This is a genomic window from Paenibacillus nasutitermitis (assembly GCF_014641075.1).
GTDB lineage: Bacteria > Bacillota > Bacilli > Paenibacillales > Paenibacillaceae > Paenibacillus_Z > Paenibacillus_Z nasutitermitis.
In genome coordinates this window covers 1-57,671 of the sequence record NZ_BMHP01000003.1, presented here as the reverse complement: position 1 = coordinate 57,671, position 57,671 = coordinate 1, and the positions used below count along the sequence as shown (strand labels likewise).

Genomic DNA, 57,671 nt, shown 5'->3' with positions numbered 1-57,671 from the left:
GATCTTCCTGAATGCCGGGGAGACGGTGGAGCCAGGAGCGGAGCGGACCTTCACCTTCAAAATCGTCGCACCTGCAGCGGCAGGCACCTATACCTTTAGCGCCGGGATGGTCCGTGACGGCGTAGCCTTCTTCGGCGGGAGTATCGTCAGGAAGATCGAGGTGACGACGGATGGTGCGGTTATTCCGCCGCCTGTTCCGGAAGCGGGCTCCGATGCGGATTTCGTGTATCCCGATCTGTTCAATTCCTTTCTGCCCAATGCCGATTATTATATTGCCAATAAAGCGTTTTTCTTCGATTTAAGTCCGGATGAGCTTTCCTTGCCCAATGACGACCGCAGCCAGCCTATGGGGACCGACCACCATACGCTGATCGAGCTGCTCCGATCACAGAACAAACAGGCAGGGAAAAACATCATTACCATCGGTGGATTTGTCCCCTGGTGGATCAAATACACCAAGCATGCCGATTCGCAGGCAAGGCTTGAACCTGTCCAGGCGGAATGGAAATACGCCGATGAAATTTCCCGGTACAATGCCCAGAAGGATGCCGACGCTTTCGGCCTTGTTGGGCTGTCGAATGCCTCTTTGCTGCAGCATGTTCCGCTCGACAAGAAGTTCAAACAGAAGAACGACAAGGGCAAAAGTACGAAAGGACAATATGATCCCGGCAAGAAATATATAACGTTCTACATGGGCGATTATGATTCCGGCGCATGGACGTCCGGTGCGCTGCCGGCGCTGTGGAACGATCCGAAGCGGGGAGTGCTGCCGCTGGCATGGGCGCCTGTTCCCGGTTTGTCGCAGCGGGTCCCGCAGGTATTCAATTATTTGTACGATACGATGACGAGCAATGATTACTTTGTAGCGGGCGATAATGGCGCAGGTTATTTGAATCCCATGATGCTGCTGGAAGAGAACCGGCCTGACGGGCTTCCCGATTTCCTGAAGGTGTGGGAGAAATACAACAAGGAGTATTATAACCGCTTCGATCTGGATATTACCGGATTTCTGATCAGCGGCAACAGCGGTTATGTGCCTTTAAAGGTTCAGGAGGCTTACAGCAAGTTCTCGCCGCAGGGCGTAGGCAACAACGCAGGCTTCGAGCAGCCGGTCGTGAAGGGGACGCCTTTTGCCCAGGTGCTGGATCTGCCGAACGAGCCGGATGCAGCCAAGTACGGAGAGATCCTGGCCGACCGCTTGGGAAAAAATCAGCAGTTCCAGATGTTCCGCAATGTCCTGTTCAAGCCAACAACCATTGTCGACGCGGTGAACTATGTGAAGGAGCATTATCCGGACTTGGATTTTGAGGTCGTCGACCCTTATACGTATTTCCGTTTCTATGAGGAGGCGCAGCCCTGGAATCAGGAAGTTAAAGTCTATTCATCGCCTAAGGCGGGAGCCATTCAAGCCGATGGCATTAATCAGCCAGGCGAATGGGAGGATGCGGAGGAAATATCGATCAGCGCGGGGGCGGAGGATGTCAAGAAGTTTGGCAATGTCTGGGGCGTGCCCGGAAACCTTCAGTCGACCTACCGGATCAAGTGGGATGACCACAATCTGTATCTGTTGGAAGAACGGCAGGATGACCGTTTTCAATTTACAGAAACGGCCGATACCATGTATCTGTCCGACGCATCGATGTTTTTTCTGAGCCTGGACGGCAAGAAGGTCGGAAGCGCCTATCAAGATGGCGACTATGCGTTGATGTTTACAGCAGGAGGGCCTGACGGACAGCCGCATATGTTTATGCGTGAAGGCCATAACAGCGGTATGACGGAGTCTCCTTTCACCGCCGGGACGATTGCTTCGGTCATCGATGGCAACCGGTATACCGTGGAGCTTTCGATTCCATGGAGCTCGCTGCAGACGGTGCCTTTTGCCCCCGGTACGGACAAAAGCATTGGCATGTCGATCCTCGCTACACATGGACCTGACGCGTGGGGGCAGATCATGTGGGTGGGCAACGGGGACGACCAGTCCAAATGGGCTGATATGAAATTCCGGCAATAACGAACATAGGCGAAGGGGATGCACACCATCGTGGAATCGAAGAAAATCTATCATTTTATTTCACATACGCATTGGGACAGGGAATGGTATATGCCTTTTGAAAGGTTTCGCTACAGGCTGGTCAATCTAATCGACCGGCTGCTGGATTTGCTGGACCGTGATCCGCAGTTTCATTATTTTCACCTGGATGGCCAAACAATTGTCTTGGAGGACTATTATGCGCTGAGGCCTGCAAACCGGGAACGCCTGGAAGCTTATATCCGGCAGGGAAGGATATTGGTCGGACCCTGGTATCAGCAGAATGATTTGTTTCTCACCAGCGGGGAATCGACGGTCCGCAATCTGATGACGGGCATTTCGCAGTCGCGGCAGCTGGGCGGAGAGATGAAGGTCGGTTATTTGCCCGATCATTTCGGACTGATCGGCCAGATGCCCCAGATTTTCAGGCAAGTGGGGCTGGATAATTGCGTGTTCGGTCGCGGGTACGATCTTGCGCATCATCGCCTTCCTTTCTTTCATTGGCAGGCTCCGGACGGATCTGCGGTAGACAGCATGCTGCTGTATTTCTGGTACAACAGCGCTCAGCGCATGCCCGCCGGGAAGGAAGAGCTCTCAAGCGTTTTTACCGGTATGCGTGAAAGAGAGGAGGCTGTTAATCCGTCCGGCCATTATGCGATGATGAACGGCGTCGATCATATGGAGGCCCAGTATGATTTGTCGGATGTGCTCGCCTCTCTTCGTGTGCTTGTGCCTGAAGATGTGGAGGTGCTTCACAGCACGTTGCCTGAATATGTTCAGGGCGTGCAGGATTATATGCGGGAGCAGCCGGCCGGCTATCTGGAAACGGTGGAAGGGGAACTGCGGGAAGCCTTCGAATACAGCATACTGGCGGGAACCTTATCGAGCCGGATCTACCTGAAGCAGGCGAATGTGCATGGTCATGATTTGGTAGAGAAGTGGATGGAGCCGTTGTCTGTCTTCTGCTGGATGCTAGAGCTGGATCCGTATGAGAGCGAAACCATCGATTATTACTGGAAGCTTTATATGGAGAATCATCCTCATGACAGCATTTGCGGCTGCAGCCAGGATAGCGTGCATGATCATATGATGGATCGATTTAAGCGCCTGGAAGAGCTGGCCGACGAAGTGATCGAACGGAAGAAATTTGTTCTGGCAAGGCAGATACAAGGGGATGGCTATGAGCTTCATGACCAGAAGCTCGTTGTATTCAACACCTCCCAGCTTCCCGGCAAGGCGGTTTTGCGCACGCCGGTTTATTTTCTGGAGGAGGACGGAGTGGCTCAATTTATGATCGAGGACGAGACCGGGCGCTCCGTTCCTTACCGGATCGTCTCGGAATCAATCCGCCGCAAACGGGTGATCAGTCCTGTTAATCTGCCGGGCGTGCTGAGAGTGAAGCGCTTTGACATCGAATGGCAGCCGGATGCGCCTGCGCTTGGATATGCCGCCTACCGGATACGGCCGAATCTTCCGGGAGCCGTTATAGAGGACCTGGCGGACTCACCGGATTCCGGGGAGCCTCCGGTACTGGAGAATGCATACCTGAAGGTTGAGCTTGCGCCCGATGGTTCATTCCATCTTCATGACAAGCATACGGGCCAGACTTTCCGCAACCAAGGGCGTATCCAGGATACCGGTGATGGCGGGGACCTGTATGTCTTCAAAAATGTAGAAGGCGATGTTCCAGCCGTTTGGGACCAGCCCGTCATATATACAAGCCACACAAAAAACAGGCTTTATGAGGAATGCGTGTATACCTTCGCCTGGGAGCTCCCGGAAGGTCTGGATCAGGATCAAACAAGACGGTCGACGGCGAAGCTTCCCTGCGATTTCCGCGTGACGCTCCGGCTTGATCATGATGCTTCGCATGTACAGATGAAGGTGGAATGGAATAACAGAGTGAAGGATCACCGTCTGCGCCTGCTGTTCCCGGGGCTGGGTGCGGCTGATAGCGTGCTGGCCGGCGGGCAGTTCGATGCCGTGCGGCGGCAGTGGGATGCGGGCAGTCAATTCCAGCGCGACGCCAATTCCCAACCCTTCTGGAAATGGCTGGCCCCGGTAAGCGGAGCGTATGGCTGCGCTGTATTTGCCAAAGGGCTTCATGAGTATGAGATCACGGATGAGGGCAGAACCGCTGGTATCACCATTCATAGAGGAGCGGAAACGATTAATATGAGAGAGGCTGCTGTAATGGAAGAGGATATCCAGCCCAAGGGGCAATGTTTGGGCAGCTTGGCCGTAGAATTGGCTATTCGTCCTTTTCATGTCAAGTCGGTTACCGCTACGCAGCTCTATCAGGAAGCGGAACTCTTCCATCAGGGGCTGCAGACCAAGCTTCTTGCGGTCGATGAGCAGCGTTGGAACCAGGGCAGGGCATGGGTGCAGGACACGATGCATAAGGGCCTGTTCGAGGAAGAGAATCCGAATGCGGCCAAACCTTTCCTGCCAGCCATCGGCACTTTCCTGAAGCTCGAAGGCAATGTGATGGCGTCGGCAATCAAGTGGTCAGCCGATGGAGCGGGTCCGCTGCTTCGCGTATACAATGTAGAGGAGACTTCCTCGCCGATTGAGCTTGTCTCAGATGCGGTGAGAAACGAAGTGAACGTGACTAATCTGCTGGAGGAAGTCCAGGGCACGATATCCGCGAAGGACAGCAGGCTCATTACCGAAGTAGCGGCCAAGAAAATCGTAACCTATCAATTACGAGAAACAGGATTAGATTGAAATTCTGATCCAAATGTCATATCATTACTAGCAAAAGCTGGTAGTGGAAGGGGCATGACGGTTTTGAGAAGATTGACTGCCATAGTAACGGCATCAGTGCTAGTGTCTGTTTTAACTTTTGGTGCAGCCGGGACTGCAGAAGCCAAAACAACGGTCAAAACATTCAAGAACTGTTCGGAGATGAATAAGGTATATAAGGGCGGTGTCGCTCGTACCTCATCGGCTAAAAACAAAGGCGGCAAAACAAAATTGAAGCCGTTTGTCTCCAAGGAACTGTATGATGCCAACAAGAAAAGTGACCGGGATCATGATTTAATCGCATGTGAGCGGTAAATTCATGATTTGTGTCCGGAAGCTCCGTCCATAGCAGGACGGGGCTTTTTTGCATCTTGCGGCGGGGCAGGCGCAGCCCGCACATTTTCATTTAAAACCGTTGGGGGAAATCCATGGAGGGTTGTCGAATCTGAACAAGAGGGATAATGCCGGGTACTGCCGGGCTTCGGGCTGCATGATAGTTGACAGGCGCTGCAGCGTTAGCAGGAAAATTTGGAGCAAAGGAGGAAGCTCACATGAATGACGATCCCCGGGTGCAGGAATTAATAACACTCAAAACCATCGCCGAGACATTAAATCAGTCGAATGACCTCAGGCTGATGCTGAATATCGTGCTGGTGAAGCTGCTGGAGCTGACCGGATTATCGGCAGGCTGGATTTTTCTTGTGGATGATGAGATGTCTTATGAATGTGTGGCTGACCACGATCTTCCACATGGGCTCCTTTACCGCGACAAGCAGCCCATGCGATGTGAAACATGCTGGTGTCTGGACCGATACAGGAGCTGCAAGCTCCAGAATGCCGTAAATATTCTGACTTGCAAAAGGCTTATGAACGTTAAAGAATATGGCTGGGGCGATACCGCCGGATTTACTCATCACGCTACCGTCCCGCTGTATTCCGGCAGCCGCCGTTTCGGCGTCATGAATGTGGCATCACCGGGCAAGGTTCATTTCTCCGGGGAGGAGCTTGCGCTGCTTGAAGCCGTGGCTTATCAGCTGGGCAGCGCGGTGGAGCGGATGCGCCTCTATGAAGCGGAGCAGAGCCGCGCCGATCAGTATGCCAGACTGGGTGAATTCAGCCGGGAGCTTGGAACTGCGGGGAGCATGGAACATTCGGCTGCTGCACTTCCGGAGCTTGCGGTATCGCTGATCGGCAGCCATTTTCATTGGGCGTTTGCAGCGCTGTTTGAGCGGGACGGATTTGAATTTGTGCTCAAAGCCGTCTCCGTGGAAGGCCAGCTTGCGAATCGGGCTGCGCGACATTTGCTGCCTGAGGATCATTGGCTTTTTGAGGCAGCACGCGGCGACCGTTATGTGACCGCCACCCCTGAACAAGCGGCTGATCTTGCCGACCATCTGGAGCTGCATGGCTTGCAGAAGAAATTGTCATCGGCCATGGCTGCTCCGGTCAGAGTTGTCGGTGCGGATATACAAGGCATTCTTGTCGTAGGACATTCTGCCAGTGCTTCTCATGCCGACGGGGGAGTGCTTGGCGCGTTGGCCGAGCATATTGCCATCGTGCTGGAGAGTGCGCGGATGGAAGAGAACCGGCGCGAGTGGACCCGTCTGGAAGAACGTAACCGCCTGGCGCGGGATCTGCACGACTCCGTCAGCCAAATGCTGTTCTCCCTCTCCATGACGGCCAAAGGCGTCGAGGGCCAGCTTCGCGGCAGCCATACGGAGGAAGCCCTGGAGTCTGTGAAGGATATTCAATTGCTTTCGCAGAATGCCCAGCGGGAAATGAGGGCTCTTATTATGCAGCTTCGTCCTACGGGGCTGGAAGCGGGACTCACCTCGGCTTTGCTGGCTTATGGAAAAGGCCTCAAGCTTCGGGTGCGGACACGAGCCACGGGAAGCCGGGAGCTGCCGCGAAATGTCGAGGAGGCGCTGTGGCGGATCGGTCAGGAAGCGCTGAATAATGTATTCAAGCATGCGGGAACATCCGAGGCCTGCCTCGTAGTCCAGCTTGACGAGGATAAGGCGGTACTCCGGATTTCCGATGCCGGACGGGGAATAGCCAAGAAACAGCTCATTCAGACCAATCGTCGTTCTCTCGGTCTGACCACCATGAAGGAGCGTGCCGAAGCATTAGGAGGGAGCTTGGCCATAACTAGCGGTTACCGAAAAGGAACTTCTATTGAGGTTGCCATCCCCATCCCTATGCCCGTGCCGGCTGCATCAGCCATTACCGGAGGTGACTAATAATCATGACTATCAAAATATTGCTGGCCGACGATCATGCGATGGTGCGTAAAGGCCTGCAGGTCTTCCTGGCCACACAGCCCGGTATCGAGCTTGTCGGCGAAGCGGCTGACGGCCTTGAGACGCTGGAGAAAACAGCCCGGCTGGTTCCCGATATTATTCTCATGGACCTGAACATGCCGGTCTTGGACGGCATCGAAACCACTAAGCTGTTGAAGCAGTCGCATCCAGATGTGAAGGTTATTGTTCTGACCTCCTTCTCCGATCAGGATCATGTACTTCCTGCGATTCGGGCGGGCGCAAAAGGTTATTTGCTGAAGGATATCGAACCCGGGGAGCTGGTGGACGCGATCAAGCGGGTTCATCAAGGGCAAGTGGAGCTGCACCCGGATGCGGCTGGACAGCTGATGAGCCTGATCGCCTCTGCGGAAGCCTCCGGAATGGCCGATTTAAATGGAGCTTCAGCGGCTGCGAAATCTTCTCCATTTGCTCTGACCGGAAGAGAGGGGGAAGTGCTGAAGCTGATTGCACGAGGCATGAGCAACAAGGAAATTGGCGGAGCCTTGCATATTACGGAGAAAACCGTGAAAACCCATGTCAGCCATCTGCTGAATAAGCTAGGTCTTGCCGACCGCACGCAAGCGGCTATTTACGCGGTCAAGCAAGGTCTTGAGGGGAGCTGAGGCTCCGACCGCGCCCCGTCTCTAAGACGAATGCTGTAGAAACGTTCAGCCAAGGCTGATCGTCTCTACGATCAAAGCCGTAGGAACGTTCAGCCAAGGCTGATCGTCTCTACGACCAAAGCTGTAGGAACGTTCAGCCAAGGCTGATCGTCTCTACGACCAAAGCCGTAGGAACGTTCAGCCTAAAGTTGAACGTTTTTGCGCTGTTTAATCATTCTTTCTGCTGACGACCCGGCTGCCTGTGGCGCGATAAGATAAAAGCACACAACAGGCAGGAAAATAAAGGGTAATAGAAAGGGATGGTTAGGATGAAAGTGGTAATCATTGCAGGAAGCAACCGGAAAGACGCAACAAGCACGAGGCTGGCGGAGCATGTGGAAGACCTCATCCGGCAAAGGGGCCATAAGGTCCTATTATTTTCTTTGTACCGCAGCCCCCTGCCGTTCTATTCGCCAGTTAATTCCTTCCAGGACCATGAAGGACTGAGCGAGCTGAAGCTGGCGATGCTTGAAGCGGATGCGGTTGTGCTGGCTTCGCCCGAGTATCACGGCAGTATTAGCGGGGTCCTGAAAAACGCGCTTGATCATTTGGGGCAGGACCACTTCAGCGGCAAGCCCGTGCTCTCCATCAGTTCTTCCGGCGGTACGGTGGGGATCAGCTCTCTCCAGCAGCTGCAATCGATCGTTCGCAATCTCCATGGCATCAACTCGCCGGAATGGCTATCCATAGGCGGGGCCCAGCGGAAATGGTTCGAGATGGAGCAGGGCAACTATGAAGGCGGCCAGGACATCGACGACCGCATACATCGCGTTCTCGGCGCCTTCCTTCAACTGGCGCAGCAGGTCCGGGGAGGCTAGTCCGCAGGATCAGCTCGCCGATGCGTCCGCTCGCTGCTTTGTCGGTCGCCGCTATGCATAGCTGCATCATAAACGTGATGCCCTCTGGCGGGAAGAAAAACCAACCAAACAAACAAAAAAACAAAGCCAGCCTGCCGCGGGAGGGTCCCGCAGCAGGCTGGCTTTGTTATCTGACAGTTGAGAAACCATGGACGCTGGTCCTGTTTCTTCCCTCGGATTTGGATTGATAGAGCGCCTGATCCGCCTGCTCGATCAGCTGTTTGTTGCTGAGCGCGCTCTCAGACGAGGATACCCCGAGCGAGATCGTGATGACACTGCCGGTGGGATTCGTCCCGCTTGCGATTTTCTTCCGCAGCTGCTCGGCCATGTCGGTGGCCAGCCCAGTATCTCCATGTTTGACAAGAATGCCGAATTCTTCGCCCCCGTAACGAAAGCATAGATCCTCTTCCCTGGATACGCTGCGGATGGTGGAGGCGGCATATTTGAGCACCTCATCTCCGGTAACATGACCGAAAGTATCATTGACCTTCTTGAAATGATCAATGTCCAGAAAAATAAGCGAGAAGGGAATCCGTTTATCCTGCCATTCGTCAATTACCAAATCAAAGCTTTTGCGGTTGGCCAGTCCCGTCAGTCCATCCAACTGGATTTCGGCGGACAATAGATTGATATGGGCATTTATACTCTGATAGAGCTGAGTGACTTCGTAGAATTTGGAGCGGATGACAGGAAGCTGCGCCGGAATGGCTGCCCGGTGCAAAATGGCTTCTTCCGAGAAGCGCGCCAAGGTAAACAGGGGCTTGGAGATCCGGCGGGCAAACCACCACACAATCAATAAAATCAAGCTCAATAGAGGAAGCGCCTGAATAAGCAGGCGGTCCGTGAGTTTCTTTAATGGCCGGTCCAAAACAGATGTAGGCGTTTGTGAGATAATGCCCCAACCGCTGAGAGGTTCATAGGAATAGCCGGCAAAAAAGCTGTTGTTCTCGGAATTCACGACCTCCTGGTAACCGCTTTTTCCCATAACGACCTGATTAATGATTGTATTGGTAGTAACCAGATCATTAATACGTTCCTTCTTGGGATGAAAGATAAGCCGTTTGCCTTGGTCCACTACAAAAACATAAGAGCCGTTTCCGAAGAAATGTTCCTTGAGCAGGCTGCTGAGAGCATTATTCTCTTCGAGATAAATAGTGCCTCCTACAAAGCCTGAATAAGTGCCGTCTTTGGCAAAGATCGGCGAGGAGATGAGAACGATCATTCTTTCGCTTTTCGCTTTATAGGGCTCGGAAATGAGAGGTTTTTTCAGTTCAATGGCTTTCAGTGACTGCTGCGAATTTAAGCGGGCCCCAGGGGAGATTCCCGTGTTGGCAGGGCTGATCGCCTTTATGTTCTGGCGGGTATCGACGATTACAATGGAATTGAAATATTGATTGGCCTCGAACCATAGATCAAGCGCTCTCTGTGTGAAAGGCTGCGAGCTGGCCATTTCGGACATCGCATGAAGGTTCCTCTGCATCGATTCAATCAACTCGGTGGTATTTAATGATAGTTTCTTGGCGTAGTCGTAATTGTTCTCCAAATAGCTGGTGCTGAGTGATTGCTTGTTGGCATGTAAGGCCGAATAGCCGCTGACAATAGCAGTCAACAGGATGGACACAATAACTAATAAACTAAGCGTAAATTGAAGCGTATATCCTTTATGTGCGGTTTTACTCATGAGGTCCGTCTCCCAAAATGAATAGTACAGACAAGCTATAAGTCATATCATATCAAATTATGCAAAACACCGTATAGAGCCAATTTATTAACCTTGCAGGCAAAGCGTCGCCAAGCTGCAAACAGAATTATGTTACGATAGGAGTGGAAGAGGTAGAGCCGAGACGGGAATTTGGGGCAGAGGAGAAATGATTTGTGGCTAAATACAGGAAAATAACCGCCATTCTGCTGGGCATCATCATCGTGATGATTATTGGCGAACAATTCTCTCCGGTCCAGCGTGCGACAGCGAGGGCCACGGCGTCCGTATATGTGGCCCTGAAATACAATTCCATGGATTTAGCTTATCAGGGAGTCGAATACTCCCCGCAGTTCGGCGATTATTTTATTTCCTACCGGAGCAAGGAAGGCAAGCAGCTGGCTTTTGCGGTCAAGTCCAGGCGTATGCCGTTTATCGTATCGTTTGACCCGCTGAAACAAGAGGCTTAGCATCATCCATAATCGGCGAACCTTATCCGGATTAAGGATTAGGTTGTTTTAATTGCCATGCAGGTCCGGATTGGCCGAGATGATAGTTTCGGCGGATTCCCACAGGCGGGGCAGAAACCGGATAACCGCTTCGGCCCGACGGGGGATAACTTCCGCAGAGGAAATGCCCAGATCAGCGATGGCCGCTTCAAAATCCGGAAGCAGCGCTTGCTGCAGCTCCGGCGGAGCATCGGCGGCAAGAATCTTGTGACAGCGCGCATAGGTCGCGACGATCCAGAAAACGGCTTCGCAGTGTCGTCCGGACCGAATCAATTCTTGGCTACCCTCAATGGCAACGGGCCGAGCTGCGGCGGTGATGTCGGAGCTGAACATGAACGGCGTTCTGGCCGCAGCCGCAGCCGCGTCGAAGGTGCGGGTCAGACCGGCGAGCTGCTGCTCCACCTGCCGGGGGCTCAGCTGCGCGCAGCCCAGCAGTTCCAGCAGCTCCATGTAGAGCGCCGGTTGCCCATATTCCATAAGCACGCTCCGCGCGGCCAGATAACGGAGTCTTACCGTCGGATTCCGCAGCGCGGCCACAAGGATGACATGCGTGGTCACTCCGGTCGGAAACAGCCATGACGTTACCTGGTCATGAAGCGGCGCGGAGGCATCGATTGACCGCAGCCCGTTCTCGATCTTCTGCCGGGCCTCTTCACACCGGCGTCGCACCCATGGCCGCTCGGCAAAGTGGAGGGCAACCTGCCGCTGCAGCTCTGCCAACTGCCCGGTGGGATCGGCAATGATCGTATCCACTCGAAAGCTGCCTGCCAGGTGATAGGACGAGAGCACTTTCTCGGGCGTGCCGAATAGGCTCCACGACAGATGGGTGATTTCAAGCAGGGCACCGGCGTATAGGAACTTGCCCAGCTTGAGCGGAAGCTCGTCCTGTTCGGTGACAACGACAACATCGACATCCGAAGCCACAGGGAGCTCCGCGTCGTCAGGCAGCCCGACCGTCGAGCCGCTGAAATACGCTCCGATAAATCCCTCCTCACGGCTGGCATACTGGTTAACCCATTCCGCAGCGGCTGTCCGCGCGTTTCCTACTCGCAAGAGATCATTCCTCCTCTGTTCATTCTGAAACATATAAACTGTAGATGTCTATTATATACCAGTTCACCACGATAAGGGCTAGACGGGTATGAAGAAATTCCGGGATCACAAGCGATTGGAGCTATTCCTCCTATGTCTGACCAGCTTTTTTCCGAAATCGGAAGAGAATATACAGAATAATGCAGACTGCAAAAAATAGGGTATGCCCAATTGAGCGGATGAATGTCGATTCCAGCCCGATGTACAATAGAAAACGATCAAAAGGAGTGTAAAGAAAGATTGTGACGATAAGAAAAAGCGAACCAATTAATAAGCCGGTTACGGGTAAAGCATCTTTGCATCGTTTTTGCAATACAATCCCATTCCAGAGCAAGGGGATTAGCTCGAAGGCTAATACGCTTATTGCGGTGCCCGCGTAACCAAATCCGGGAATGGCCGTCAAATAATATGCGAGGATAACGGAACATATAAGACCTAGAAACAAACCGGCTAAAGGCGCTCTTTTTTTGTCGATTGCCCACAAAATCGTTGTCGTAAGTTCCCTCATGCCAGCGATCAGAGGAGCAAAAGACATGTACTGAATGGCTTTGGCGGCCCCGATGTTGCCAAAAATCAGTGTGGACAGCTCCTCTGAATGAAAGAATAGAAAAACGGCAGAACCGATTCCCCAAAGCCAACCAATTTCTAAGGATAAGCTTGAACGTTCTGTAAAGTCCTGTTTTTTTTTATTTTGCCAACTGGCGGTTAATTTAGAAGCAATCGTATACGATAATGCCGCGGTAAGAATCGTAGGCAAGTAAACAATTATTGATGCCATGCCGGTTATTTCGCCGAAAATAGCTACTGCATTTGATTGACTCATCCCAGATGCCTGCAGGCGTCCCGGAATGATGAGCGAATCGAGAAGGTCGGATGTCGGGACTATCAAACGTGTCAGTGTGAGGATTAAGGATGATTTGATAAACAATAATATTCCGGGTCCAAGAATGATCCAACGTAATGAGTTTTGCAATGTGCCGCTATCAATAAGGGCAGGCAGCGTTTTTTTTCTATAATGTAGTACCCAAAGGAACCACAATGCAGTAAAAGCGCCTGTAAATGCCCCGAACACAGCCCCGCCCACCATAGCGTGAATGCCATATTTCATCCATAAAACTGCCAGCAGCAGGATCGTACCGCCACGAACCACTTGTTCAACGAGCTCGGAAGCCGAAACAGATCCATAAAATTCGATGCCTTGCAAAAAACCCCGGTATAGCTGTAATAAAGGGATAATAAGAAGCGCGGGCGCTATGCAGCGGATGGGAAACGTCAATTGGTCATTCGCGAGATAATGAGCTATATAAGGCGCCGTGATGTAACAAAGTGAAGCGGAACAAGTCCCGAGGATTAAAAAGGGTATCATTAAACCCTTCAAAAATTGCAAGCCGCGCTTCGGATCTTTGGCTGTCATTAACGCTAGCGAAGTTGGGAAACCGCCGGAAAGGAGCGTAAGAGCGAATCCGAAAATAGAATAAACAATTTGATAGATACCCGTTCCTTCCGCGCCGAGCAGACGAAACAATGGAATGCGAATGGCAAGTCCAATAACTTTTACAAGAAAAATAGCGCCCGTCCGAAGCGCCGTTTGTTTAAGGAAAGCGGGAAGCTGCATATTTTCACCCCAATAACCTTGTCCCAAAATTATATGAACAAGGCTGACGAGGTATACTTATTAATTGTTAATATGAACCAATAGATATTTCGTGTGTTTATCCCAACCCAGATCAAACGGGACTCGATAGCGGTCAGCGGTGTGGGAATTAACCAAAGGATAGCCATTCGCATCATGTCCTACAATGATTGAGAAATGGTCTGTGTCTCCTTTAATCGAATAGCCGATCACATCGCCCGGCAATAATTCCGCGATTGCCCCATCAGGATGTTTTTCATTTGACCGGGTAATATCCGTAAACGTTCCTTTGGCAATCAATCGGCCATAACCGGAATACCGGAGGAAATGTTCAAAGGCATCTGTTTGCACCCATGCCTTGCTGCCGCCTCTCCATACATTTGTCGTCCGCAATCCGCCGCCTTCCTTAGCGTCTCCAAGAACCTGTGACGTAAAATTGGTGCAGTCTCCGCCGAGCGGCGTAAAGTCCTTATACTTTCGGTTATATCGATTTTTATTCCCGGCTCCCCAAGCCAGCCCCGCATACTTGTTGGCGTAAGTTACCGCGCGCTCCCTGTTGTATCGCCCTTCTTCTTTTTCTTTGGGAGCAGCCGAGGAAGGATGAGGAAAGCCGTCCGGGGTATCCGAGATCAAATCCGCGTTTTCCTCCAGCGGATCCAGGTACCATTCCTTTTTTACGACCCATCGGTTGTTTTCTTTTTTCAGCGTCAGGGCATGTCGCGTACCGACCCCGAACGACTGCGAAGGAAGCTGCGATGATTTGTATTGATAAGATATCCTGACCGATTGCACCAAGGTTACTTTAGCTTCATCTCCATCTTTTTTAAGACGGCCAAGACGAATATTGGGTTCAGTGGAAATAAGGCGAATGTTACGTTTTTCCGCCCAGGAATTCAGGTATGTTGCCCGCCTTAATTCCATTTGATAAGCATACCGGCTTGCGCCTTCGGTTTTAATGTAATACTTTTCAATCGTTTCCGGATGCGGATGGATAAGAAAAGTATTGCGATCGTTATACAACTGAGATAAGAAACGGGTGATTTCTTCTTTATCGCTTCCCTGTGAAGAGGAATCGTAACCTGTTATTGGTGCAAACGCAATTACGATTGACATTCCGGCTAACAGAAATAAGCGCAACACAGCTTATTGCCTCCTCCCAAAGGTATTCTTAAATCCAACTTGCTGATTGTAAACATCTTTGTTTATGGGATGCCAGAACCTGATTAAGGACGGCAAGCGGTGTTCTCCGCCATTTTTTTGCGCATGTAGTTAAACTGCCCATTCTTTTCTGGGATATGATACGGAATTTCCATCCAGTCTTTATTCTTCATGGAGGGATAGGAAAAATCAGCCTCCTGCACAAGCATGCATAGACTTATAAGGCTTTAATTAGAACGTCATATTTATTTAAAAGTACATAGTAAATATTTATTATGATACCTATTGAATTAAATGATGTGTAATATATATAATTAAGACATACTAAATAAGGATGGTGAGTGGATGTGAAGGTTGGTCTCAGCGGTACAGGAAGAATCGGAAGGTTGTACCTTCGCAGGGCGTTCTCACAACGCAGCCCCATTTGCGATACGGTCGTCATAAACTCGACATGTCCTTTGCCTACCTTGGCGCATCTGCTTCAGTACGATACCGTTCACGGTAAGTGGGAAGCGGACATCCGAATCGAGGAGAGCGGCTTGCTTATCAATGGGGCGCGGGTCCCTGTGATTTCGGAGAGAAATCCCGAGAAGCTTGCCTGGAGGGACTATGGCGTCGAGCTTGTTATCGATTCAACTGGGCAGTTTACCGACCGTACATCCCTTGGCAAACACCTGCAGAATGGCGCACATAAAGTTTTACTGACTGCACCAGGGAAGGATATGGACCTTACTATTGTCATGGGCGTCAATGAGAACCGTTACGCTCCCGATCATCATCACTTGCTCTCGGCGGCCTCCTGTACGACCAATTGCCTGGCCCTGGTGCTTCATGTTCTGGACCGCGCCTTCGGGGTGAAGGAGGGGTGGATGACCGCGGTGCATGCGTACACCAATGATCAGAATCATCTCGATAACCCGCATAAGGATTTGCGCCGGGCACGGGCTTGCACGAGCTCGATCGTCCCGACTACTACCGGCGTGTCGAAGGCTTTGGCGGATGTGCTTCCCCACCTGGCCTCGCACGTAAACGGGTTGTCCGTCCGGGTTCCGACACCGGATGTTTCGCTGCTCGATTTACAGGTGGTTCTAGGCAAGACTGTGCAATCGGCCCAAGTGAAGGAGGTTTTTGAGGCGGCGATTAAGGACAGTCTGGGGGCTTACCTTGCATATAACGATTTGCCGCTCGTTTCATCCGACTATATCGGCAACGAGAAGTCCGCAGTGGTCGACGGCCTAAGCGTCATGACTCGAAACAATCAGGTCAAATTACTTGCCTGGTATGACAATGAATGGGCTTATGCCTGCAGAGTATTCGATCTTGCCCAATATATTTCGGAAGCCGACCAAAGCCATCGCCAGGAGGGGGATCATGTGCGACTCCTGAACAAACGGTAACTTTTTCGCCTGTCGTTCCGTTTATTAAGCAATAGTCTTCTTATGAAGAACAGGGGGTACGTGATGCGGCGGACATTTGGGCTGCTATTGTGTGCGGTCATGGCGGGTGTCGTCATGACGGCATGCGGTCATGTTATTGTGGATTGGGCGGATTTCCTGAAGCTGGATGGAAAAAACTATTCAGGCGATTGGGGCGTGGCGGTCGCCGATCCTGCCGTCGTAGAGAAGAAAGTGAACGAAGTGAAATTTGAATTATCCACCTCCAGAAAGAGGAATAATCCGAATTATAAAATACGCAACGGAGATGCTGCTTTTCTGCCTGAAGGAACTGAAGTGTTTGCCATCAAAGGATATCCCGAAGGAAGTATCGTTGCGGTCCGCGATGCAACGGGCTTGAATGGATATAAAATCTACCGCGAAGACGGAACAGCGCCTGTCGCACTGGAGCAGCAGGATGTCGATGAGATCCGGATCTATTCGAATTATGAGCAGGGGACATCTCCGGGTGAGCTGCACAAGAGAATTGGCGGCAAGGATATTCCGCTGTTCTTCAAGCTTGTTGAACATGCGAAGCCGGGCGAATATTCCATTCCCTGGGGAGAAGCCGATAACTATCTGGTGGTCTATGTGCTGGAAAGCGGCCTGGGTGTACAGCGTGATTTTTCAGGTTATGGCGGCAGCTATTATGACCAGGATGCCCTGCTGCCGGATGAAATCAGCCGTTTTTTCTGATAAACAAAGACTATATATCTATAAAAGGAGCCGATAAAATGAGATACGTTAACCTTAAGTTATCGGCTCTAACGTCTTAGCGTCGTTATTATGAACCCTGGTGAATCTTTTGTTTGATTAAATTTTTTAAAAGCGTCAAGATTAACGGAAATTCTATATATCCATCTTCTGCTAAAAAATGACCATTTTCTTTTTTACGGTAATAGTCCGCGTCCAATTCTTGTGCAAGTTGGTCTGTTAATTCAGTAGGGACAATAGAATCATTAGCAGAAGCTAAGACAGTGATATTGCCATGGGTTAATTGTTTGATTGCTTGAAAGTCAACACCTTTTTTAGTAAAAGAATCCAGCAATGGCAACTCGGGCAGCTTTGTAGAGAAACCTGAAACTAATAACAGCCCGCCGATTTGAACGTTTGTGTCCTGATGAAAGATTTGGCTTAAGTAAATTAAAGTCGTAATACATCCTAAGCTATGTGCGACCAAATAAGTATTTTCATCTAAGACTGGAATTTCCTGAGCCAATTTCGCTAACCATTGATCCGGATCAGGCTGGTTTGGATTTGGCATTTGCAGGGTGGTAGCTTGTTGAATTGGCAGTTCATTGATTTTTTCAGCTAGCCAAGGGAACCAGTGATCTTCTGGTGTAGCCCCAAACCCATGGATAATGTAGATTTTTTTGTTTGTCATCGAATGTAATTTCTCCTTAGTGGGTTGATTTTGTCTGGTACAATACGATTATAAAATCAAATAGACTAAAATGTTAGTACGCACTTTTTTGTGAGATACTAACCAAAAGGAGAGTAAAGAGATAGAAAATCTGTATTATTCAAACCCCCTTTTAAAAAAAAATCTCTTACGTACATCTATTAAATTCATTCCTAAATGTAAAGTAATTTCGACTATTTGCTTGATGGAAAAGCATATTTTTTATTGGAAAACGCAATTAACAAAGCAATAGTCATTAATAAAATAATTGTTATTGGGAAAGAACCTGTGCCAGTAACATCAAAAAGGATTCCTCCTATGAGTCCGCCTCCTGCAATAGCAATATTCCAAGACGTTGTACTGATGGACATAGCAACATCTACTCAACCGAAATGTTAGTATGCACTTTTTAGTAAGATACTCACTAAAAGGAGAGTAAAGACATATGGATACATTATGCAGAAGTACATACCCGCCATTTGAATTAGCACTTTCAATAGTTGGTGGGAAATGGAAAACAAAAATTATATATGAACTTGCTTGTGACCCAACCCTTCGATATGGAGAATTGAAAAAGAATATTTCAAATATTACTCATAAAATGTTGAGTTCTCAATTAAAAGAGTTAGAGAAAGATGGCATGATTATTCGAAAAGAATATCATCAAGTACCACCAAAAGTTGAATACTCTTTATCAGATAAAGGTATTAGCTTTATACCTATTTTAGAAAGTTTATGTTCTTGGGGAGTGGAGATAAGGCAAACTCTACAGGAATTGTCTGTCTAAAAAAAAGCTGATTAAAACGATTACTACGATTGTTTTCAGACAATATTTATATATCCATAGATGTTGTGGACACAAAAATAGACACCTCAATTTGAAGTGTCTATCTATTACCTATTCAATTTTCACAATGGAAGTATCACCTATACAAGCGGCGAAGAATCGAGTTTGCGGGTTTCAACCTCAACCATCCATTGAAACGGATCTTCGACCTTTCCGCTTTGAATGCCGGTTAGCGTATCGTACAGCTTGGCCGAAAGTTCGCCGGTCCGACCCTCATGAATCACGAGCTTGTTATCCTGCCAGTTCAACTCGCCTATCGGTGAAATAACAGCTGCCGTTCCTGTACCGAAAGCTTCCTCCAGCGTTCCTTTTCTGCCGGCTTCGTAGATTTCCTCGATCGAGATTGTTTTCTCCACCACGGGGATGCCCCATTTTTGCAAAAGCTGGATAATGGAACCGCGGGTAATGCCGTCCAGAATACTTCCATTTAATGCTGGCGTATATACCGTCCCGTCCATTTTGAAAAAAACATTCATGCTGCCGACCTCTTCGATATAGGTGCGATGAACGCCATCGAGCCATAGGACCTGTGAATAGCCTTTTTCTTTGGCAGCTTCCTGGGCTTTCAACCCGGATGCGTAATTGCCGGCTGTCTTCGCTTCGCCCAGCCCGCCTTTCACGGCGCGGACATAGTGGGATTCCACGTATATTTTGACTGGATTTACACCCTCTGGGTAATAGGAGCCGACAGGGGACAAAATAATGATGAACTGGTAATGTGCGGAAGGGTCCACACCCAGTGCAGGTTGTGTAGCGATTACAAATGGGCGGATATAGAGGGAGGTCCCGGGTTCCGAAGGAATCCAGTCCGCATCAACGGCAACCAGCTGCTGTAGCGCGTCAAGCGCGGCTTCCTCGTCAAGCGGGGGAATACCCAGACGCCGTCCCGAGTTATTTAAACGATGCAGATTTTTCTCCGGTCTGAACAGCAGAATTCGTCCGTCAGATGTTTTATAAGCTTTAAGTCCTTCGAATATTGTCTGCCCGTAATGGAGCACCTTGGCAGCGGGGTCCATGGAAATCGGCTGGTAGGGCACGATCCGGGGCTGATGCCAGCCGTTAGTTAAAGAATAGTCCATTATAAACATATGATCGGTAAAATGGAGACCGAATCCCAGCTGCTGCTGATCCGGTTTTTGCTTCTTCGCAGTTGTGCGCTGAATCTCAATAGGGCGAATCGTCATCTTCATCTCTCCTTGGCCGTTAACGAGCAATAATCCTAATAGAATGCTATCATTACCTATTATATATTAAAAATATCTATTTTATCGATGTATCATACCTTTTCGGTATAGAAGGGGTGAGGGTGTGGATATCCGTCAGTTAAAGTATTTTATGGCGATTGCCAGGGAGGGCCAGGTTACGGCAGCCGCGAAGCAGCTGAATATGGAACAGCCCGCCGCTCAGCCGCCAATTGAAGCTGGTCGAGGAGGAATTGGGAGTAAGGCTGTTCGACCGAAGCGGCAAACGCTTGAAGCTGACCGAAGCCGGCAAACTGCTGCAGGAAAGAGGAGCACTGCTGCTCAATCAATTTGAAGAAACGCTCAAGGAAGTGAAAGAAACCGAGGAAGGAGTGAGGGGACTTCTTTCCATCGGCTCGGTTGTATCCTGCATATCCATTCTGCCGCCGCGTATCCAGTCGTTCCGGGAGAGGTATCCGCAGGTGACTTACAAAATCGAGGAAGGCGACCATGTGTATATGGGGGAGCAGCTGGAGAAACGAAAAATAGAGCTGGTCATCGCCCGTCTGCCTTTCGAAGCATTAAACGATTCCAGGCGCTACGCTGTTCTTTCGCTGCCATCGGACCCGTTCGTTGTGGTGATTCCCCGTTCATGGACGGACTATTCCCATCTCGACAGCATTCTGATGAAGGATATAGCCGGTTTTCCTCTGCTCACCTTAAAAACGGAGCATACCACGTGGATGCACGAGCAGGTTGTGAGAGAATGCCTCAGCCACGGCTTTGAGCCGAATATTATTTGCGAATGCTCCAGCGTGGCCATTATTATGTCGCTTATTGCGGAGGGGATCGGCGCTACTTTTTTTCCAAAATCAGTTTTGTCTTCCTTTCCGAATAACGTCGTGAAGATGCTGGAAATCCGGGATGCGGATTTTCAGTCCGATGTGGGCGTTGTTTGGCTGAAGGACCGTTATTTATCAAAAAGCGCCCGTTATTTTATCGACAGCTTCCGTACGGATTGCTAACCGGCAACACAGGCAGAAAAAAACCAGTCCTACACGTTTCCCATGTTGGACTGGTTGCGTTTCCCCGGGAACACGCAATTGGTACTCTGACGCCGTTGCACAGCTCCCAGCGCACGGCGGGGCAGCATGTATGGCAGTCAGCCGAATATCCTTCTAGCCTTGGACCTCGCCGTTTCTCCGAAGAAGCAGCCATGACCAGGACTTCCTCAACAAATATCCCGAAATCCAGAATAACAGCAGCGCGTCCACCGTATGAAGCGCGGGGAGAACTCCCGTGAACGTCTGAATCGTCATATGCTGCAAGGAGGTAAGGGCAAACAACCCGAGCGTCAGCCACCGGAGTCCGCCGCGGATGCTCCCAAAAAACGATAGCAGAAACATAATGATGGCCCCGAATTCAAAATAGTTCGCGAATACGCGATGCAGCTCCAAATCTGCGCTGTCCACAAAAACACCCAACCCGGCAAAATACACCTGGAGAATGACGCATAGGACGTATAGAGCCGCCAGCAGTCCGTAAGTAAATCGCACCGATCGGATGCGCACGTTAAGTTCCATGATGGGATCTCCTCTCCATTTCTCGAAATCCTGTTAAACAGTTTTTATTCGCGAGCCCCACGGCTTAAATACCGAAAGGACGAACATGCCGCCAATCGATAAAATTTGGATGATAATGCCCATCCAAAGCTGTCCGCTGTTCACGGTGAATGCCGGATCGTAAGAAACGTTCAGCCCTTCCGCCGCCGTCAGCGCAACTGCCTTCAATGTTAAGGCTTCCATACCGATAGGTCCTAAAAGAATGGCAATAATCATTAGTCCTTCTTTGGCAATAATCCAGTAATAGGTAAACAGTCCCCAGCGGGTCAGCACGGAAAGCAGAATTCCCGTGACCAATGCGCCGATCGCCGAAGCCCGGACCGATGTCTTTGCCAGCACATGCATACCCGAATAACAGGCTTTGAGCACGCCTTCGTCGGTTGTGGTAGCCGCGGTAATACTTAGAATCAGAAACGTAATCGCCCCTCCGAACATAATCGCGGAAAACAGGAGATGAGCCGTTAGCAGCCATCTTCTCTGGGTTAAGCTGATTTTACTTATATTCTTCACCTCCTGCTTTCTAAACGGCGCCTGCCGTTCGATCTTAATGATAGTCTGCGTGTCTAAAGGGACTCTAAATGAAATCTAAAAAAAGTATAAATACGGATAGCGTTTCACTGCTCACCCGGTCCGGCCGACGTTTATACTTTTTTTAGAAATGATTTAGCGAAGGTTTACACATCATTGTTATGTACATCAGCAAGTTGCGGGAAAAAATTGAAGCGGATCCCTCCAATCCACAGTATATCGAGACCATTGGGGCGTGGGATACCGTTTCAACCTATAGACTCGACGCGCATGTAATATGCGTTAAGGAATAATTAAGAACTGCTTACCGGAAAGCTTAAGATCGCTCCAGTAAACTGTTTCCAAGAAGCTTGTTTTGGAGGCGGTGAACCTATGGAGTCGATTTTCAGAAAGGTCCGGATCAAATTTTTGTATGTGGGGACAGCCAGCGCTTTAATGAGCGTTGTGCTGCTTTATGCGGGTTACCGAATAACGGCATTTCTATACAGAGCCGGGCTGCATACGGCGGACAGCTCCTATGTGAAGCTTATCAACTGGATCATCAATCATATTGGCAAGCTCCCGGCGGCAATGCTGACAGGCAGTGCTTTATTTCTTGCTATCTTCTTTTGGCGCTCAGGTAAAATCCGTTCCGATCTTGAGGAGCTTTGCCGGGAACATGCGGAGGCGGCGCTTATGGTGGAAGCCGCAAATGATGAAGCTGAAGAAGATGAGCAGAGCGACATTCCTGCCGTTTATGTGCATTCTTTTAAGGGGCTGCATTAACGGATGGAATTGATGATGCGGAGGCTGGAATCAGGACTGCGGAAAATGAAGCTTAAGCAGCACTTCCGGGTATTCTCCGGGCGGCAGTGGGGCTATTTTTCGTTTGATCTTTGTGTTGTCGGGATTGTTTTCTTGCTGTTTGCTTATTTGGCTATGCTAATGACTGGCGATTATATGCTCCGGAGTCAGTCGGAACGATTGCAGTTGATGACTACCAGTGTGATTACAGACCGGAATGGCGTGCAGATCAAGAAGCTCACCTCGTCCGCATTCGGCAATCGCCGGGCTGCCGCGCAAGAGGAAATTCCGCTGCTTCTGCAGCAGGCGTTCCTCGCGACTGAGGACCACAGATTCTACAACCATTCCGGCATCGATTGGATCGGGGTAGCCAGGGCGGCACAAACCAACCTTGCGGCGGGGAAAATAACGCAGGGCGGCAGCACCTTGACGCAGCAGCTGGCCCGTTCGGTATTTCTGAGCAATGACCAGACCCTCTCGCGCAAGTTCCTCGAAACGGGACTCGCCCGTGCGATGGAGAACAATTACAGCAAACCCCAGCTATTGACGCTCTATTTGAATCATGTTTATATGGGCCGTCAGCAGTACGGGGTGAAAGCGGCGGCGGAGCGGTATTTTGGCATTACTGACCTGAGGAAGCTGAAGCTCTGGCAGATCGCTTCCTTGGCTGCCATTCCCAAGGGCCCTTCCATATACAACCCGGTCGATAACGCCAAACGGAACAAGGAGCGGCGCGCGGTAGTGCTTACCCTTATGCGGGAGCAGGGATATATCAGCAAAGCTCAAATGCTGGAGGCCAAGGCTGTGGAATTTGTGCCCCCGGCGCCTCCGGCTGCTGAGGTTTCATATACCGCATCCTATACCGATTATGTGCTTCAGGAAGCTGAGGCGGTAACGGGACTGGGCAGGGAGCAGCTCCTTACAGGAGGGTACACGATCGTAACGGGCTTGGACACAAGGGCTCAGCAGGCCGCCGAAGCCGCTTTTCGCCAGGACAGTCTTTTTCCCGAGGACGGAGCCACGCAAAAAGTCCAAGGGGCGTTCGTCCTGTTGGATAACGGTTCGGGGGAAATACGAGCACTTGTGGGCGGGCGGGATTACCTACAGGGAGGACTGAACCGTGCCATTCAAATAAAGCGTCAGCCCGGTTCCGTCATTAAGCCGATCCTCGTATATGGGCCTGCGCTGCAATCCGGCAAGTTCCGTCCGCAGACGCCGCTGCAGGACAAGCAGGCTGCATACGGCAGCTATCGGCCTGCCAACAGCAATGGCCGTTATTCCGGTACCGTTACGTTGAAACAGGCGATTGAGCAATCCATAAACGCGCCGGCGGTCTGGCTGCTCAACCAGGTCGGAATTCCGGCGGCGGCGAAGTTCGCCGAAGGGCTGGGCATTCGGCTTGAAGAGCATGACCGCAATCTGGCTGCCGCACTCGGCGGCTTTCAGGATGGTGTATCGCCTCTTGCCATTGCCCAGGCATTCAGCGCGTTTGCCAACAACGGCAACTTTAATGAAGCGCATGCCGTACGGCTCATCAAGGACGGGCAGGGGCGGACGATTTATGCCAGGCCGCTACGTGCCAAGCAGGTCATGACGAGGCAGACGGCCGCGGACATGACCGGGTTATTGAAGGGTACGGTAGAGCAGGGAACCGGACGAAAGGCAAAGCTCGGGCAATGGGTAGCCGGGAAGACCGGCACCACACAACTGGACGTTAAGGGGGTACCTGCCAACGCCAACCGTGATTTATGGTTTGCCGGCTATACCTCGCAGCTGACGGCTGCCGTTTGGATGGGTTTCGATACCAGCGGTAGGGACAATTATATGACGGCCGGAAGCGGAACAGCGGCGGCCATGTTCGCTGCTATTATGAAACAGCTGCCGGATTAAAGGCGTTCTAACAGAGCAGCTGGGTTCCAAGCCCAATTGCCAGCCACTTGGTTGGCTGTACGCAGCAAGGCTTTTCCTTGCGCCTCCATCGATTACACTATTGAGCCTCGATAGAAGGAATATTTTTCATTTTTTTTTAAAGAAAAGAAGGAGTTTGGATTTGGATGAAGAATTTAACTGGTATAGACCTCTATAGCAAAGTGATGGTGCATAATGATCAAACAATTAAACAAGAATATTCCCGTCCCGTTGTACTTCCAATTAAAGCAGCAAATTATTGAACAATTAGAGACAAGAGAATTGAATCCCGGCGATCCTATTCCTTCTGAACGTGAGCTTAGCGAGTTGTACGAAATTAGCCGGATGACCGTGAGACAGGCGCTGCACGAGCTTGTGAATGAAGGCCGACTTAAGAGAGAGCAGGGAAAAGGCACTTTCGTAGCCAAGCCGAAGATCAGTCAAGGGCTGTTCAAACTAACGAGCTTCAGCGAAGATATGATTTTGCGGGGGATGCACCCGGATGCTTATGTTGTGAATGTTACGGTGGAGCAGGCGAAGCCTTCCATCTGCGAGGTGATGCAAATTAAAAAGACGACCCCCGTTCTCATTTTAACCCGTGTACGTCTTGCAGACAGTAAGCCAATGGCACTGGAAACGACACATTTGTCTCTCAATCGTTTTCCAAATTTAGATAAGGAGCAATTCGACGGTGTCTCTTTATATAGCATTTTGCAGAACAAATATAATACAGTGCCATTTGCCGCTTCACAAACGATTGAAGCAGGAATGCCGACAGCCAATGAGGTTCATTTACTTGAAACGACGCTTCAGGATCCCGTCATGCTGATCGAACGGGTAACGCGTGATGAAGAGGGCAATCCTTTTGAATTCGTTAAATCGGTATATCCCGGCGATCGGTATAAGTTCCATTCCGATTTACTCCGGTAAAAATATGCAAACGAATTTACATGTTCGTTTCATTGATATAGTGGTATAGACAACTGTATGACCTGAAAATGGTAAATTCGGTTGGTCAGCAAGACTTTCACAACAAAAGATGAGGGGATATTGATCTATGTCGGAAGTGAAGCCACAAATCGTTGTAAAAGTTGCGCCGAGGCAGCGCATAAGCGCTTTTCTCAACAAGGAGTCAGTTGCCGGATGGTTGTTTATTGCACCTATGCTAATTGGGATTGGCATCTTCACGTATGCGGCGCTTGTCGTCTCACTCGGTATTTCATTTACGGATTGGGACCTGCTAACGCCAGCCAAATTTAACGGGTTTGATAATTACTATACGCTTTTCACGCGTGATCAAGCGTTCGTCGATGCTTTGAAAAACACATTGTTTTTCGTTATAACGCTTGTTCCGCTGGGAATCGCGTCCTCGATGTTTCTGGCTATTCTCTTAAATCGCCGGATTAAGGGATTATCGTTCTTCCGTACAGCTTTTTATTTGCCGCATATTACGTCGACCATTGCGATCGCAGCTGTATGGCTGTGGATTTTTAATCCCGATCTGGGATTAATCAATTCCATATTAACGAAGCTTGGGGTAGATCACCCGCCTCACTGGCTGGAGACTGTTGTGTGGGCGAAACCGGCACTGCTGATCGTTCGGATCTGGCAGGTGGCGGGGTATTATATGATCTTGTTTCTGGCGGGCTTGCAAACGATTTCAGACGACTTGTACGAAGCGGCATCGATTGATGGAGCCGGCTCCTGGCAGAAAACCTGGAACATTACAATTCCACTGCTTGCGAACACAACTTTTTTTGCAGTCATCATGTTAACGATTGAGTCCTTTAATATTTTCGAGGCCATTTACGCGATTACCGAAGGGGGTCCGGGAGGGTCGACCAATACGCTTCTCTATTACATCTATACGGAAGGGTTTCAGTCTTACAGGATGGGATATGCTTCCGCAATTGCCTGGGTATTGTTCCTGATCCTGTTTTTATTGACGCTTGTCCAGTTCGCCATCCGGCGCAGAAAGGAGTAGCGGCCGTCCCAGTTGCACCAACAAATTCTGCCCGAGGTGATTCAGATGATTTTGCGTAACATTGCTGCCAAAACATTTCTCTATGCCTTTCTGATTATCATTGCGATTCTAATGATTTATCCGTTCATCTGGGCGATAACATCTTCGTTCAAGACCAACTCCCAGATGTTCAATGGAAGTGTTTTTGATCTGATTCCCAGGCCGTTCCATTTCGATAACTATGTCCGAGCTTGGACCCTTCTGCCGTATCATCGCTTTTTGCTTAATTCCCTGTTCATCTGTTTAATCGTGCCCACAACTGCGATCTTCATTAGCTCGCTTGCGGCTTATTCATTTGCACGGCTCAGATTCAAGGGGCGGGATATCATCTTCATCGCGCTGCTTGGAGTCATGATGATACCGGGGCATATCACGCTAATTCCCAACTATGTGCTCATGCGGATGTTTGGGTGGATCAATGAATACAAGGCGATCATCATCCCTTCCATCTTTCAGGCGTCTATGGTGTTTAATATGTTTTTTATGCGTCAGTTTTTCTTATCGATTCCCAAGGATCTTGATGAGGCGGGCATTATAGACGGGTGCAGCCGATTCGGAGTTTGGTGGAAAATCATTATGCCTAACGCCAGGCCCGCTATCGCCACGATTGCCATTATGTCGTTCGTAAGCGATTGGAACATGTTCTTATGGCCTCTCATCGTGATGAATGATTATTTGAAAATGCCGATTCAGGTTGGTGTTTCCTACTTCAAAGCCAATGCGATGGCAAATGGGGATTGGGGAGTTATGATGGCAGCAACGACGATGGCGATTGTGCCGCTGATCATTATGTTTCTTCTTGTTCAGAAAATTTTCATCAAAAGCATGCTGAACTCTGGCTTGGGGGGACGTTAAATGCTTCGTTATGAAGGGACGTGGTAGACAGGAGAAAAGGACAAATATCGGGGTGTAGTCATTCAATCGTGGGTCATGGAACTGGTAAGACAAAAATGTAGTTAAAGTACCGGAAAAATATCCGGACTATCCTTGGAGGTTGTGAGAAATGAAAAGAAAATCGGTCAATATGATGCTATTGATGCTTGCCCTGCTGCTGGTGGTGGCGGGATGCTCCTCGAATAACAAAAACAATACTACGGATACAGGTGCCAAAAATACCCCAAGTAAGAATGCGAATTCAACTCCAAATGAGCCGGCAAACGAAACTCCCAAAGAAAAAACGAAAGTGCAAATCATGTCCTGGTGGGATTTCACCACTTCCGAGCCGCTTATTCAATTAAAAGCCAAATTCGAAGAATTGAACCCCGATCTGGAGCTTGAATACTTGCAAATCGGTACCGGATATGCAGATAAAGTGCTGACAATGATTGCAGGCGGCGGAGATCTGCCGGACGTTATGATGCTGGCGATGGACAAGCTACCGATTTTTGCCGACAAGAACGCCATTCAGCCGCTCGATAAATACATTACCCCACAATATAAAGACAGCTTATACCCTGTTGTGTCCGAAGCGCTGGCATATAAAGGCCAAACGTACGCCGTTGCCCGCGACATCACAAGTAAAGTGATGTATCTCAACAAGAAGATGTTCGACGATGCTGGAGTAGCCTATCCGGAAGCGGACTGGACCTGGGATGAATTCCGCAGCATTGCTTCCAAGCTGAGCAAGGATGGACAGCAATGGGGCTTCTACTTCCCTAAATTCACGGACGGATATACGAGCTGGTTGATGCAAAATGGCGGCGGATATGCGACCAATGACGGAGCCTCCTTGCTAGGCAAAGCGGAAAGCATCGAAGCGCTGAAGTTCTTGCAGGAAATGGTTACGAAGGACAAAAGCGTTCCGACGGAAAGTCAGGCGCAGCAGTTTGGAACAGCCGATACAGCACCTTTCATTGCCGGCAAAGTGGCTATGATTACCGGTGGCTTGTCTTCCTCGACTGCTTTTAAAACAAACAATGTCGAGTATCTCGTTCGTCCCTTGCCACAAGGGAAAGTGAAGCTGAGCACATCTTTCGTCAACTCGTGGGTAATTCCAAAAGGCGCTAAAGACGTTGATCTGTCATGGCGAGTACTGGAGTTCCTGTCAAGCAAAGAGGCACAGCAAATCGCACTCGACACGGCAATGGGTCTTCCTGCCGCTAAAGACGTAGATACAGCTGCTTTCCTGAGCACGCATGAAGACAATAAATACTTCATCGAAGCGCTGGATTACAGCGTACCATTCCCAACCCCGCTCTATGGCGCCGATTTCGCTCTTGAGGTGACCAAGCAATTCGACCTTATGTGGCTTGGTGAAGCGTCGGTAGAGGATGCGGTCGCAAAAGTAGAGAAAGCAGCACCTAACCTGCTTGCGGGCAAGAAGTAGAAATGTTTTTACGGCCAGCGGCTAAAGGAGTTTAGACCATGTACTACATTGGTATTGACGGCGGCGGGACGAAGACCGAAACGATCGTAAGTGATCGCTTCGGTCGCTGTCTCGGAAGCAGCTTGATCTCAGGGACGAATCCGAATTTTGTAGGAGCGGATCCAGCACTGGCGAATGTTGCCGAAGGGGTACGGCTTGCGATGGAAGGACTGGATCCCCTTCCGATCGCACATGTTGCTGTATGCATTCCAGGGATGCGCAAGTACGCGCAAGAAGTTGCGGCAGCGCTCCTCCTGGAGCCGCTGCGCATTACCGCAGCTTCAGACACAATGAGCACCTTTTATGGAGCGCTTGTTAAGGAGTATGGTGTCGTTCTATTGGCGGGGACCGGATCTTTCGCATTAGGCGTTGCGCCGAATGGGAAGACCGTTACAATCGGCGGTTGGGGTCCGGTCATCGGGGATGACGGGAGCGGGCAACTAATAGCGGTTAAAGCGCTGCGAGCGGCTGCCAGGCAGTTCGATGGAACGGGCCCCCCAACATTGCTGACGGATAAGATCAAGGATTATTACAACATAGACTCCATTAACGATTTAAAAACAAAAGTAGCGTTGGACAATGTAAGCAAGCTGACTTATTTTGTCCGGGACGCAGCTGAAGCAGGCGATCTGATTGCGAATGTTATTTTGCGCGAAACCGCACAGAATCTGGCAGACCTTGTTACAGATACCTTGTACCAATTGGAGTTCGATGCGGAGATAACCGATGTTGCGCTTGCCGGAGGATTATGGGAACTGGGCGATTTGCTTACGGCTCCATTCAAAGCGTTGATGAGTGGTGTCTATCCCAATGTCCGCATTATTCCAGCGGTTTTTCCGCCCGTAGTCGGCGCGCTGTTAACCGCATTTCGAGCAGACGGAATACGTTGGACGAAGGAACTGCTGGATAATATCGGAACGACGATACCTGAACGGAAAGGAAGTAAATAGATGTTGAGCTTATCGTTTTTTTCAAATATGAAACAGGTGCTGGAGCAAATTGAGTCCACGCAATTAAGCGGTATTGAGGAAAGTGCCCAAGCAATCACCCGCAGCCTGGTAAATGGGGGCATCTGGCATCTATTGGATACCGGCCACATGCTTATGTATGAGGGAGTTGGACGTACGGGCGGGTTGATGGCGGTGAGGCCGGTCCGTGTAACTGTTGATGTATCCAATCCGACCCGGTACCGGGAAACGGACATTGCCAAGAAGAAAGTCTATATGGATGAAATCGAAGGCCTTCCGGCTTTTATCGTTAATAAAAGCAATATGCAAGCGGGAGACATTCTAATGATTGGATCCGTATCCGGCATAAATGTGCTGCCTGTTGAAATGGCGCTTTATGCCCGGGAAATGGGACTGACGGTAATCGGAATTACGGCAGTTGCCTATTCGGAGTTTCTCAAATCCGCACATAAAAGCGGCAAAAGATTGTTTGAGGCATGCGATATCGTGCTTGATAACTGCTCGAATGTTGGAGACACGACTGTCCAGGTGGAAGGTCTCGATGTAGGTATTTGTCCTTCGTCGGGAATCGCTGCCGCCTATCTGCTATGGGCTATCCAAGCCAGAGTCGTAGAGCTGTTGATAGAGGCAGGCAAAGCACCCAGCGTATATATGAGCAATCATATGCCAGGAGCGGGACCATACAATAGCGAGGCTTGGACCAAATATGAGAAGGAAGGATACTAAGCAATGAATTCAGTCATCCGAAACCGTTATGTGGAGCTTGTATTTGATGATGAACAAGGGACTGTCACCTCCATGCGCAATCTAACGACAGAAGATGAGTATATCAAGCACGATGTACCCTATACATTGTTCATGATGAATGCGCTGGAAGGATTGGAATACGGCAATAAAATTGCGATTTGTCCCGGCTTGCCATCGGCCGTCAGGGTGAACAAGGAACATGGCATGCAGAGTCTTGTTATCGAATATCATAATTCCGCCGATGGCGCGGTACAATTCCATGCTGAGGTAAGGATTGAATTGGCAGAAGACAGCCGCGAGTTCGTCTGGTGCATGACGCTCGATCATAATGATCCGCAGCACCGGATTGTCGAAGTTCTGTTTCCCTGCATCAAGGGCATAAGTCTTGGTGAAAGCCGGGAGGATGATGTGCTTATCTATCCGCATCATGGCGGAGAGAAAACCCTTAATCCGGTGAGTGCTTACGCATCCGAGAAATACGCGGGATTCTGGCGTGCACAAACCATTCGCGAGACGTATGGGTTCAGCAGGGAGATCAATTATTGCGGGCTGGCCTCCATGAGCTGGATGTACTTGTATGACGAACAGAATGGATTATATGTGGGCTCGCATGATGAGAGATTTCCGGTGACAGGGCTTCGCGTGGAAACCGGAGGTCCGGATGATCCATGGATGGGATTCGGATTTCGCAAATATGTCGAGGTCGGTACAGGGAAGTCGTGGTCATCCGGTCCTGCTTGCATGGCTTTAACCGACCAGGATTGGCATTGGGGCGCGAAGCGCTATCGGACCTGGATCGATCAGCATATCGAAATTCATGAGCATCCGGCGTACCTGCAAGACCAGTACATTCTGAATCAATGCTACAACTTCAAGCGTTCGAATGAAATCCAGAACAGATTCGTTAATATTCCCGCCATGTTCGACGAGGGAAAGACCGAATTCGGAATGGACCATATGTTCATCGCGTCATGGAATCGCAAGGGCTTCGATACGGATTATCCCGAATTTCAACCGGATATGGAGCTGGGTACCCCCTGGGAGCTGTATGAAGGGTGTAAATACATATCAGAGCAGGGCGGGATTGTGACCTTCTATATTAACGCCCGGATTTTTAATGTCGATTCGGACTTCTACCCGACGCTTGGCAAACGCTGGGCGATCAGGGATCATAGCGGCGAAATGATGAAGGAAGAGTATGGCCCGCTGGAATTTGTCGTAAATTGTCCTTCCCATCAGGAATGGATACAGTATTTGCTGGACATGTCACGTTGGATGGTACGGAGCTACGGAGCGGCGGGGATTTATCTCGATCAGCTTGGCTCGGCAGATCCATACCCATGCTATAATCCGCATCATTCCCATGCCAACATCGGCGAATTTAATACCGGATATGTACAGCTTCTGCGCGAGCTGCTGCCGCAAATAAAGCAGATGAATCCGGACAGCTTCCTGATGATCGAAAATTGCGGCGATATATACGGCGGCTATGTGTGGGGAAACCTGACGTGGAATGGGGAGAAGTATGATGAATTTTTCGATTTATATAAATATACGTTTCCCGAGTATGTTCAGGTCAACATGGTGAACCCAAGGCGCGGCCTTACGGACGAAGAGCAAGAGCATCAATTGCACTGGGATATGTCCAGAGCGATATTGTTAGGTTCCGTTCTCTGGCTCGGTATGGACAAGTATGCGCTTCTGAACGAGGAAATGCAGCAGTTCGTGCAGCGTTCCGTTAGTTTCAGAAAACGATTGCAGCCTCTATTTCGCGACGGCCTCTTTGTAGATAACGAAGGGATTAAGCATATTTCCGAGCGTATAACAGTGAGCGTATGGCAGCTGAACAGCGGCGGCCATCTGTATGTTATCGCGAATCCATCCTGCCTTGCGGAGGGGCAATTCATCTTGAACGCTCAAGGTCGGGATTCCGCGGAGCTGGAGGTTGACGATCTGGATGGCAATCGACGCATCATCAGCATAACGGCAGCGGATAACCAGTTTAGAATTGCCGTCCCGGGCGTGGAGCTGAGCAGCGTTGTGCTGCGATTGCCGCAAGCTGCGGTGAAGCTATGAAGCTGATTGTCCTCGGTAAATATGGCACGTTTCCGGCAGCGGGAGGCGCATGCTCCGGTTACCTGATTGAAAATAACGGTCGTTATCTACTGATCGATTGCGGTAACGGTGTGCTTAGCCGGCTTCAGCATATATGCCGGATCGAGGATCTGGAAGCGATCGTCTTGTCTCATTTGCACGACGATCACGCCGGAGATTTGCGTATTCTGAAATATGCGGTCGAGACGAAGCTTGCTTTCGGGACGATGCGGCATCGGGTCAAGGTGTATATGCCCTCATCGCCTGAGCGGGCCGCGCGGGATCTTGATTATCCGCAAGCCTTTGACATTTCTTATGTGAATGAGAAAACCGAGCTTGAACTGGCTGGTTTGCACTTGCGCTTTTGTCCGATGCGGCATTCGATCGAAACTTATGCAATATCACTTGAAGCAGGTGCCAAGAAGCTCGTCTATTCTGCGGATACGACCTTTCACGAAGGGTTGATCCGCTTCGCTGCAGGCGCCGATGTGCTTCTGTGCGAGGCCACACTTGCGGAAGCGGGAGATGTTCCGATTCCCCATATGACCGCATTGGAAGCGGGAGAAACGGCCAGACTCGCAGGGGTGGAGCGTCTGTTGCTTACCCATCTCTGGTGTGATGAAGACGCAGAGCGATGTTTGCTTACGGCAAGAACGGTATTTGAACAGTCGGAGGAAGTGATGGAATTACAGGAGTACGTGATTTAGCGTTTCGTACAAACGGACATAAAAGGAGTGATTAACAATGAATTTATTAAAACGCAGTAAATATTATCTGGCAATGTTGGCCCTATTGATGGCGTTTCCCCCTCTTTCCGGCACTCAGGCAAATGTTGTGCAGGCAGCGCCTCTTGCTTATTCCCCTCAGACTACCAGTTCGGCTGTGGTCAACCCAATCACGGTGAATGCAGGCACGGTCGCAAGCGGAAGCAGCAGCTCTTTGAAAAATAACGATCAAGCCTATTTGCAAATTAGTTCCGCCGCTTCCGGCAGCACCCACAGATTAGAATATTCGTTCGAGCTGACTCTGGAGAAGCCGGGAGTGGAAGTCCGCAGCTTAACTATTCCTGTCAACGCGAAGTCTTCGGTCGCCGGTGTCAATCAGCAATTGCAATTATGGAATTACGACACTTTAGCGTGGGATTCCGTAAAGACGTCGGCGCTTGCGGTGACCGATAGCGATCTAATATATGACACGACGCTCGGCGCTTCGATCACCCATTACGTGTCTGCGGCGAGCCAGCTCAGAGCCAAGCTCGTAATGGAGCATGCCAGCGTATTTATCGGCTATTACGATTACGTCAATGTGATCTATGAATATGGCAATTCGAGTCGACTTGCCGCCTCTTACGATGCAACCAAGACGAGCTTGATCCTGGGTACGTTATCGTCCGGAACCAGTAGCAATCTAGCGGATCGTGATCGCGAGTTCTATTCCATTGCAAGCGCAAGCAATAAGGTAGACTGGTCGACGCGTATGACGGTCGAACCTGCCCGTGATCATATTCGTACATTGGAAGTGGTGTATGCGGGAGAATATTCGAATGCTCCAGGGACACAGTGGTTATCCCTATGGAACTATCAAACTGGCAATTGGGAAGTCATCTACGATGCTCCCGCCAATACGTCCAATCAGACGCTGCGTTGGGTGACTTCCGATCCGATCGCGGTTAGCCGATACATTTCCGAATTCGGCGACATTCAAGTGCGCCTGTATAATTCGGGAACGGCTTCTTTCCAGAGGAAATCCGATTATTTAAACGTTCTCATCTATCATGATCCCGTGATGAGCCATAAGGAATTTTCAGCAGACACGGTTACGGCGGAATATGGAACGATTACTTCGGGGAATGTCGGCAGTCTGGCTTCCTACGATGCGAGTCCGCTTGTTATCGCTAGTGATGCCAGCAAACGGATCAGTTGGATCGCAGAGACAGCATTAACCGGGATTGACAAGAAATATGTAACGGCAATTACGGTTATGACCCGGGCGAAAACAAGCACTTCCAGCACGAATAGTATGTATTTCTCGCTTTGGAATTATAAAACAAGCTCCTGGCAGGTGCAGAAGGCGCAAACGACATCTACCTCAGAGGAGAATATTGCCATTACGCTGTCAGACCCGGCGTTGATCGATGCCTTCATCTCCTCCTCTGCCGGCATGAAAACGAGATTGTATAATTCAGCTGTGTCGGCAACGCCTGCCTACTCACGTGAGACCGACTTGCTCAGTTTTACGGTCGAATACGGTACCGTGTCGACCTTCGAATTCGCGCAAATCAGCGACGTTCACGAGCCTATCGGACATAATAATTTTCTGGCTGTACTGGATGACATCAACAATGATGTACAACCTGACTTTACGGTCATCACCGGTGACATTACCGATCATGGTACTCCGGGACAATATGATCAATTCCTTACGGACGCTGCATTGTTTAACAATCCGTATTATGTAACGCCAGGCAATCACGATGTGCGCTGGTGGAACGTGAACGGCAAGGAGGACTTTGCTAACGAGATTGGAAGTCTGTATCAGTCATTCGATTACGGCGGCGTTCATTTCATTTTGCTGGATTCGACAGTGACATTGGAGCTCGATGCCAAATTTTCGAAAAGGCTGCTGGATTGGGTTGCGGACGACTTGCAGTCGGTATCGAAGGACACACCGGTTATATTCTTCGCCCATCACCCGTTCGAGATTAATAAGAACGTCACTGGCAAGTCGGAACTGATCGATCTCGTAGAGGATTACAACGTTGTTGCTTATTTAAGCGGCCATTTGCACAGATGGGGTAACCAGTTGGAGAATGGCATCCCTTGGGTGTATATCGGTCAGATCAAAGACTACCAGGAATATATCAGGGTCAAGGTAACGCCGAATAAATTATATATTACGCGTCGGGATGCTGCCAACGATGCTGAAGTCCCTTACGTGGAAGCGAACATAAGGAACAAGCGCAAGAACAGCTTCGAGATTACGGGAGCGACGGCACAGGTGGATGGGGATGTTCAAGTTGCCGTTACGATCGCGGATGCACCGGATGGCATCGTCTCGCTGGAAGCCAATATTGATAATTACGGCGGATGGACGACATTGACAAACGCAGAGGGCAACGTTTGGACGGGCACCGTTGATATTTCTGCTTATTCGCCAGCCATTCCTTTTGGCGATCATTTTGTCGCCGTCCGGATGCTGGACGACAATGGCCAATATTGGAAGAAATATCGCGAATACACGTGGACAGGCGGCAACGCTTCGACGGAATGGGCATTCCAGACAGGGGGCATGATTCAGGCTCCTCCCCTGGTATATAACAGAACCGTATATACCGGCTCGGAAGACGGCAAGGTATACGCGGTCAATGATATCAGCGGAGCCCTCGAATGGTCCTATACAACAGGAGGCGATATTCTTTCCTCTCCGGCGGTTTATGAGCAAACGGCTCCTTTGCCGGATTTGGTCCTGATTGGCTCCAATGACAAGAAAATATATGCGCTCAACGCGGATACGGGAAGTTTGGTTTGGTCGTATACGACGGGAGGCAGCGTAATCTCGAATCCGTTGGTGGATGGCGATGTCGCTTATTTCGGCTCGGGAGACATGTATATCTATGCGGTGAATCTCTCCGATGGAAGCCTGAAATGGCGGTATCAAACGGAAGGTCTGCTCCGTCAGAAGCCTGTTATCCATGATGGCAAGCTGTATGCCAATGTGCGCGATACGTATGTATGGTACGCGCTGAACATTAGCGATGGAAGCCTGTATTGGAGAGGCAATGCAGCTACCGATGAATCGTTGTTCGTTGTAGCAGACGTGGAACCGATGTATGCCGGGGGTCAGTTGTGGGTGATCAACCCAATGCCGACGAAGTTAAGTACACTAAACCCGGCGACGGGTGCTGTTACCTGGTCGGACTCGACGGGTGACAGCTTCTCGTCGAGAGGAGGGGCGACCGATGGCAGCACAATCTATTATCCGGCGCATGGCGGTCGATGGATATTTGCATTCAACGCTTCAACTAGAGCGCTGAAATGGTCCAAGGATCTAAGAACCGGAGCGACGGATTCCGACCTACAGCGATATCAGGTTAACAGCGCCCTCGTATATGAGGATGGAATCCTTTATCATGTGGCGGAAAGAGGGCGTATTACAGGGATTGACCCGGCAACAGGCAATATTAAATTTACCTATGATGCGGTTGGTTTTCCTGAAAGGGCGATCTGGTCTACACCAACCGTAGTGGATAAGAAAATTTATTTCGGTGGAATAGACAGTAAGCTTTATAAGGTTGAATATAGTGGAACGTAAGAGGAAGCCCAGCCTTGATAAGAGTTCCTTGTTACAGCGATTTATGCTGTTCGGTTTGTTGCTAGGCGGTGGGTTGCTTCTTGCCCCCCAGCAAGGAAGCGCACATGCTCTGAATGACGGCTACTCGATGCTGACCGTGACCGAGACAGGCATTGAATACGATCTTTATTTGCCAGCGCCGACGATGCTGATGTTTGACACAGACGGGGACGCGCATTTAACCGATGAGGAGCTTACCGAACGGAAACAGGAGCTGTCGGATTACCTGAAGAAATCGCTTTTTGTGTCCAGTGGAGGAGAAGCTCTTCATTACTCCATGTTGGGAGCAGCGATGAATACGCAGAGCGATAATCCGCGGGTTGAGCTGAATTTACTCTTCTCCGGCCAAGCCGAGCTCAGCCATTTGCGAGTCGAATACAGTGTGTTATTCGATGACTACGATTCCGAGCATGTCAGCTATATCTATTTATTTGACGGAGAGCATTCCAAGATGAGCTTGTTCGACGCGAAGCACCGGATTTATGAGTATGAGCGAGAGGCTGCATTGTCGCCGCTTGGTGCCATGTGGAAATTCGGAGTGCTTGGCGTCGAGCATATTTTGAAGGGAATCGATCATTTACTGTTTTTGCTTGTCTTGCTTATCGCAACCCGTGGACTGGGGGATATGCTGCGGATCATTACCGCGTTCACGGTGGCGCATTCGATCACGCTGCTCTTGACCGCATTCGGCCATATCACGGCTCCCGTATGGGTGGAAGCGGCAATCGCACTGTCGATCGCCTACGTCGCAGTAGAGAATCTCTGGCTTCGAACGAGCCGCTGGAGGGTTGCGATTACATTCGGCTTCGGCTTAATCCATGGTATGGGATTTGCGGGAGCATTGATTGGTATCGGGATACCGGCCAAACATACAATCGGCTCTTTAATCGCCTTTAATATGGGAGTCGAAGCCGGGCAGCTTGCCTTGGCACTTGTCGCGCTGCCGCTATTGTTGCAGCTTCGCCGCAGACCGTTCTATCCGAAGCTCGCAATTGGCATATCGCTTGCTGTCTTAGTGATCGCCATCTATTGGCTGATCGAGCGTATCAGCGTTTGATTGAGTGAAGTGTAATCATAAGTATTTGGCATTAGCAATAGCAGACTTGTAATAGGGGGTGAAGGTAACAACATGGACCAATCTAAGGGTGCAGTCACCCCAATTGACCGTTATTTCCATGAAATAAAGGAAATGCTCGGAAAGATTATGAAGGAACAAAAACCGTCCATGCTGGCAACGTCGGAGCTGTTCACGGATACCGTGGAGCGAGGCAATTCCATCTATATTACGGGGTGCAGCCATTCGAGCATTATCGCGCAGGAAACATTTTACCGCGCGGGCGGTTTTCTGCTAATGAATCCTATTTTTCTGCCGGGCATGACGCTCGAAACATTTCCGCCTACTCGCACATCCAAGTACGAACGGATATCCGGCATAGCAGAAGCCGTATTGTCTGAGACAAAGCTGTGTGCGGGCGACACGTTGGTCATCGTCTCGATATCCGGGCGCAACACGGTGCCGATCGAGATGGCGCAGTGGGCGAAGGCGCGCGGGATCAAAGTCGTTGCACTTACTTCCGTCGAATATTCAGAGAATGTGGACAGCCGCCACAATAGCGGGCTGCGGCTGTTCGAGCTTGCCGACATCGTATTGGATGTCATGTGCGAAAGAGGAGACGCGGTGCTTGAAATCGACGGATTGGCGGAGAAGACGGGTCCAACCTCAAGCGTAACCGGTATTACCATCATGCATGCTGTTATCTCGCAGACACTTGAGAACCTGATCAGACTCGGAATAACGCCTCCCGTATTTCTATCCGCTAATCTGGACGGTGCGGATGAATTAAATCTTCAATCTCTCGAGAAGTATAAGCACCAGATTCACTATATGTGACCCGTGAAGGACGGATTGGAGCAGGCAAGTAGAGCCTCAAGAAAGGGGATGATCAAATTCAGGCATTCATTCAGGAACATATTTCTAGCGGCAATGTCTGGCAGATTACCTATTTGGAGCTTTGCATCCGGTTGTTCATGGCAACGCTGCTGGGTGGCCTGATCGGATTCGAGCGGGAGTGGAACAATCATGCCGCCGGTTTCCGCACACATATTCTTGTTTGTCTGGGTTCTGCCATGATCATGTTATTGTCGATGTACGGGTTCTCCGAATTCGTCAATGAAGTGAATGTAAGGATGGATCCAGCCAGGCTGGCCGCCCAGGTCATCAGCGGTATCGGATTTCTCGGTGCCGGAGCCATAATGCGCAATGGAAGTGCCGTCAAAGGTCTTACAACCGCCGCTTCTGTGTGGGTTGTGGCCGCGATTGGCTTGTGCGTGGGAGCGGGCTTCTATATCGGTTCTTTCATTTGCACTTTTCTCGTCCTTGTCAGCTTGCATCTTTTCAATCGATGGGAGAAGCACCTGCTCAGACGCCGTCGGTACCATGAGGTTGAGTTGACGATGCTGAATGTGCCGGGAGCGCTTGAGTCGGTCATACGTGTACTTGGTGAGTTTGGTGTTCAAGTGGGCAACCTGAAGATGCATCCGACGTACGAAGATGCCGACACGGCCGCAGGACCAGATTCAATGGAGCTCAGTCTGCTGCTGAATACCAAGAAACCGGAAAGTCTGATCCTGGTATATGAGAAGATTGCCGCACTGGGGGTTATTGTATCCGTAGATGCCAAGCAATTCGTTGTCCGCAAGCATGGCTCTGTGACCACCATATACGAATAAATGCGGGGAGCATATGCAAGAGAAATGGGAAATCCTCTCCGAAGCTTCGGTGGAGCTGGAAATCCAATAACAACATTCAAGACCCGCAACAGGCGTACGATATCATTTTCTAGTATATTACGAGAACCATCAGGGCCACTCAATGCAGTATCTACTTTCTTGACTGAGGAACATTCTTAATGTGTTTAACCGATATCAATACAAAGAGGTTCACAATTATCTGTGAACCTCTTTGTATTGTAAACAACGCATAGACGTTACAATCGTTTGCGTTTGTAGAATATAACGAACAAGCATGCAAGAAGCAGAATGACAACTGCGACACCGGTTGTGATGGCAGCGCTTGTGCTGCCTGTTTGCTGGGCCCCTTGCCCGCCTGGTCCGCCAAAGTCGCCAGGGCCCCCCATGCCGCCGCCACCGAAGCCGCCTGGCGGCGGTCCCATTTGTCCGCCGAATCCGCCCGGTCCGCCTTGAGCGCCGTCTGCGGGTTGACCGCCTTGAGCGTCCTGTCCGGCCTGAGCGCCGGCAGCAGGTTGACCATCCTGCGCATTCTGCCCGGCTTGAGCGCCAGCTGCAGGTTGACCGCCTTGAGCGTCCTGCCCGGCTTGGGCGCCGGCAGCAGGTTGACCGCCTTGAGCGTCCTGCCCGGCCTGAGCGCCAGCAGCAGGTTGACCGCCTTGAGCGTTCTGCCCATCCTGAGCGCCAGCGACGTTCTGTCCACCCGGTCCCCCTTGACCTCTGCCGCCTCCCATACCGCCCATAGCGCCCATGCTGCCCATGCCGCTTCCGGAGCCGTCACCTGCGGATGGTAGGGTCCCATCCAACTGCTGCGCCAAAGATTTAACCTGCTTGGTATTAAAGGCGGTCAAAGCCGTAACGCCCGCCTCATATTCCTCATAGGTGTAGAATGAGCTTGGATCTGCCTTCACATAGGGAGAAATCAAACTCGTCAGCTCCTTGACGCGAGCCTGAAAGGTCTCATCCGCCAAATATCCGTCCACCATTTTCTGGAGGATGTCATGGTACTCCGCCTTATATTCATCGACTGCCAGGAGCTTGGCTGCCAGCGGCCGCTCGGCCAATGCGCCTTGCGTCGGCTCATCGATCATGACACTGGAACTGCCAAAGCCGCCAAAAGCCATATTGTAATCCCAAGGCAGGATGGAGAATACCCCGTCATCGTCATACAAATAATAATTCTGTTTATTGAAGCCAAGATAGCTGTCCATATTGGCAGTTGCAATATTCAGAGCGATATACTTCAGCGACTCCTCAACGTCGAGGTATTTCTCGTAATCGGTCCCGTTGTTCAGCTCATTGAGCATATCAATCAGAATATCATCATCGGATTTGTCCGATTTCAGCACCAGTCCGGTATAAGAATCCGGATCATCGCCAAGCCATGTCAGATCGCTGCCGGCCCCGGTCATCACGCCTTTGTACAGCGCGCCGTATGAATTGTCGAAATTCCGTTTCAGATAAGCATCGCCAATCTGCTCGACAGCCAGATAGAATCCCCATAATTCGCCGTTCACATATACATTGACAAAAGAATAATAGGGAGTGGGCAGTCCCATTGATTCTGCCAGTTCATAGGTCAGAAATTCCCGCATGTAAGAAGGATCGCTGTAATTGTTGTTGAGATTGATTTTGCTGATGCCGCTCAGTGTCTGGTTCAAATATTCATCAAAGGAAATTTTCAGGCTGTAGCGCTCGGAATCCGGCATGTTGACTACGCTCCGAAGACTGAGATTGCCTTTGGCCCGGATCGCCACATTGTCAAAATGCTCCCCGTTATAGTCGATAGAAGCCGTTTTGTATTCCTCCGCGCTGGCATTATCCATCATGTCCTGAAAATCGTCTTTGTCCACTGTGATTTTGACATCGACAACTTTGTCCTTAGGAAAAGCTGACTCTGCTGTGCCCTGGTTCTTCTCGGTATTGCCAGTGTTCTCCCCCGTGCTGGAATCCGTGGAGACGCCGGATGTAACCGGGCTTGAGCATCCTGCCAATCCGGCTATGAGAAGAAGGCAGCAGAGGCATATGAGAATAGAAGCAGCCTTCGCCTTCATGTTCTTCACCATCCGTTCTTTAAGATACATAATCACCGCTGTAGCTGATCAGCACGGCATTCTTGACACCGGCAACATCCGATATCCGATTTACGACCATGCCCTCATTATCTTTCAAGCGGATTTCCAGCGTCATCTCGACATTGCCGCGAGTCACTGTTTTTTGCTTAACGTTGTACCTTTTTACGAATTTGCCGATTTCGGTATGGATTTCCTTCTCGCTGATTTCACCATCGCAGTTAACAACCAGCAGATATGGATTCTCTACCGAACCGCCTTTTATGAAGAAGAACAGGATTAAACCGATGACGACAGATCCGATAATGGCAAGGCTGAAGAATCCGGCACCCGTCACTATACCTGCGGTCGCTGCCCAGAATAGAAAGATCAGGTCAGTTGGATCCTTGATCGGCGTCCGAAAGCGGACGATGGAGAGTGCGCCGACCATACCAAGCGAGAGTACGAGATTGGAATTAATGGCGAGAATAACAGTCGCGGTAATGATCGTCATCCCAATAAGGGATACATTGAAGCTTTTGGAATACAGCACACCGCTGAATATCCGCCGATAAAGGACATAGATGAAGAAGCCGATCAGGAAGGCGACACCGAGGGTGATCAGCATCTTGGAGATGCTTACCCCCGAAGTGAAATTGTCGATGACGGAATTTTTAATGATGTCGCTGAACGTTGCCGCGGTTTCGTTATTTGTAGCAGTTGTTGTATCCATATTATTGATCCTCCCAGGTGTTGTATTTCAGAAATTTGCGGCAAATCACATACTTTGATGCGGACTGCCGGACCAGACCTTCCAACTGCAGGGCGATTTTGATCGCGGAGGGGAGATACTCGTCGTATTTGACCTCCATAATCATCATGTTCTCATCGATCGCCCGGACCGGACGCAGCTCCTGGTCGAAAATATCAATTCCGTGCAGGCCTGTACGAAGCTCCTTGTCGAAGGTAATGCGGACGTTCCCGTTTGGGCTGACATAAGGCTCCCTCACATAGTCGACAATAACCTTGGGACGGAGCAGCTTATGGGTCATTTCATGATAGATCTCCATTAGCAGCGGTTTCTCCTGCACCTTCAGGACCTCGTACCGGCCGGCCAGCACGGCGTTATACATAGCTCTTGTGAGCGGTTCCTTCAGTTTTGCGATAGATTCGTTGAATTTAATTTTTTTCTCAAAATGGATCACGTCGTCCTGGCCGTTATAGATGCGGATCCGGTATTTGAGCCGGTCCCGGACACCCCCAAGCTTCTCATGCAGCGCCTTGTTATTCACATCATCAAAGTATAAACTGCGGATATGATATTCCCCGTCTGCGCCTGCATGCTCGTCCTGTCCCATAATCGTCCGCAGACGCTGGCGAATAATGTAATATTGATGGAAATTGACAAAGAATTTCATTTCATTACGGTAATTAAGCATTTTTTGCATGGTCTTCACCCCTTTTCCCTGTAGGCTTGCTTGTATGTTACGCTAATGATTACCGGTGCCGCGTTTACATTCCCTTAACAATTCTTATTGTAATCACGTTACCTGATTCCTTACTTAAGGCTGGCTGAAAGATTGCTGAATGTAAGAAAGGCTAGGATGACAAGCGACCAGAGAGGAAAAAAAAGTTGAGATACAGCAGAGAACTTATTGTGATTGTGATTATAGGTGTAGTAGTCATTGCGGTCTTATTCGCCCTGGAGCGGATCAAGGCAGGACAAGCAGCTGTTCCCCGGGATATAGTGACCACCTTCAAGAGCGACCCCCGCACCAGCCGGGCATTCACCTGGTATACCGACAAACCTCAGAAAAATGCGCTGGTCCAGCTCATCAAGGGTGGCAGCCCTACCGGGTTTAACGGAAACGATGTCATAACGGTGACGGGCATAGCGGCTTCAATCGAAATTGGAGGAAACCGCGTTCGCGGGGTAAATAAAGCCGAAGCGGTAGACCTTGAGCCGGGAACGGTATATGCCTATCGGCTCGGTAGCGGGGATGAGGATGGATGGAGCGATCCTTCGCAATTTGCTACGGAAGCGGTCAACGTGTCCGCATTCACTTTCATTGATGTAGCGGATTCGCAAGGAGCGTCCACCACCGATTTCGAGCTGTGGGGACAGACATTGGTTCAAGCTTTCAGGAAGTTCCCGAACGCCAGCTTCATCGTGCATAACGGGGATCTCACAGAAGATCCGGAGAATGAACAAGGGTGGACGGATTTTATGAGTCAGGCGCAGCCGTGGACTTCAGGCATTCCCTTAATGCCGGTTACCGGCAATCATGACGAGGTGGACAAAAAAGCCGATGTGTTTGTCTCGCATTTCAATTTGCCTGACAATGGCGCGGAGAAGTCGATTCCGGGTACGACCAACGCCTTTGATTACGGTCAGGCCCGAATCATCATGCTGAATACGGAATCCAACAAGAAGGAACAGACCAAATGGCTGCGCAAACAGCTCGAAGATACGGATAAACCGTGGAAAATCATTGCTTTGCATCGCGGTCCGTACGGAGGAAACAGCAATGACAAGATCGGGGATTGGGTGGAGCTGTTTGATGAGTTCAAGGTGGACCTCGTCCTTCAGGGACATAACCATGAATATGCCAGGAGCTACCCGCTTCGAAGTGGCAAGGTTATTGGGGATGGCGAGACGCCGGTGCAGAACCGGGAAGGGACCGTATACATTGTACCCAACGCGGCTGGTGGCAAATTCAACGAGAAGAAGGAAGACCAGCTGTATCACAAGGTTCATTTTCAGAACGGGAAGCAAATGTTTGCGGGCATTTCCATTGACGGGGATAAGCTGGTCTATGAAGCCTATGATGTGGAAGGGTCGCTGCTGGATACTTTTGAAATCACACATTGAACGGTCGGACCCGGATAGCCGGCAAAATACTCTTGGTAGAAGCGGTGTGGATAAGGCTCTTTCGGGGATAGTTTATTACCCTGCCGGATTATGCTAGAGTAGGGGTGAAGAGCTCCTGCTGGGGCTGGTGGAGGTCATGATGAAAAAATATATGCTCATAGGTGCGATTCTGCTGCTGCTCATTGTCATTGGCGGCGGCGCTTATATATCCAGGTCCAAAATTATGAATCCGGACAACATCCATGTCCGTGAAATCACCGTCACTGAAAAAGATTTCACCTTTAAGGGAGATTTTATGGATGCTGTGAGCCAGTACAAGGGTTACAAGCTGGAGTATGATCATCAAATTCTCTATCTTCAAATTAAGGGAGGCATCTTCCCTCCATCCAAAAGTCGGGGAAGTATTGATATTTCCGTTCCGAATAGCTTCGGCGAAATCAGGGAAGTCCAGCTGCAGGCGGGCGGATCGGGAGCGAACAAAACCGTCTGGCCCTGATTCATTCAATAGTGGAGGTTGCAACGAATGAGCATGCGTATCCTCATGAATGACAAAAATCTGCGCGTTGAGCATATTACGACGGATAAACAAATGAACCGGGCAGGCCAGATCACCAAACGCCACCGGCATCCCGTCTTCCATCTGATGTATATAACGGAGGGGACGGGACGCTTCACGATAGACGACCGGCCAAGCAAGGCTGAACCGGGGCTGCTTTATATCATCAATCCTAATGAATGGCATGAATTTCAAGGAGAAGAAAACAGCCCCCTCTGCAATCTGGAATGCACATTTCTTGTTCTTGATGATCAGAAACAGCCCTTCTGCGCCAATTTTTTTGACTGGGCTCGCGAGAAACGGGGGGCGGAGCTGCCGGAATTCATGAGAAAAGGCCCGATTCCGGTGCCGCCGGTCATGCAGCCTTTTCTGCTGGAGGGTTTTCAGCGGCTATTGGAGCCATCGATGAGCTATGTGACGCCCGAGCATTTGTCATTGATGGTCATGGAGCTCATGCTGCGGACGGAGGAGTCCCTTTGGCGGATTGCCAGACTCGACACGGGAGGCACAAGGCCTTCAGCCGATACCGTACGGGTATTAAAGCAATACATGAAGGCCCATTTGAAAAATCACGTGACCCTGGAAGAGCTGTCCCATCTGGCTCATTGGACGCCTAATTATCTTTGCCGGGTGTTCAAAGAACATACCGGAGAATCGCCTATGGGTTATTTGCAGCGGTTGCGAATGGCGGAAGCCGAAAAGCTGCTGCTCTATACGGATTTGCCGGTGTATGCGATTGCCGAGATGCTGGGCTACGAGGACGCCTCCTATTTTGCCCGGGTGTTTCGTCAGCAGAACGGGCGGTCTCCGACTCATTACAGGATAATATAGTCCGCATATACGAGTGGATTATACCTTCAACGTACTCTCTTTGCTTGTTATGATGCCATTATAACCGCATCTTTCATGAGAAGGGGAGAAAAGGAATGAAGGGACTGACGATTGAGCAGATTATTCATTACCAGACTGAAGGATATCTGATCGCCGAGGACGTATTGACGGAGGAAGATCTGCAGCCTGTTATCAATGAGCTGGAGCGCGAGATCGACAGGAGGGCAAGAGCCCTGTATGCCGAGGGGAAGATTAGCGACCTGCATGAGGACGAGTCTTTCGAACGGCGGTTTGCACGATTGTATGCGCAGTGCCCCGAAATTGGAAAAGGCTTCGATATCAACGATTATTTAGGCGAAGCGGTATTCCGCTTTCTTGCCAACGATCATTTGCTTGATGTTGTGGAGTGCTTGCTTGGCAGCGAGCTGAGCTGCAACCCGATTCAGCATTTGCGGGCCAAGCTGCCTTGGAAGCCGGGAAAGGACGATAAGCCCGATTATTTCCAAAATGTACCTTGGCATCAGGACAATGCCGTAACGTCCGCAGACTCCGAAGCTTCGGAAATTATTACCTTCTGGCTGCCGCTCGTTAATGCCACCGCAGAAACAGGATGCATGGAAGTGATGCCTGAAGTGTCCAAGCTCGGATATTTGAAGCATCGCTCGGAAGGCGGAACAACCATCGTCCCCGAGCAGCTGCCCCATGTACAGCCGATTTTGGCCGAATGCCGCAAAGGCAGCATCGTCATTATGAACAAATATACGCCTCACCGCGGAACGACCAATACCTCGGATATTGTTCGCTGGTCGCTTGACCTGCGTTATCATAAGCTGGGCGCACCATCCGGACGTTCCATACACCCGTCTTTTGCGGTAAGAAGCACCAAGCAGCCGGAGCAGTTGCTCACGGATGTGGATGAGTGGCGCAGGCTTTGGCAGGAGGCCCGCAACCGCCGAGCAGAAGGTTCGCTGCACCGGGTATAAGATGATCAATAGAAGCAAAGTACAGGTGGAAGCCTATGCTTTGCTTCTATTTTTATTGCTGATGCAAGAAACGTGCATGTTCCTTCACAACGAAAATACGGATTGAACGAACTCAGGTCTTTGGTTTATTTTGTATTGACTGGTCTATGCGATGTTGGTAAGATTCATTATAGTACCGGTACGATACCAGTATCGTACCAGTGGGACATAACAAGAGGAGGTGTTTTCGGATTCTCGCAGCTTAGATGAGAATTACGGGTGAAGCAGTAATATATGAAATCGGAGGTGTATGATTGTTTAAAACCAGCCGCAGTCCTTGTCTTGACCGCTGTGGATGAAAGTCGTCGAGAACCCGGATGGAGAACCATTTTCTCGATCGTGCATTAAGCTCTACCTCAGTTATCGTTTATTCAAGAAAAACGGCATGCAGTTACGGTGATCTATTTTAATTAGGGCAGGAGGAGTTCCAGATGAGTGGAAGAGATTTTCAAGGTAAACAGATGTTCATGAAATTGACGCTTTCTCTGCTGGCTATCATAATCTCATGCACCAGCATAGTGTATCGTGCTTCGGCAGCCGATATCCAGGTAATCAACTTCGGATTTGAGCAGGGTCTGACGGGCTGGACACCGTTCAAAGATAAAGACAACGGCAATGACCAGGATGAGAAGGGGAGCGTCATTGAGGTCTCCGGGAATAAAGCGAGTGAGGGCAGCCATAGCGTCCGCATTCACGACGCCAAAAAATCCCGGGCATTCGGCCTGGAAAGCAGCAAGCTGAATGCCGAAGCTGGCACTTCTTATGTCGCCTTCGCCGATGTGCTGGTAGAGAGCGGGAAGGCCGAACTTTTCTTCCGGTTCTACGGAGGAAACGGTCAGTTGCTAGGCGAATCATCTACCCAAGCGGGGGCATCCATGGCGTGGAAGACCATTCAAGTGGGCATGACGGCGCCAGCGGGCACCACACATGCGACCGTGTATCTTTATTCCAGTAAATCGAATGAAGGGACGTCGTATTGGGACCATATCCGATTTACGAAGGACTTTACGAATCTCGGCGTGCAGGTTGGAAGCGCCTCTCCGCTCGGTGCCACCTTCGGAATCGGTGCGAATCAGAACCAGATTTACTCCGTTATTACAGGCAATGCCAACGATCGACCGATTATGCAGGTGATAGATGCGGATACCGAGAAAGTGACGAACGTTGCCACGTTGCCGAGCGCCAGTGTCAATCCGACGGGCGCGTGGGCGGCAACGACCGCATCGGACGGAACGATTTACCTCGGCACATATCCGAACGGAAGGCTGTACAAATACACTGCCGGAGATTCGGCGATTACGGATTTAGGGGCGCCTCTGCCGGGCGAATCGTATGTGTTCGATCTGGCGGCAGGCACGGACGGCAAGGTATATGGTGGATCCTATGGCAAAGCGGGCTTCTTCGAATATGATCCGGTCAATGGCGCAACCCAGATCGGCAGCATGCCGTTCTACAATCCGGCTTACAAATATTTGAGGGCGCTCGCTCACGATAATGGACGCAACGTCTCCTATTTGGCCATGGGCAATAATGCTTCCATCGTTCGTTACGATCATAACACCGGGAAGACGGATGACATCCTGCCCGCCAAATACAAATCCATCACCTTGGCCGGAACGGTCGATTACACCGGAGACCGTGTGTTCGTCGCGATTGGTGGCTATTTGATGGCTCTTCGAGTTGACGTTGCGCCAGACGGCACCGTTACGTCTACGGAAGAGATGTCGACGACCAGTGCGGCTCCACGCGTATCGCCGGCACATAACGGAAGCGTATACATGACGGTGTCGAGCAATCTGACCCGCTACGATATAGCGACCAAACAATTGACGGATCTTGACTTGGCGATTCCGGGGCGAATCCAGCGTTACGGTTGGGTAACGCTGAAGGATCAGGCGAATTATCCGGGCGAAACGCTCGTTGGTCTCACGGACGGAAACTACGAGACGAATATCATTAAGTACAACCCGCAGAATGGGATGTTCCGCGTGTCCCGGGTCGAAGGATCACCTCGGATTGCAGGAGCCATTAACAGCATCGGAGCGGGTCCAGACGGCAACATATATACGAGTGCCTACTTGTACGGCGGGTTAGGCAAATATCATCCGTTTGGTGGAGATGCGGACGACAGTCAGCCCGAATTCATCTATGCGCCGATATCGCAGGTCGACAAGATCGAGTCGGAGAATGGGAAGCTGTATCTGGGTGCTTACCCTGGAGGGCTTCTGTACGAATATGATCCGGAACTACCGTGGAGCATGGGTGTCAATCCGAAGCTGCTGATCAACACGAGTGTGTTCCAGCAGGATCGTCCAAAGGCGCTGGCCTACGGGGATAACCGGGTATTCATGGGCACGGCCGGAACGACCGGAGCGCGGCCAGGTGCCTTGTCCGTCTATGATTACACAACTGGTACGGCTGCTGTGCATAAAGATATCGTGACGGATCAGAGCATTATCGCGCTGGCCTACCATAACGGCCTCTTATACGGAGGTTCCACGATCCGTGGAGGATACTCGAGCACGCCTTCGCAGACCGAAGCGAAGCTGTTCGTCTATGACCCCATCGAGCAGACAAAGACGAATGAATACAGCCTGCCAGAAATCACAGGCGGGAGGAAGCTGACAGCGATTACGGAGCTCAAGACGATCGACGGAAAAATTTGGGGCTTCGCGGAAGGGTATCTGTTCATATTCAATCCGGATACACGGACATTCGACTATTTTGCAGAGAAATTCCCGGATGTGAAGCTGCCGGAAGGGAACTATCGGGATGCCGATCTTGTCACGGTCGAGAAGGACCCGAACTCGGTATACGGCACGATCGGCAACAAATATTTGTTCAAAATCCAAAAGTCCGATATGTCGGTCCAGATCATCCGGTCGGACGGAGCCGACATGTTAGCGGCAGACGATGCTGGCAATTTGTACTTCAAGCACAATGATACGCAATTGTGGCGGTATTCGTTCTAGCGGCTTCCAAGGCAAAAAAGCCTCCTTCCACTCTTTCATATGGGCAGGAGGCTTCAAATTATTAAACGACAAGGACCTCACAACCCCACTCATTACGAGTGGGGAAGAGGTCCTTTCTCATGAACAAAAATTTAATTGTTGTGGAGGCATTCAACTGTTACAGGCTGATCCTGGAGCGTAAACCTAAAAAAGCGCGGTTAATTTTGAGGGAGGTATAGCTACCATCAGTCTTGATGAGACGAACCTTTCGCCGTCCCATGTCAACAGATTCTCCACATAACCCAATGTGTCCGCATTAAATGTGCCGATGATCCGCTGTAAAGCAAGCAAATCAAAGCTCATGCTTTTGGTATCGGTGACGACCGGATAAAGCGCTCCTAAAGCCAGAACCTCACCCGTGGCCGGATGTTTGAGCGTTCCATTTTCATTGTATAAGGATGATAAATACTCTTGGCCTTTATTGCTGATGTCAATAATGAACAACATATCCCGTTCGGCACTGGCTACGCTGACTTTGTAGAAGTCTTCATAATCGACCTTGAATCTGAATGTTCGATTATAGGGTTCAACATCAAACAGCTCGCGAAGAACGTTGCTGCGGAAGGAATAGATGTAGGCGCTAATATATCCTCCGCTTCCCCCGGAATCGATCGTTACGAGTATATCCGCTATGCCGTCCTTGTCGAAATCCCCAAGAAACAGCCTGGCATTGTAACCGGCATTGTTTTTGAGATTAACCGTTGTTTTGTTCTGGGTATATCCATCCTGGATGACGAGGGTTATATGATCGGCAAATATACCTGATTTCCCATCCGGCTTATGGCCGTATAAAAAGACAGAATCCGGCAAACCGTCCCCATTAACGTCCGCTTGCTTCATGTCCAGCAGAAAGTTAAAATGGGAAGTAGTTGTGGTCCCGGACAAATGGCGGGGATATCCTTGGAAATTCCTGTTCATGGCATGACTCCCGTATGCAGTTTGAAAACGTGATCCATCCTATGCACATGCCCGGCTGTTGGTGCCGTTAAAAATGCACACCCCCTAAGGAAACCAGGGTAATGGTATAGGGTACGATGAATTTAAGGAGGCAAACTCATGAATTTAGCCAACAAAATAACCTTTGCCCGAATAATGCTGATTCCTGTGTTTATTATGCTCTTTCCCATTTATCCGGAATGGCTGATCAACAAATCTGCCGTCATTCAGCATCTGGATGCGTATGGAATTTATTATGCCTGTGCCGTATTTTTACTGGCTTCAGCCAGTGATAAATTAGATGGGCATATTGCCAGAAAATATAATCAGATCACCAATCTCGGAAAGCTTCTGGATCCATTAGCTGATAAACTGCTAATCTCTGCTGCGTTGATTCTCATGGTAAGCCAGCAGTACATATATGCCTGGATCGCTTTTGCAATCATAGCAAGGGAATTTATCATAACGGGAATCAGAATGGTTGCCGCTTCTCAAAAAATTGCCTTACAAGCCGATCAGTACGGCAAGATAAAGATGGTTTTTCAAGTTATCGCTATTGCGGCTGTAATGCTCAATAATCGCCCGTTCAGCTTTTTTACGGACGTTCCAGTGGATCAGATCCTGCTGTACCTCGCCTTAATCCTGACCCTTTATTCTGGCTATAATTACATTAAGAATAATTATCGTACGCTAAAGTTATGATCTTTAGACTCTTTGTTGAAATACCGGAACTGGTCGGCTGCGCATAAATGATGTATACTGAATGGTGGCGCGGAGCATAAGCTCAGAGCTAAAGGACGGGTATTCTTGGAAGATAAAGAGATTTCAAGCCAATTATCAAGTTTTATGGGGAAGTTGTTACGGGATCGTTTCGGCAAAGGTCCTGAATCCATTCATATTTCTTACGACTCCCGCAGCATTACCATGCATATGCGCAATTTTATCGGGCCTGTTGAGAAGCTGCTGCTCACTCAGCAGAAGGAAGAGGCCTTTCGGGATACACGCAAGCTGGTCATGGATTCATTGATTCCTGATCTGAACGAATTCATTAAGACAACGATTCGTAAGGAAGTTGAGGAATTTTACTACGATTGGGACCTGGAGCATCATTCGGGTATCTTGGTGGGATTATTTTATCATGATGTCAGCGAAGAAGATGACGTCTATGAAGGAAAAGAAGCCATCCACGAGAGAGTTGGCCATACGACGCAAATATGCGAGAAAATCCCCGACCGCATCCATTCTTACTGGACCAATTCCCGAACGCTGGTCATTATCCGTTACGGGCTGTTGATCAAGATTGAGAAACAGATGCTGGATCTGGGGTACGAAGGGACGCTTCGCATATCAAAGCGTGTTCTGGAGAAGCATCACTTTGCACACGATGTGGATATGAAGCAGATTCTGGGACGAACGGTCGAAGGATTGTTCCTGGATTGGAAGTTCGAGAAAGACAAAAGCGTTCTCGTTTATATTTTCAAAAATTAAATAACCGGTTAAATTGACTAGATATATCCCATATACGCTAGCCAGGAGCCAAAGAATAGCGCTTGCCGCTTTCTTTGGCTTTTTTTGCGTGTGCTCTCGTCAATGCAAAGAGAAGAAAGCAGGTGACGGCTTGATATATCGCACACTAGATGAAGCTTTGGAAAAAGTATGGAAAACCATGAATCGGTTTAACGCGGGGCGCCTTTATTATTTTGCCGTCAACGACAAGGTAACGACCCGAATTGTGAAGGTCTGCGATCCGAAGGGAGCCTGGCTGGAAGCTGGTACGGTTTTGCCCTATGAGCATTCGTATTGTTCCCTTATCGTAAGCAATAACATGGACACGCTCATTATTAGGGACGTAAACAGCGATCCTTTAACAGTCGCACATCCTTTTACCTCTTCCCTGGCACACCGCTCCTTTATCGGAGCGGCCATACTACAGGGGGACGGAAGCGTCTACGGCACTCTTGGTGTCCTGGACAGCAATGCTGATGCTTTCGACGGACGTGATGCTGCGCTGCTGGAATCCATGTCCATGCTAATTTCCTATGCGGTGGACGCGGACCGCTTATTGGGGGAATGGAGTGCCGCCCAAATCAAAATGATGAGCGCAGAGGCCAATGCGGAAAAAGCCAATGCGGAAAAAAGCCTCTACTTGCGGCTGATCAGCCACGGCATCCGTACACCGCTGAATGGCGTAATCGGGATGACCAGTCTGCTGCAGGATACGGAGCTTTCCGGGGAGCAGGTGGATTATGCCAGAATTGTTCAACTGAGCGGCGAACTTATTGTTACCTTTACGAAAGACGTGGTGGATTTGGCGGAGATTGAATCGGGCATTATGGTGCTGGATCATCTACCATTGGATCTACATGCCTGCGTGGAGGATGTCATGAACAGATTTGCGGGGGAAGCGGCCGGGAATGGAGTCAGCCTTGAGGGGAAAGTCAGTCCGCTGATCCCGAGGACACTATTCGGGGATCAAGCCCGGATCAGCCAGATTCTTGTCAATGCGGTAGGAAATGCGCTAAAGTTTACGACCGGCGGCAATATTCTGCTGCAGATCGAACCCGGGGAACATAGCGATGAGCAGGAGATGGAGCTGCTAATCATCATGAAAGGGACACATACCCATATTCCATCGGAAAAAATCGCACTGCTGCTTTATAATTTCCCAACGTCAAAGCTTTCCCATAAGAGCACCGACCAGGCCACGCTTGGGCTGGAACTGGTCATTTCAAGACGGCTTGTGGAAATGATGGGCGGGCGTATATGGACGGAAATATCCGATGAGCTGGGAACTGCACTTTACTTCTCTTTGAGGATAGCTTTTTCTTGATGGTATAATTGGAGGAAATCCGCCCGGACGGATGAAGACGGAGGAGATCATGGAAATAAGGAAACTTCGCCCCGATGAGGCACCGCCGGTTGAATTGTTATGGCTGGCCGATCCCTGTAAGGTGTTTGTCGACGACTATATCCAAAGAGGCCAATGTTATGTGGCGGACCGTGACGGAGGTATCATCGGCGAATATGTCCTGCTGCCCACAAGACCTGCAACAGTAGAGCTGGTTAATGTTGCGGTTGCCGAGCGGGAGCAGGGCAAGGGAGTGGGAAAGCTGCTCGTACTGGACGCTATCAAGCAGGCGAAGCTTCTTGGCTATAAAACGGTCGAGCTTGGCACAGGAAGTTCCGGTGTGGCACAGTTGGCTCTTTATCAGAAATGCGGGTTTCGGATAACAGGCATCGACATCGATTTCTTTGTCAGACACTATGAGGAAGAAATTTGGGAGAACGGAATCCGGTTAAAAGACATGGTGCGTCTGTCGCTGGATGTATAACTCAGCAATAAAAGCAAGTATAAGCTTTTCGCTTATACTTGCTTTTATTTGTGAAGGAGGAAAATTGACTCTTGCATTCTTGTAGATTAAGATGATTGCACATAATGTGCAATCAAGGATCAAGTTGTGCATATATGAAAAAGGGGAGATATCGATTGCAGCTGAAAAAAATGATTAAACGATCGGCAATCGGTTTGTTAGGTGCTGCTGTTGTAGGCTCCATTGCGGTATATGCAGTTGCGGCGAAGAAGAAACCGCCGATCCTTCCACCGGCCGCCGAAGCAAAACCTTACAAATGGAATAGAGTTGAATTAGACGGGAATGTCCTTTCAAGCGATGGTTCGGAGTATCATTTATTGACCAAAAAAGGAGAGAACCGGAATTGGATTTTCTTTTTTTCCGGCGGCGGAGCCAGTTGGGACGAAACAAGCGCCTCATATCCCATCAAGGTGATGAATGTTATCAAAGGTCAGGATGCCGGAAATTATTTTGCCAATATTCCGTTCTACTTGCTGACAATACTCGGCGGCATAATGGCTCCAAATAACCCGGATAACCCTTTCCGGGAATGGAATGTCGTGTATATTCCTTATTCGACCGGCGACTTCCATATTGGCCAGCGCACAACAGAATACAAGAAGCAAGACGGCAGCAGCTTCATCATGCATTATAATGGCAGGAGCAATGTGCAGAGCAGTCTGGAGTGGATTTACGCTCATGTCGACAAGCCCGAGAAGCTGCTGATCGCCGGAGAAAGCGCGGGGGGCTTCGGGTCCGCTTTCTGGGCAGGTGAAATCGCCAGCCACTATAAGGAAGCCGAGATCTATCAATATTCGGATAGCTCCTATTTGTACAGCGAGAAATGGCCGGATATTGTAGATAAGGAATGGCAGTCAGATTTTGAACGGACGTTCGGTTATCAAGCCGAAGCGGATCTGATCGGATCGGCATTTAAAGGCAATCAGCGCCAACTGCCGGAGAATGCTGTATTGCTGCAATCCTATTCGCTGTATGATGAAGTCTTAATCCATTTTCAGCGTAAAATTAACGATTTTGAAGGACCGGCAGATCCGCAGATCATTGCCGATTGGTCCCACCAAATGAGGGAGTCCACGAAGAAATTGGCTGCTTCTTTGCCGAATTATTATTATTTTCTGACCGATTACGGGCTGAATGCCAAGACAGGAACCACATCACATACGTTTGCGACACGGGATGATTTTTACAAAGCGGAGGAAGACGGGGTTAAGCTGATGAACTGGCTGGATGATATCATTAACAAGCAGAAGAGGTATTCCATAGGCAAAAAGTTTCTCAGTGAACGGGATCCGAAACAAGGATGAATCTATTAGGATACGAAAGGAGGGGAGCAGACGGCCATGAAATTGCGGGAGAAACAAACCCGAATGACGAGGGAAATGATAAAAAAAGCTGCACTCGGGCTTTTCTGCGTGAATGGAATCGAATATACGGATATGGCCCAGATTGCGGAGAAAGCGGAAATTGCCCGCAGAACCTTATATCACCATTACAAGGACAAGGAAGAGCTGGCAGCAGAGATTTATATGGAAAATTTGAATGCGATGTTCGGCCAACTGCTGTCGGACTTTGATTTGGAGCGGCCGCTTCAATCGCTAGAGATCATTCTGGATAAATACCTGATGCTCAGGCAGCATTCGGAGTCTCTCCTTTATTACGATGCGATTTTTAATGTTTATTACAGCACGTTGTCCAAGAATCCGGCAGATTTGCCTGCTTACAGACAAACGATGGAAGAGTGGTATGGCAAGCTGATACAGCCGGAGTCGGAGTCGGACGCCTTTAATTCGGAAGAGCGGTTAAAGTGGCTGGAGAGACTGTTTATGTCCACCCATTTGTTGTTCAGCTATTTGCAGAAAGCTGTTATTATCACCCATCAAAAAGGCGGTCTTCTGACGGAGGCCGACCTCGAAGAGGACCGGAAATTCAAGCATTTCATTCTGCGTGCTGTGAATCCTGCGAATTGAGAACTGCCGGCTTGGTTTGTGGCTGGGGAGAATGCTGTTTCCTCCACATGGAGGGACTGATGCCGTATCTTTGTTTGAACAGCCGGCTGAAATAATGGATGCTTTGAAAACCCACGGCCCTGGTAATTTCCTGAACAGTCATTTTGGTTTGGGACAGGAAACAGGTCGCTGCGTTAAAACGCAAATCGTGCAGGTATTGCAGCGGCGTTTTGCTGGCTATTTTCTGAAAGGAATGAATAAAATAAGAAACGTCAAGATGAACGGAAGAAGCAAGCTGATTGACGGTCAGCGCTTCCTGATAGTTGGATTCCATATGACGGATGACCGCCTGGATGCGCTCGCTGGGGACATCCAGATTCGACAAGCTGACCGGATTCAATTCTCTGGGCCGGCTTGTTTGCAGGATGGTGTTAATCATGAGCAGCAGCTTGCGGATATCAAGAGCAATCAATTCCCCGGCAATCGATTGGAAGGGGCCGGTATTATCAGGGCTGAGCCATAGACCCGATGCAAGCTGGAAGAGGGGAGTCAACGCCTCTATTTGCGGTTCTTTATCCGCTTGTATCGAATTCCACAAGTCCGCTTGCGGGAGTGCGGGAAAGTCCGGGGTATCCTGCATATCCAGTTCTATATAGCCAAACTGGCAGACATCCGACTGGCTGATTAACAGATGGGGCGTATAGGGAGGTAGCAGAAAAAGGGCGGGGGAAGCAGCAGTATAGTCGGTCCCAATCCACTGCAAGACGACCGTCCCTTCAGAGATGTAGAGAATTTCGTGGAAAGGATGGATTCCACCGCCGATCTCTTGCTGTGAAACTCCGGAAAGATGCACCCGATCTCTTTTGCGCAAATACATACCGTACCTCCTTGTCAAAAAGTCCAAGATGATTCTAGTTTATCATAGTAAAGACCGGATGGAATCCCCAGGCTATGATATCACCCTATGCTTATTAGTTTGGAATTAGGATCCTATTAAAAGGAAATTAATAAGGGAGTATTAATGAAGAAATATTTAAAGCGGGTACTTCGCAAGAAATTTATAATAAAAATATGAAATAATAAAACGAAAAAGAGTTGCATATATTATTTATCCATGATATATTATTATTCCGGCCAACAAAAACGGCGGGAAGCAATAAAAAGAAACAAAGATTTTTGTTCTTTGAAAACTGAACAACGAGCGATCTGCCCTTTCACTTTTAGTGAAAGAATTGCAATAAACGTAATGAGTCATTTATGGAGAGTTTGATCCTGGCTCAGGACGAACGCTGGCGGCGTGCCTAATACATGCAAGTCGAGCGGATTTCATTGGAAGCTTGCTTCTAATGGAATTAGCGGCGGACGGGTGAGTAACACGTAGGCAACCTGCCT

General features: G+C 49.8%; 49 protein-coding genes, 1 rRNA gene and 2 pseudogenes (1 of these 52 running past the window's edge). 38 read left to right on the top strand and 14 right to left on the bottom strand.

Annotated elements, in window-relative coordinates:
- From IEY46_RS19440 to IEY46_RS19415, 6 genes are all read left to right on the top strand, one after another.
- On the top strand, window positions 1–2,011 hold the 3' portion of the coding sequence (locus IEY46_RS19440; RefSeq protein ID WP_188994119.1) for a sugar-binding protein. Its footprint begins 992 nt before the window's first position; 2,011 of the gene's 3,003 nt are visible here — the last part of the coding sequence; the start codon falls outside the window, past its left edge; its stop codon occupies window positions 2,009–2,011.
- Between the two features lie 30 nt (window positions 2,012–2,041).
- A complete protein-coding gene (locus IEY46_RS19435) occupies window positions 2,042–4,756 on the top strand; it encodes a glycoside hydrolase family 38 N-terminal domain-containing protein (RefSeq protein WP_188994117.1) in 2,715 nt (904 codons plus the stop codon).
- Window positions 4,757–4,810: 54 nt separating this feature from the next.
- The gene (locus IEY46_RS19430; protein ID WP_188994115.1) at window positions 4,811–5,089 is read left to right on the top strand and encodes an excalibur calcium-binding domain-containing protein; all 279 of its coding nucleotides are present in this window, start codon (window positions 4,811–4,813) and stop codon (window positions 5,087–5,089) included.
- 236 nt (window positions 5,090–5,325) lie between these two features.
- Window positions 5,326–7,014 carry a GAF domain-containing sensor histidine kinase gene (locus tag IEY46_RS19425; protein ID WP_188994113.1) on the top strand — a complete coding sequence of 563 codons (1,689 nt, stop codon included), beginning with the start codon at window positions 5,326–5,328 and terminating at the stop codon, window positions 7,012–7,014.
- A gap of 5 nt (window positions 7,015–7,019) precedes the next feature.
- Window positions 7,020–7,697, top strand: a complete 678-nt coding sequence (locus tag IEY46_RS19420) for a response regulator (protein ID WP_188994111.1) — start codon at window positions 7,020–7,022, stop codon at window positions 7,695–7,697.
- 308 nt (window positions 7,698–8,005) lie between these two features.
- Window positions 8,006–8,554 (top strand): NADPH-dependent FMN reductase, encoded by a 549-nt coding sequence (locus IEY46_RS19415; RefSeq protein WP_188994109.1) that lies wholly within the window; start codon window positions 8,006–8,008, stop codon window positions 8,552–8,554.
- A gap of 166 nt (window positions 8,555–8,720) precedes the next feature.
- Here IEY46_RS19415 and IEY46_RS19410 read toward each other — a convergent pair whose 3' ends face one another.
- On the bottom strand, window positions 8,721–10,274 hold the full coding sequence (locus IEY46_RS19410; RefSeq protein WP_188994107.1) for a sensor domain-containing diguanylate cyclase: 1,554 nt from the start codon (window positions 10,272–10,274) through the stop codon (window positions 8,721–8,723).
- A gap of 194 nt (window positions 10,275–10,468) precedes the next feature.
- On the opposite strand from IEY46_RS19410, the gene IEY46_RS19405 reads away from it, so the two are divergent.
- Complete coding sequence (locus IEY46_RS19405) at window positions 10,469–10,762, top strand: hypothetical protein (RefSeq protein ID WP_188994105.1); 294 nt, start codon at window positions 10,469–10,471, stop codon at window positions 10,760–10,762.
- A 48-nt stretch (window positions 10,763–10,810) separates the two neighbouring features.
- Here IEY46_RS19405 and IEY46_RS19400 read toward each other — a convergent pair whose 3' ends face one another.
- From IEY46_RS19400 to IEY46_RS19390, 3 genes are all read right to left on the bottom strand, one after another.
- A complete protein-coding gene (locus IEY46_RS19400) occupies window positions 10,811–11,854 on the bottom strand; it encodes a hypothetical protein (RefSeq protein WP_188994103.1) in 1,044 nt (347 codons plus the stop codon).
- 130 nt (window positions 11,855–11,984) lie between these two features.
- Window positions 11,985–13,508 (bottom strand): oligosaccharide flippase family protein, encoded by a 1,524-nt coding sequence (locus IEY46_RS19395; protein WP_229750410.1) that lies wholly within the window; start codon window positions 13,506–13,508, stop codon window positions 11,985–11,987.
- 60 nt (window positions 13,509–13,568) lie between these two features.
- Window positions 13,569–14,666, bottom strand: coding sequence for an amidase domain-containing protein (locus tag IEY46_RS19390; protein WP_229750409.1), 1,098 nt, complete (start codon window positions 14,664–14,666; stop codon window positions 13,569–13,571).
- Between the two features lie 359 nt (window positions 14,667–15,025).
- Between IEY46_RS19390 and gap the strand changes: the two genes are divergently transcribed.
- Both gap and IEY46_RS19380 read left to right on the top strand, forming a co-directional pair.
- Window positions 15,026–16,081 (top strand): type I glyceraldehyde-3-phosphate dehydrogenase, encoded by a 1,056-nt coding sequence (gene gap / locus IEY46_RS19385; protein WP_188994099.1) that lies wholly within the window; start codon window positions 15,026–15,028, stop codon window positions 16,079–16,081.
- A gap of 63 nt (window positions 16,082–16,144) precedes the next feature.
- Entirely contained in the window at window positions 16,145–16,813 is a 669-nt protein-coding gene (locus tag IEY46_RS19380; protein ID WP_188994097.1) for a hypothetical protein, read from the top strand.
- 88 nt (window positions 16,814–16,901) lie between these two features.
- Here the strand turns inward: IEY46_RS19380 and IEY46_RS19375 are convergent, their stop codons facing one another.
- Window positions 16,902–17,501 (bottom strand): RBBP9/YdeN family alpha/beta hydrolase, encoded by a 600-nt coding sequence (locus IEY46_RS19375; protein WP_188994095.1) that lies wholly within the window; start codon window positions 17,499–17,501, stop codon window positions 16,902–16,904.
- Between the two features lie 212 nt (window positions 17,502–17,713).
- A complete protein-coding gene (locus tag IEY46_RS19370; protein WP_188994093.1) occupies window positions 17,714–17,890 on the bottom strand; it encodes a hypothetical protein in 177 nt (58 codons plus the stop codon).
- A 74-nt stretch (window positions 17,891–17,964) separates the two neighbouring features.
- On the opposite strand from IEY46_RS19370, the gene IEY46_RS19365 reads away from it, so the two are divergent.
- Window positions 17,965–18,306 carry a winged helix-turn-helix transcriptional regulator gene (locus tag IEY46_RS19365; protein WP_188994091.1) on the top strand — a complete coding sequence of 114 codons (342 nt, stop codon included), beginning with the start codon at window positions 17,965–17,967 and terminating at the stop codon, window positions 18,304–18,306.
- Between the two features lie 140 nt (window positions 18,307–18,446).
- On the opposite strand, the gene IEY46_RS19360 is transcribed toward IEY46_RS19365, so the two are convergent.
- Window positions 18,447–19,550 carry a branched-chain amino acid aminotransferase gene (locus IEY46_RS19360; RefSeq protein WP_188994089.1) on the bottom strand — a complete coding sequence of 368 codons (1,104 nt, stop codon included), beginning with the start codon at window positions 19,548–19,550 and terminating at the stop codon, window positions 18,447–18,449.
- Between the two features lie 124 nt (window positions 19,551–19,674).
- Between IEY46_RS19360 and IEY46_RS19355 the strand changes: the two are divergent.
- Window positions 19,675–20,572 (top strand): annotated as a pseudogene (locus IEY46_RS19355) (LysR family transcriptional regulator).
- 153 nt (window positions 20,573–20,725) lie between these two features.
- On the opposite strand, the gene IEY46_RS19350 reads toward IEY46_RS19355, so the two are convergent.
- Complete coding sequence (locus IEY46_RS19350) at window positions 20,726–21,130, bottom strand: DUF6220 domain-containing protein (protein ID WP_188994088.1); 405 nt, start codon at window positions 21,128–21,130, stop codon at window positions 20,726–20,728.
- Window positions 21,131–21,163: 33 nt separating this feature from the next.
- The gene (locus IEY46_RS19345; protein WP_229750408.1) at window positions 21,164–21,679 is read right to left on the bottom strand and encodes a DUF2269 family protein; all 516 of its coding nucleotides are present in this window, start codon (window positions 21,677–21,679) and stop codon (window positions 21,164–21,166) included.
- 185 nt (window positions 21,680–21,864) lie between these two features.
- Between IEY46_RS19345 and IEY46_RS36425 the strand changes: the two are divergent.
- The 15 genes and pseudogenes from IEY46_RS36425 to IEY46_RS19275 form a co-directional block, all read left to right on the top strand.
- Window positions 21,865–21,956: pseudogene (locus tag IEY46_RS36425) on the top strand (winged helix-turn-helix domain-containing protein); the annotation flags it as partial.
- Between the two features lie 113 nt (window positions 21,957–22,069).
- A complete protein-coding gene (locus IEY46_RS19340) occupies window positions 22,070–22,462 on the top strand; it encodes a hypothetical protein (RefSeq protein WP_188994086.1) in 393 nt (130 codons plus the stop codon).
- Between the two features lie 3 nt (window positions 22,463–22,465).
- Window positions 22,466–24,370: a transglycosylase domain-containing protein gene (locus IEY46_RS19335; protein ID WP_229750407.1), complete on the top strand. Its 1,905-nt coding sequence runs from the start codon at window positions 22,466–22,468 to the stop codon at window positions 24,368–24,370.
- A gap of 213 nt (window positions 24,371–24,583) precedes the next feature.
- Entirely contained in the window at window positions 24,584–25,318 is a 735-nt protein-coding gene (locus IEY46_RS19330) for a GntR family transcriptional regulator (protein WP_188994084.1), read from the top strand.
- 127 nt (window positions 25,319–25,445) lie between these two features.
- A complete protein-coding gene (locus IEY46_RS19325) occupies window positions 25,446–26,372 on the top strand; it encodes a carbohydrate ABC transporter permease (protein ID WP_188994082.1) in 927 nt (308 codons plus the stop codon).
- A gap of 45 nt (window positions 26,373–26,417) precedes the next feature.
- The gene (locus tag IEY46_RS19320; protein ID WP_188994080.1) at window positions 26,418–27,266 is read left to right on the top strand and encodes a carbohydrate ABC transporter permease; all 849 of its coding nucleotides are present in this window, start codon (window positions 26,418–26,420) and stop codon (window positions 27,264–27,266) included.
- 148 nt (window positions 27,267–27,414) lie between these two features.
- Window positions 27,415–28,737: an ABC transporter substrate-binding protein gene (locus IEY46_RS19315; protein ID WP_188994078.1), complete on the top strand. Its 1,323-nt coding sequence runs from the start codon at window positions 27,415–27,417 to the stop codon at window positions 28,735–28,737.
- Between the two features lie 38 nt (window positions 28,738–28,775).
- Window positions 28,776–29,726: a BadF/BadG/BcrA/BcrD ATPase family protein gene (locus IEY46_RS19310; protein ID WP_188994076.1), complete on the top strand. Its 951-nt coding sequence runs from the start codon at window positions 28,776–28,778 to the stop codon at window positions 29,724–29,726.
- Complete coding sequence (locus IEY46_RS19305; RefSeq protein ID WP_188994075.1) at window positions 29,727–30,470, top strand: sugar isomerase domain-containing protein; 744 nt, start codon at window positions 29,727–29,729, stop codon at window positions 30,468–30,470. It begins immediately after the preceding gene.
- A 3-nt stretch (window positions 30,471–30,473) separates the two neighbouring features.
- Entirely contained in the window at window positions 30,474–32,567 is a 2,094-nt protein-coding gene (locus IEY46_RS19300; RefSeq protein ID WP_188994073.1) for a DUF6259 domain-containing protein, read from the top strand.
- Complete coding sequence (locus IEY46_RS19295; RefSeq protein ID WP_188994071.1) at window positions 32,564–33,292, top strand: MBL fold metallo-hydrolase; 729 nt, start codon at window positions 32,564–32,566, stop codon at window positions 33,290–33,292. The genes IEY46_RS19300 and IEY46_RS19295 overlap by 4 nt, the downstream gene beginning before the upstream one ends.
- Before the next feature lie 37 nt (window positions 33,293–33,329).
- Entirely contained in the window at window positions 33,330–36,896 is a 3,567-nt protein-coding gene (locus IEY46_RS19290; RefSeq protein WP_188994069.1) for an outer membrane protein assembly factor BamB family protein, read from the top strand.
- Window positions 36,886–37,992 (top strand): HupE/UreJ family protein, encoded by a 1,107-nt coding sequence (locus tag IEY46_RS19285; RefSeq protein ID WP_229750406.1) that lies wholly within the window; start codon window positions 36,886–36,888, stop codon window positions 37,990–37,992. Before IEY46_RS19290 ends, IEY46_RS19285 begins: the two co-directional genes overlap by 11 nt.
- 72 nt (window positions 37,993–38,064) lie before the next feature.
- Complete coding sequence (locus IEY46_RS19280; RefSeq protein WP_188994065.1) at window positions 38,065–38,826, top strand: SIS domain-containing protein; 762 nt, start codon at window positions 38,065–38,067, stop codon at window positions 38,824–38,826.
- A 137-nt stretch (window positions 38,827–38,963) separates the two neighbouring features.
- Window positions 38,964–39,665 (top strand): MgtC/SapB family protein, encoded by a 702-nt coding sequence (locus tag IEY46_RS19275; protein WP_188994063.1) that lies wholly within the window; start codon window positions 38,964–38,966, stop codon window positions 39,663–39,665.
- Window positions 39,666–39,922: 257 nt separating this feature from the next.
- Here IEY46_RS19275 and IEY46_RS19270 read toward each other — a convergent pair whose 3' ends face one another.
- Genes IEY46_RS19270 through IEY46_RS19260 form a run of 3 tightly spaced genes read right to left on the bottom strand, consistent with a single transcriptional unit; the run spans window position 39,923 to window position 43,182 of the window.
- Entirely contained in the window at window positions 39,923–41,737 is a 1,815-nt protein-coding gene (locus tag IEY46_RS19270) for a CotH kinase family protein (protein ID WP_188996021.1), read from the bottom strand.
- 19 nt (window positions 41,738–41,756) lie between these two features.
- Window positions 41,757–42,467 carry a DUF4956 domain-containing protein gene (locus IEY46_RS19265; RefSeq protein WP_188994061.1) on the bottom strand — a complete coding sequence of 237 codons (711 nt, stop codon included), beginning with the start codon at window positions 42,465–42,467 and terminating at the stop codon, window positions 41,757–41,759.
- Between the two features lies 1 nt (window position 42,468).
- A complete protein-coding gene (locus tag IEY46_RS19260; RefSeq protein WP_188994059.1) occupies window positions 42,469–43,182 on the bottom strand; it encodes a polyphosphate polymerase domain-containing protein in 714 nt (237 codons plus the stop codon).
- 185 nt (window positions 43,183–43,367) lie between these two features.
- On the opposite strand from IEY46_RS19260, the gene IEY46_RS19255 reads away from it, so the two are divergent.
- The 5 genes from IEY46_RS19255 (at window position 43,368) to IEY46_RS19235 (ending at window position 49,987) form a co-directional block, all read left to right on the top strand.
- The gene (locus tag IEY46_RS19255) at window positions 43,368–44,606 is read left to right on the top strand and encodes a purple acid phosphatase family protein (protein ID WP_188994057.1); all 1,239 of its coding nucleotides are present in this window, start codon (window positions 43,368–43,370) and stop codon (window positions 44,604–44,606) included.
- 136 nt (window positions 44,607–44,742) lie between these two features.
- Window positions 44,743–45,102, top strand: a complete 360-nt coding sequence (locus IEY46_RS19250) for a hypothetical protein (RefSeq protein WP_188994055.1) — start codon at window positions 44,743–44,745, stop codon at window positions 45,100–45,102.
- Window positions 45,103–45,129: 27 nt separating this feature from the next.
- Entirely contained in the window at window positions 45,130–45,993 is an 864-nt protein-coding gene (locus tag IEY46_RS19245) for a helix-turn-helix transcriptional regulator (RefSeq protein WP_188994053.1), read from the top strand.
- A 95-nt stretch (window positions 45,994–46,088) separates the two neighbouring features.
- Window positions 46,089–46,976 carry a phytanoyl-CoA dioxygenase family protein gene (locus IEY46_RS19240; protein ID WP_188994051.1) on the top strand — a complete coding sequence of 296 codons (888 nt, stop codon included), beginning with the start codon at window positions 46,089–46,091 and terminating at the stop codon, window positions 46,974–46,976.
- A 470-nt stretch (window positions 46,977–47,446) separates the two neighbouring features.
- Window positions 47,447–49,987, top strand: coding sequence for an NHL repeat-containing protein (locus IEY46_RS19235; protein WP_188994050.1), 2,541 nt, complete (start codon window positions 47,447–47,449; stop codon window positions 49,985–49,987).
- Between the two features lie 183 nt (window positions 49,988–50,170).
- Here IEY46_RS19235 and IEY46_RS19230 read toward each other — a convergent pair whose 3' ends face one another.
- Entirely contained in the window at window positions 50,171–50,944 is a 774-nt protein-coding gene (locus IEY46_RS19230; protein WP_188994048.1) for a YybI family spore inner coat protein, read from the bottom strand.
- 138 nt (window positions 50,945–51,082) lie between these two features.
- On the opposite strand from IEY46_RS19230, the gene pgsA reads away from it, so the two are divergent.
- The 6 genes from pgsA (at window position 51,083) to IEY46_RS19200 (ending at window position 56,300) form a co-directional block, all read left to right on the top strand.
- Complete coding sequence (gene pgsA, locus IEY46_RS19225) at window positions 51,083–51,664, top strand: CDP-diacylglycerol--glycerol-3-phosphate 3-phosphatidyltransferase (RefSeq protein ID WP_188994046.1); 582 nt, start codon at window positions 51,083–51,085, stop codon at window positions 51,662–51,664.
- Between the two features lie 105 nt (window positions 51,665–51,769).
- Entirely contained in the window at window positions 51,770–52,450 is a 681-nt protein-coding gene (locus IEY46_RS19220) for a Na-translocating system protein MpsC family protein (RefSeq protein WP_229750405.1), read from the top strand.
- Window positions 52,451–52,580: 130 nt separating this feature from the next.
- The gene (locus IEY46_RS19215) at window positions 52,581–53,792 is read left to right on the top strand and encodes an ATP-binding protein (protein WP_229750404.1); all 1,212 of its coding nucleotides are present in this window, start codon (window positions 52,581–52,583) and stop codon (window positions 53,790–53,792) included.
- A gap of 49 nt (window positions 53,793–53,841) precedes the next feature.
- Window positions 53,842–54,294 (top strand): GNAT family N-acetyltransferase, encoded by a 453-nt coding sequence (locus tag IEY46_RS19210; protein WP_188994040.1) that lies wholly within the window; start codon window positions 53,842–53,844, stop codon window positions 54,292–54,294.
- Between the two features lie 155 nt (window positions 54,295–54,449).
- Window positions 54,450–55,637, top strand: coding sequence for a pectin acetylesterase-family hydrolase (locus IEY46_RS19205; protein ID WP_229750403.1), 1,188 nt, complete (start codon window positions 54,450–54,452; stop codon window positions 55,635–55,637).
- A 36-nt stretch (window positions 55,638–55,673) separates the two neighbouring features.
- Window positions 55,674–56,300, top strand: coding sequence for a TetR/AcrR family transcriptional regulator (locus IEY46_RS19200; protein ID WP_188994036.1), 627 nt, complete (start codon window positions 55,674–55,676; stop codon window positions 56,298–56,300).
- Here IEY46_RS19200 and IEY46_RS19195 read toward each other — a convergent pair.
- Window positions 56,269–57,156 carry an AraC family transcriptional regulator gene (locus IEY46_RS19195; RefSeq protein ID WP_188994034.1) on the bottom strand — a complete coding sequence of 296 codons (888 nt, stop codon included), beginning with the start codon at window positions 57,154–57,156 and terminating at the stop codon, window positions 56,269–56,271. The genes IEY46_RS19200 and IEY46_RS19195 overlap by 32 nt on opposite strands.
- 377 nt (window positions 57,157–57,533) lie before the next feature.
- Between IEY46_RS19195 and IEY46_RS19190 the strand changes: the two genes are divergently transcribed.
- Window positions 57,534–57,671: ribosomal RNA gene (locus IEY46_RS19190) — 16S ribosomal RNA — on the top strand; the annotation flags it as partial.

Coding starts and splice junctions, on each gene's coding strand:
- IEY46_RS19430 (WP_188994115.1), top strand. CDS start 4,811: ATGACGGTTTTGAGAAGATTGACTGCCATAGTAACGGCATCAGTGCTA.
- IEY46_RS19425 (WP_188994113.1), top strand. CDS start 5,326: ATGAATGACGATCCCCGGGTGCAGGAATTAATAACACTCAAAACCATC.
- IEY46_RS19420 (WP_188994111.1), top strand. CDS start 7,020: ATGACTATCAAAATATTGCTGGCCGACGATCATGCGATGGTGCGTAAA.
- IEY46_RS19415 (WP_188994109.1), top strand. CDS start 8,006: ATGAAAGTGGTAATCATTGCAGGAAGCAACCGGAAAGACGCAACAAGC.
- IEY46_RS19410 (WP_188994107.1), bottom strand. CDS start 10,274: ATGAGTAAAACCGCACATAAAGGATATACGCTTCAATTTACGCTTAGT.
- IEY46_RS19395 (WP_229750410.1), bottom strand. CDS start 13,508: ATGCAGCTTCCCGCTTTCCTTAAACAAACGGCGCTTCGGACGGGCGCT.
- IEY46_RS19380 (WP_188994097.1), top strand. CDS start 16,145: ATGCGGCGGACATTTGGGCTGCTATTGTGTGCGGTCATGGCGGGTGTC.
- IEY46_RS19375 (WP_188994095.1), bottom strand. CDS start 17,501: ATGACAAACAAAAAAATCTACATTATCCATGGGTTTGGGGCTACACCA.
- IEY46_RS19370 (WP_188994093.1), bottom strand. CDS start 17,890: ATGTCCATCAGTACAACGTCTTGGAATATTGCTATTGCAGGAGGCGGA.
- IEY46_RS19365 (WP_188994091.1), top strand. CDS start 17,965: ATGGATACATTATGCAGAAGTACATACCCGCCATTTGAATTAGCACTT.
- IEY46_RS19360 (WP_188994089.1), bottom strand. CDS start 19,550: ATGACGATTCGCCCTATTGAGATTCAGCGCACAACTGCGAAGAAGCAA.
- IEY46_RS19350 (WP_188994088.1), bottom strand. CDS start 21,130: ATGGAACTTAACGTGCGCATCCGATCGGTGCGATTTACTTACGGACTG.
- IEY46_RS19340 (WP_188994086.1), top strand. CDS start 22,070: ATGGAGTCGATTTTCAGAAAGGTCCGGATCAAATTTTTGTATGTGGGG.
- IEY46_RS19335 (WP_229750407.1), top strand. CDS start 22,466: ATGGAATTGATGATGCGGAGGCTGGAATCAGGACTGCGGAAAATGAAG.
- IEY46_RS19330 (WP_188994084.1), top strand. CDS start 24,584: ATGATCAAACAATTAAACAAGAATATTCCCGTCCCGTTGTACTTCCAA.
- IEY46_RS19325 (WP_188994082.1), top strand. CDS start 25,446: ATGTCGGAAGTGAAGCCACAAATCGTTGTAAAAGTTGCGCCGAGGCAG.
- IEY46_RS19320 (WP_188994080.1), top strand. CDS start 26,418: ATGATTTTGCGTAACATTGCTGCCAAAACATTTCTCTATGCCTTTCTG.
- IEY46_RS19315 (WP_188994078.1), top strand. CDS start 27,415: ATGAAAAGAAAATCGGTCAATATGATGCTATTGATGCTTGCCCTGCTG.
- IEY46_RS19310 (WP_188994076.1), top strand. CDS start 28,776: ATGTACTACATTGGTATTGACGGCGGCGGGACGAAGACCGAAACGATC.
- IEY46_RS19305 (WP_188994075.1), top strand. CDS start 29,727: ATGTTGAGCTTATCGTTTTTTTCAAATATGAAACAGGTGCTGGAGCAA.
- IEY46_RS19300 (WP_188994073.1), top strand. CDS start 30,474: ATGAATTCAGTCATCCGAAACCGTTATGTGGAGCTTGTATTTGATGAT.
- IEY46_RS19295 (WP_188994071.1), top strand. CDS start 32,564: ATGAAGCTGATTGTCCTCGGTAAATATGGCACGTTTCCGGCAGCGGGA.
- IEY46_RS19290 (WP_188994069.1), top strand. CDS start 33,330: ATGAATTTATTAAAACGCAGTAAATATTATCTGGCAATGTTGGCCCTA.
- IEY46_RS19280 (WP_188994065.1), top strand. CDS start 38,065: ATGGACCAATCTAAGGGTGCAGTCACCCCAATTGACCGTTATTTCCAT.
- IEY46_RS19275 (WP_188994063.1), top strand. CDS start 38,964: ATGGCAACGCTGCTGGGTGGCCTGATCGGATTCGAGCGGGAGTGGAAC.
- IEY46_RS19270 (WP_188996021.1), bottom strand. CDS start 41,737: ATGAAGGCGAAGGCTGCTTCTATTCTCATATGCCTCTGCTGCCTTCTT.
- IEY46_RS19265 (WP_188994061.1), bottom strand. CDS start 42,467: ATGGATACAACAACTGCTACAAATAACGAAACCGCGGCAACGTTCAGC.
- IEY46_RS19260 (WP_188994059.1), bottom strand. CDS start 43,182: ATGCAAAAAATGCTTAATTACCGTAATGAAATGAAATTCTTTGTCAAT.
- IEY46_RS19250 (WP_188994055.1), top strand. CDS start 44,743: ATGATGAAAAAATATATGCTCATAGGTGCGATTCTGCTGCTGCTCATT.
- IEY46_RS19245 (WP_188994053.1), top strand. CDS start 45,130: ATGAGCATGCGTATCCTCATGAATGACAAAAATCTGCGCGTTGAGCAT.
- IEY46_RS19240 (WP_188994051.1), top strand. CDS start 46,089: ATGAAGGGACTGACGATTGAGCAGATTATTCATTACCAGACTGAAGGA.
- IEY46_RS19235 (WP_188994050.1), top strand. CDS start 47,447: ATGAGTGGAAGAGATTTTCAAGGTAAACAGATGTTCATGAAATTGACG.
- IEY46_RS19230 (WP_188994048.1), bottom strand. CDS start 50,944: ATGAACAGGAATTTCCAAGGATATCCCCGCCATTTGTCCGGGACCACA.
- pgsA (WP_188994046.1), top strand. CDS start 51,083: ATGAATTTAGCCAACAAAATAACCTTTGCCCGAATAATGCTGATTCCT.
- IEY46_RS19210 (WP_188994040.1), top strand. CDS start 53,842: ATGGAAATAAGGAAACTTCGCCCCGATGAGGCACCGCCGGTTGAATTG.
- IEY46_RS19200 (WP_188994036.1), top strand. CDS start 55,674: ATGAAATTGCGGGAGAAACAAACCCGAATGACGAGGGAAATGATAAAA.
- IEY46_RS19195 (WP_188994034.1), bottom strand. CDS start 57,156: ATGTATTTGCGCAAAAGAGATCGGGTGCATCTTTCCGGAGTTTCACAG.